Genomic DNA, 41,283 nt, shown 5'->3' with positions numbered 1-41,283 from the left:
CCGTACGGGTCGGTGACGAAGCGTTGGGCGGTGAGTTCGGGGCGGTTGAGGTAGCCGTCGGCGACTCCGAAGCCGGTGATGAGGATTTCGCCGGGAACACCCATGGGGACGAGGTCGAGCGCGCCGTCGACGACGCGGATCTGCCGGTTGGGCATGGGCCAGCCGATCGGCACGTACGCCCCGCCCCAACCTGCCGACGCGTCGAACCACGAGCACGCCACGGCGATCTCCGCCGGCCCGTACGCGTTCACCACCCGCGTACCGGCCGCCAGCCACCGCTGGGCCAGCTGCGGCGGGACGGCCTCGCCGCCGAAGATGATGCAGCGCAGACCCGGGCAGGCGGCCGGGTCGAGCGGGGCGACGTTGGTGGCCGGTCCGAACGTGTGCGTGACGTCGTGGGTGTTGATGAGTTCGGTGAGCCGGCGCGCGTCGAGCAGGTCGTCGCGGGAACAGACGACGACGCGGCCACCACCGGTGAGCGTCGCGAAGATCTCCCCGAAGGCGGCGTCGAAGACCGGTGCCGCCGAATGCAGCATCCGGCTGTCGGGGCCGATGGCGCACTCGTCGGTCATCCACGCCAGGAAGTTCGTCAGCCTCTCGTGCGTCAGCACGACACCCTTCGGCGTACCCGTCGAACCCGACGTGTAGATCACGAACGCCGGCGCGGACGCCGGCACCACCGGCAGCTCCACCGGCTCACCCGACTGCACCACCGGCCAGTCGTCGTCCAACGCCACCACCGACACCCCGTCGCCACAAGGAACTCGGGGCGCCACCGCACCTACGGTCAGCACCACCCGCGCGCCGTGGTCGGCCAACAACACGCGCATCCGCTCCACCGGCCACGACACGTCCATCGGCGTGTACGCGGCACCCGCCCGCAACACCGCAGTCGTCGCCACCAACGACCACAGCCCGCGCTCCAGCGCCAGCGACACCACGTCACCCGCGCCCACACCCAGCGACCGCAGATACGCCGCCAGCACGGCCGACCGGCGGTCCAGCTCCCCGTACGTCAGCACCTCCCCGCCCGCGACACCCGCCACCGCCTCCGGCGTGCGCCGCGCCCACTCCAGCACCAACTCGTGGATCGGCTGACCCGGCACCTCACGCACCGGACCCCGGCCCCACGCCAACAGCCGTTCCCGCTCCGCGTCCCCCAGCAGCGGCAACGCCGACAATCCCACCTCCGGCCGCGCCAACCCGGCGGAGACCAGCACCACGACCTGATCCACCAGACCCCGCACCCACTGCGCCGAGAAACCCTCCGCCGCGTAGTCCACCCGCAGCGCCGACCCGTCCGACGCCACGCCGACCACGAGGTCGACGTCCACCACGTCCGGCCCCGCGTCCACCACCGGGGCGTCCACCAGCCCCAGCACCACCGGACCCACCGGCTCCCGGCCCACGGCCACCGGCGCCGCCAGCGCCGAGCGCACCCGCGTCACCAGCTCGGGGAAACCCGGATCACCCGCCACGTCCACCCGCAGCACCGATCCGCCGCCACCGGACGACAGGCCCACCACCACCTGCTCCTGGGCCGTCCAACGGGCCAGGACCGCCACGAGGCCCGCCACCACGACGTCGCCGGCCGGCCCGACGCCCGGCGACCAGGAGGGCAGCACCCGGTGCACCGAGGCGGCCCGCGCCGGCCACACCGTCGGCCGGCGCAGATCCCCCACCAGGTCCAGCGCCCCGGCGTCGACGGCGCCGTCCACGGCCCGCGCACCATCGAACCCGACAGACATCAGCTCAACCTCCGATCGAAAGGGGGTGACCGGAGGGCGCGGGGCCCCGGTGCCGCACCAGCGGGCGCACTCCGGTCGGCGCGGCAGGGGCGGTTCGCGGGCGCCGCGGCCGATTCGTGTGGGCGGGCGCGGACGGCGGTGCGACCCCGACGGGGTCACCGTCCGGATTCCGGGTCGCCGGCACGTCGTCGATCGAAAGGAGCAGGTCGGTGCCCGATCCGATCACCGGCGCCTCCCGTCCATCCGGGGCGCCGCGCACCCACATTCGTTCCCCGTCCGGTGCAATGAAAAAGGGAACGACGAACCGATGGGGCCCGACCCTACGAAGCGCGGTGGAGCGGCGTACACCCCTAGAGATCCACGCGTCGACCCCTAGCGTGACGGCCGGAGATTCCGGCCGGGGACCGCCGAGGATACGTCCGCGGTAATGACCGGCCGCCGGGCGGCGTCCGGCCCAGCCGCCGCCGGGTCGGCAATTTGTGCTGGTCAGTGTGGTGTTTGCCGGCGACGCTCGATCGGGATTTCGGCCTGATGCCACAACATTTCAGCGAGAGCACACGCGGCTATATCTTTTCTATAGTGGATGGTTGGTGCCCTCCGAGAGGGTCGATGCACGAATGTCCGGTTTCGACGGAGAACGATCCCGAGGGCTTCTCCGAAAACGGCTATTCGGTCAGCCCGGGTCCAGGGTTCGGATCGGAGAATTGGCGATGCCGGCGGCGGAAAGGGCCGCCCACGGTCGGCTGACCGGCCCATCCCGGGGAAATGAGGATTGACTATGCTTTCCCGATCATGACCCAGTCGGTGACTGGCAATTCAGCCACCGCCTGTTGGTGTGCACCTTGCCGAACGCAGCGCTGACCACAAGCCAGCCCGCTGCCTGGCCGGTCCAGTCAGGGACCGTCCGGTCGGTGCACGCGGTACGCCCGACTCTCGTGGCCGAGCGGCCTCATCAGGACCGGGAGCGCACGCATCCGTCCACGTTCTCCGCTGTTCGTGGTCGTTGCGCACCCGGACTCCGTGCCACCCCGAGGCCCTTTGTGGGCCGGCATGTCAGGAGATCCAATGGATGGACCTATCCAGGTGCAGGTGTTCGCCCACGACGGGGTGGTCCTGGCCCGGCCACCCGATCCGGTGACGACCGCCGGCAGCCGCTATCTCGCGGGTGCGGGCGCCGCCCTGTACAACGGGCTGGACATGATCACCGGTCTCCACCTGACCCTTCCGCACCAGGCGTCGGCCATTTGCAGCACCGGCTCCAGCGCGGAAAAGTCGCTGCGTCTGCTCAGCCGGTGCGGTCTCAAGACACCGAGTGATCTGCGCGAGTTCCGCTCCGGCGCGCAGGCGGTGCAGTTCGCCCGGGACGCCGCCGAGCGGGGCGAGACGCTGGAGTTCCAGTTCCCCCCGCACGATCCGCAGCTGCGGGCCGCGCGCGCCCGGGTGTCCCCGGACCTGCTGGCCCGCCTCAACAACAAGACCACCCTGGAAACACTGATCGCACCGGAATACCTGCCCCGTCGCCAGGTCGCCACCCCCGCCGAGGTGCGCCGCATCGTGCAGCAGGACCGGCGGCCGGCGGTGGTCAAACCGGCCGGCGTCGAGGTGTTCAGCGGAATCGCGATCTTCACCAGACGGTTGCAGGACCGGCGGCACCGGGCACTGTTCAACCAGCTGGAACAGGTCAGCGATCGGTGGATCGTCGAGGAGGAGGTGCCCTTCCGGACGATCTGGGGAATCCAGTTCGGCGTGACGGAGAGCGGAGCGGTGCACTACTTCGGTGCGTCCGTACACCTGCCGCAGCCCACCTCGACGTGGGTCGGTTGTGTGCTGGACGACGACCAGCCGCCGGCGGAGCTGATCGAAGCGCTGACCGTAGGGGTCCGAAAGGCCAGTGCTCTCGGGTACCGGGGGTACTGCTCCTTCGACGCCGGGATCGGTCGGGACGGCGAGCTGCGGGTCATCGACCCGAACTTCCGGGTCAGCGGGGCCACCTCGTCGGTGCTGCACCGCAGCTCGCTGCTGGGGCAGCACCCGTGCGCCATGACCACGTTCTTCTCGCTGCGCCCCGGCGTCGACGCCGAGCCGATCCTCGCGCCGTTCATCGACCGGGGGCAGTTCGTCGCGTTCATGCACCACGACCCGGCGGAGACGGACAACGGCCCGCTGCCGGCGACCATCGTCGGCATGGTCGGCGCCGCGGACCGGTACGCCTGCGGGGTGCTGGTCGCGCAGATCCAGCGGGCGCTGGGCGGTTGACGCGTCGTCCCCCGGGCCGTGGTGGCGGTCCGGGGGACGGCCCGCCGTCGCCCGTCGGCCGCAGCGGCGTCGGTTCCGTGCCGGGCGAAACTCCGTGCGCGGTCGCCGGCCTCACCCGTGCCGAGCCGATCCTCCGCGCCCTGCTCGGACGACGGCCCACCTGGGCCGGGCTGCCGGCCGTGGTCGGGGTGCCCGTCGCTACATGCCGGCCAGCGCGGTACGCACGGCGGGCTCCGGGACGTCGGCGACCAGTTCGGGCCCGGCCGGGCCGTCCAGGACGAAGGACAGGCCCGAGGTGGCCTTCTTGTCCCGCCGCATCAGCGCGACCAGCTCGTCGTGGTCGACGCCGCCGGGCAGCGCGGTGTCGAGGCCGTAGCCCGCCACCACCTCGCGGTGCTCGGCCACCCGGTCGGCCGGGACGCGGCCGAGGACGCCGGCCAGCCGCCCCGCGAAGACCGTGCCGACGCCTACCGCCTCGCCGTGCCGCAGGCCGAAGTCGGTGGCCCGCTCCAACGCGTGCCCCAGCGTGTGACCGTAGTTGAGGATGTGCCGCAGACCGGAGTCGCGCTCGTCGGCGGCCACCACCCGCGCCTTCAGCGCCACGCAGGCGGCGATCTGCTCCGCCACCGGGCGGTCGCGCAGCTCGCCCGCGCCGATGAAGTGTGCCCGGGCGATCTCCCCGTAGCCGTTGCGCCACTCCCGCTCCGGCAGCGTGCCCAGGTGCTCGGTGTCGCAGAGCACCGCCCGGGGCTGCCAGTACACCCCGACGAGGTTCTTGCCCTCCGGCAGGTTGACCGCGGTCTTGCCGCCGACGCTGGCGTCGACCTGGGCGAGCAGCGAGGTCGGCAGGTGGATCACCGCGACGCCCCGGTGGTAGAGGCCGGCGGCCAACCCGACCACGTCCGTGGTGGTGCCGCCGCCGCAGGAGACGACCGCGTCGGCGCGGGTCAGCCCGAACTCGGCGAACGCCCGGCAGAGCTGCTCGACCGTGGCGAGGTTCTTGTCGTGCTCGCCGTCGCGGGCCGGCACCACCCGGTGCGGCACACCCGGGTCGGGCGTCCACTCCGGCGGCCGGGCCGAGACCACCACGACCCGGCGCGCGCCGATCCGCGCCACCTCCGCCGGCAGCCGGTGGCGCACACCGGGGCCGATCAGCACCGGGTACGCGCGCTCGCCGAGCGCCACCTCGATGCGGGCCGGCTCGGCGGGGGAGCAAGGGTCAGGTGCGCACGCGTGCATGTGGCTGCTGCCTCCTCGGGACGACGGGCACCGGCGCGGCGGCGACCGGGCGTTCCCGGACCATCGACAGGCGCAGCGCCAGCGCGGCCAGCGAGTCGACGTCCGGCCCGATGCCCCAGCGGTCGTGGGTGAGCTGGGCGTGGTGCGCCAGCAGGAAGCCCGACGGCGTCGCCGGGTGGTTCCGGCCGACCACGTCGGTCACCCGGTCCAGGTAACGCTGCCAGGCCACGGCGATCTCCCCGCACAGCGGCAGGTCGCCGGCCGCCAGGACGATCTTCTCCGCGCCGGCGTCCGCCTGCGCGGCCAGGTCCCGCCGCTGCGCGCCGGAGAGCCGCTGGCTGCGCTCCTGCCAGTGCAGGAAGAGGAACGCCAGCCGGTCGGCCGCCGGCACCAGCCCCGTCAGGTACCGCAGGTGCGCCACGGCCAGCGGCAGCTCGACGCCGGCCAGCCAGGGAGTGTCCCCGCCGAGCAGGGTCAGGGCCAGGTCACTGCCCGCCGACGCGAGCGGGCCGCCCCGGGCGGCGTCGCGCACCACGTGCCGGTCGGCGGCGAAGGACACCCCCGGGTCGTACGCGAGCAGCCGCGCCCGTACCACGTCGAGCGCGGCCGGGGCGGCGTGGAAGCCGAGGCTCACGTGTGGCCCGGCGGGGGAGCCCGCCGGGTCGAAGAACCAATCCATGCCCGGATCGGCCCGGCGGGCGGCGGCGACCAGCGCGGTGAGGACCCTTCCGACCAGCTCGGTCACCCGCGTCTCCGGGCACCCGTCGGCCGGCACGGCCGAGCGGGCGAACAACCAGCAGCGTTCCAACGACGGCACCTCGGCTGACGGGCGGGTGGAGCACAGGACTCGACGGTCTGCGGGGGTCGCCCCATCATCGACCTGCGGCCCGTCCCACCACCGGATCAGCGGTCCGAACTGGGGACGACTTAGGGGGTGACAGGGGTAGGACACCGGCAGGGTGCTCGGAAGACTTGGGCCGCTACGGCGAGCGGGGTCTACGCCGCGGATGAGAAGTCTCGCCGACGGACGGATGTGGTGACATGCTTCGGAGCGACCTGATCCAGCCGTTGTCCGATCTGATCGAGGCGCACGCCGCCAGGTTGGGGAACAAGGTCGCGTTCCGTGACGACCGACGGGCGGTCGGATACGCCGACCTGGCGGCGCGGACCCGTCGGCTGGCCGGTCACCTGGCGGCGTCCGGGGTGGGGCGGGGCGACCGGGTGGCCTTCTGCCTCGGCAACCGCGTGGAGACAGTGGAGACCTGGCTGGCCGTGACGCGGGCCGCCGCGGTCGGCGTGCCGGTGAACCCGCACAGCACCGACGCGGAACTGGCCCACCTGCTGGACGACTCCGGCGCGGTGCTGGTGGTCACCGACCCGCGGCACCTCGACCAGCTGCTGCGGCTGCGCGCCGACCGGCCGGCCCTGCGGGTCGTCGTCACCGGGGACGGCCCGGCGCCCGCCGGCGTCACCGCGTGGCGTGACCTGGTCGACACCGAGCCGGGTGTGGACGCCCGCGACGACCTGGGCCTCGACGAGGTCGCCTGGATGCTCTACACCTCCGGCACCACCGGCCGGCCCAAGGGCGTGCTCTCCACCCAGCGCACCTGCCTCTGGTCCGTCGCCGCCTGCTACGTGCCGATCCCCGGGCTCACCGACGCCGACCGGGTGGTCTGGCCGCTGCCGCTGTTCCACAGCCTCTCCCACATCGGGTGCGTGCTCAGCGTGACCGCCGTCGGCGCCACGGCCCGGCTCATCGACGGCTTCTCCGCCGACGACGTGCTGCGCGCGGTCGACGAGGACGAGGCCACCGTGCTGGCCGGGGTGCCGGCCATGTACCACCACCTGGTCACCGCCGCCCGGGAGAGCGGCTTCCGCGCCCCGGCCCTGCGGGTCTGCCTGGTCGGCGGGGCGATCACCACCGGCGCGCTGCGCCGGGCGTTCGACGAGGTCTTCGACGCGCCGCTGCTCGACGCGTACGGCAGCACGGAGACCTGCGGCTCGATCGCCGTCACCCGGCCGGACCAGCCCCGCGTCGAGGGGTCCTGCGGGCGCGCGGTGCCCGGCGTCGAGGTACGCCTGGTCAGCCCGCAGACCGGCCTGGACGTGCCGACCGGCGCCGAGGGTGAGGTCTGGGTCAGCGGGCCGAGCGTCATGCTCGGCTACCACGGCCTGCCGGAGGTCACCGCCGCCGCCCTGCGCGACGGCTGGTACCGCACCGGTGACCTGGCCCGTCGCGACGCCGACGGCAACATCTTCGTCACCGGGCGGCACCAGGAACTGATCATCCGGGGTGGCGAGAAGATCCACCCGGCCGAGGTGGAGGAGGCCCTGCGCGGGGTGCCCGGCGTCGCCGACGTGGCGGTGACCGGCCGGCCGCACGACGTGCTCGGCGAGGTGCCGGTGGCGTTCGTGGTGCCCGGGCCGGAGGGCTTCGACCCCCGGGCCGGGTACGCGGCCTGCCGGGAGAAGCTCTCCTACCACAAGGTCCCGGAGGAGCTGTACGAGATCGGGCAGGTGCCCCGTACCGCCTCCGGCAAGGTCACCCGCCGACTCCTGCTCGACCGGCCGGCGCGGCTGCGGGCGGTCAACGGCAGCCACCACGAGGCGCTGAGCGTGCTCGCCTGGCGGCCGCTCGACCTGGCCGCCGTACCGCCGGTCGAAGCGCCCGTCCCGACGGCCGCGCAGGCCCCCGCCGCCCACGCCCGCCACTGGGCGCTCGTCGGTCGCGGGAGCGAGGCGCTGGTGGAACCGCTGCGCGCGGCGTCGCCGGGCGACCGGTTCCGGCCGCACCCTGACCTGGCCGCCCTGCGCGACGCCCCGGACGTGCCCGACGTGACGGTGCTCCTGGTCGAGCCGGCCGACGCCGTCGCGGCGGGCCTCGCCGACCGGCTGCGCGGCTGGCTCGACGACGACCGGTTCGCCGGTACCCTGCTGGTGCTGCTGACCGGCCCGGCCGGCGAAGCCGCCGCGAGCGACGGGCCCGGTGACACGGCCCCCGGGAGCGCCGCCACCGCGTCCGGCGTGGCCGCCGGGCGGCCCGAGCCCGATCCGGCGGCCGGCGCGGTCCAGGCCCTCGGGCGCAGCCTGCAGGCCGCGTACCCGGACCGGATCGTGCTGGTCGACCGCGACGCCGGAGACGGTTCCACCGCCCTGCTCCCCGCCGTGGTGGACGCCGGCGCCGCGCAGGTCGCGCTGCGGGCCGGCGCCGCCCTGCACGCGGTCCTCGTGCCCGCCCCCGCGGCCGTGCCGGCGCGGCCGGTGACCGTTGCCGACCCGGACCGCCCGGTCCTGATCACCGGCGCCGACGGGGCGACCGGCGCGGCGCTGGCCCGACACCTCGTCGCCGCGCACCGCGTCCGCCGGCTGCGGCTGCTCCACATCGGCGCCACGCCCGGGACCGCCCTGGCGGACCTGGTCGCCGAACTCGTCGCCGCCGGCGCCGACGCCGCCGCGCTGCCCGCGGACCGGGCGGGCGACGAGCCGCCCGGCGGGGTCCTCCTCTGCCCGTCCGACGACGACCTGACCGGCGACGAGGCCGTGGCCCGGCTGCTCCGCCTCGCCGGGACGCTGGACGCCGCGACCCGGCACCCGGCCGCCGCGTTCACCGTCCTCGCCCCGTCCGCCCTGCTGCTGGGCGCCGCCGGCCAGGAGCGGGCCGCCTCGGCCGTCGGCGCCCTGCACGCCCTGGCCGCCCGCCGCCGGGCCGCCGGTCTCCCGGCCCGGGTCGTCGGCACGACCGCGCGCGCCGACCGGGAGCCGTCGCCCGCCACCGCCCACCCGGGGGAGGGCAGCGGCGCCGCGCGGGCCGCCGCACGCGCCGACCTCGCCGCGTTCGACGTGGCCCACGACGGCGACGACCTGGTCCTGCTCGCCCGTCCGGCGGGCCACGCCGACGCCGCGCACCCCGCCTGGCGTACGCCCGTCGCGGCGGCTCGCGACGCCACGGACGACCGGGACGCCGCCGAGTTGCGCCGCCGGCTGGCCGGGCTGAGCACCGCCGAGGGGGACCGGCTCCTGCTGGATCTGGTCCGCGCCGCCACGGCCGAGGTGGCCGGCCTGCCCGGCCCGGCCGCGGTGCGCCCCGGCCGGGCCTTCAAGGAACTCGGCTTCACCTCGGTCAGCGCGGTCGCCCTGCGCGACCGGCTGGCCCGGGCCACCGGGGTACGGCTCTCCGCCACGGCCGCGTTCGACCGGCCCAGCCCGGACGCTCTCGCCCGGCACCTCGCCGCCCGGCTGCGCGGCGGCACCGGGCAGCCGGGCCCCGCGGCGGACCGGCCGTCCGCGCCGTCCACGGTGGACGACCCGGTCGTCGTCGTGGCCATGGCCTGCCGGCTCCCCGGCGGTGTCGCCTCCCCCGAACAGCTGTGGGACCTGGTCGACGAGGGCCGGGAGGGGCTGACGGAGTTCCCCACCGACCGGGGCTGGGACCTGGCGCACCTGTTCTCCGACGACGCCGACCGTCCCGGCACCTCGTACGTCCGGGTGGGCGGCTTTTTGACCGACGCGGCGGACTTCGACGCGACCCTGTTCGCGATCAGCCCGCGCGAGGCGCTGGCCATGGACCCGCAGCAGCGGCTGCTGCTGGAGACGTCCTGGGAGCTGTTCGAACGGGCCGGCATCGACCCCACCTCGCTGCGCGGCAGCGCCACCGGGGTCTTCACCGGCGTCATGCACCACGACTACGCCGCGAACCTGCGCCAGGCGCCGCCCGGCACCGAGGGCTACCTCGGCGTCGGCACCGCCGGCAGCGTCGTCTCCGGTCGCGTCGCCTACGCGCTGGGGCTGGAGGGACCGGCGGTCACCGTCGACACGGCGTGCTCGTCGTCGCTGGTCGCGCTGCACCTGGCCGCTCAGGCGCTGCGCGCGGGCGACTGCTCCCTCGCCGTGGCCGGCGGCGTGGCGGTGATGGGCACCCCGCAGGCGTTCGTGGAGTTCAGCCGGCAGCGCGGGCTCGCCCCGGACGGCCGGTGCAAGGCGTTCGGCGAGGGCGCCGACGGCACCGGCTGGTCCGAGGGCGTCGCCGTGCTGCTGCTGGAGCGGCTCTCCGACGCCCGCCGGCGCGGACACCCCGTCCTCGCCGTGCTGCGCGGCTCCGCCGTCAACTCCGACGGCGCGTCCAACGGGCTCACCGCCCCCAACGGGCCCGCCCAGGAGCGGGTCATCCGCCGGGCGCTGGACGCGGCCGGGCTCTCCACCGCCGACGTGGACGTCGTCGAGGCGCACGGCACCGGCACCCGGCTGGGCGACCCGATCGAGGCGCAGGCGCTGCTCGCCACGTACGGGGCGGGACGCGGCGACGCCGAACCGCTGCGGCTGGGCTCGCTGAAGTCCAACCTCGGCCACACCCAGGCCGCCGCCGGGGCCGCCGGGGTGATCAAGATGGTGCTCGCGATGCGGCACGGAAAGCTGCCCCGCACCCTGCACGTGGACGCCCCGACGTCGGAGGTGGACTGGTCCGCCGGCGCCGTCGAGGTGCTCACCGAGGCCCGCCCGTGGCCCGAGGTGCGACGCCCCCGCCGGGCCGGCGTCTCGTCGTTCGGCATCAGCGGCACCAACGCCCACGTCATCGTCGAGGCGCCCCCCGCCGATCCGCCGTCGTCCGGGGCCGCGGACCGGCAGTCGTCGTCCGGGGTCGCGGACCGGCAGCCGTCGTCCGGAGTCGCGGACCGGCAGGCGTCGCCCGGGGCGGCCTCCGCCACCCGGCGGCCGCCCGTGCCGTGGCTGCTCGCGGCGGCCACCGGCGAGGCGCTGCGTGACCAGGCGGCCCGCCTGCTGACCTGGCTCGACGGGCCCGGGGCGGACGCCGACCCCGCCGACGTCGGGCACGCGCTCGCCACCACCCGCGCCGCCCTCGAACACCGGGCCGTGGTGCTGGCCGGCGACCCGGCCACCGCCCGGACGGCCCTGACCGCGCTGACCCGGGGGGAGCCGGACCCGGACGGGCCGACCGTGCTGACCGGCCGGGTCGTCGACGGCCAGCTCGGCCTGCTCTTCGGCGGGCAGGGCGGCCAGCGCGCCGGCATGGGCCGCGAGCTGCACGCCACGTACCCGGTCTTCGCCGACGCCTTCGACGCCGCCTGCGCCGAACTCGACCGCTGCCTCGCCGGCCACGCCCCGCACCCGGTCGCGGACGTCGTCCTCGCCGCCGAGGGCGGCGAACTGGCCGACCTGCTCGACCAGACCCTCTACACCCAGCCGGGGCTGTTCGCCTTCGAGGTGGCGCTGTACCGCCTCCTGGAGTCCTGGGGGGTACGCCCCGACGCGGTGCTCGGCCACTCCGTCGGCGAACTGGCCGCGGCGCACGTGGCCGGGGTGTTCCCGTTGGCCGACGCGGCGGCGCTCGTCGCCGCCCGGGCCCGGCTCATGCAGCAGCTGCCCGCCGGGGGCGCGATGGTCGCCGTCGAGGCCGACGAGGCCGAGGTCGCCGCCCACCTGACCGACCGGGTGGGCCTCGCCGCCGTCAACGGCCCCACCAGCGTGGTCGTCTCCGGCGACACCGACGCGGTGCTGGCCGTCGCGGCCACCCTGCGCGCCGCCGGGCGTCGCACCAGCCGGCTGCGGGTGTCGCACGCGTTCCACTCGCCGCGCATGGAGCCGATGCTCGACGAGTTCCGCGCGGTGGCCGCCGGCCTCACGTACCGCACGCCGCACCTGCCGGTGGTGTCCAACCTGACCGGTCACCCCGTCGACCCGGCCCGGCTCTGCTCGCCCGACTACTGGGTGGCGCACGTCCGGGGCACCGTCCGCTTCCACGACGGCGTACGGGCCCTGCACGGGCAGGGCGTCACCACCTTCCTGGAGATCGGCCCGGCCGGTGTGCTCACCGCGATGGCCCAGGACTGCCTCGTCGCCGAGGCCGACGAGCTGGCCTTCGTCCCCGCCGTCCGGGGCACCGCCGGCGAGGCCGAGGCGCTGCTCGCCGCCGTGGCGCGGCTGCACGTCCGGGGCGTCGCCGTGGACCGCGCCGCCCTCGCCGGCCCTGGGCCGCACCGCCGCGTCGACCTGCCCACGTACGCCTTCCAGCGCCGGCACTACTGGCTGCCCGTCTCGGCCGTGGCCGGCGGCCCGGTCGGCGTCGGGCTGGCCGACGCCGGGCACCCGCTGCTCGGCGGCGTGCTGCCGGTCGCCGGCACCGGGCAGGTGGTCTGCACCGGGCAGGTCTCCGTGGCCACCCAGCCGTGGCTGGCCGCCCCCGGTGACGACACCGCCGCGCTGCTGCCCGCCACCGCCCTGCTGGACATGCTCACCCACCTCGGCGAACAGCTCGGCACCCCGACGGTGGAGCGGCTGCGCGTCCCCGACCCGGTGCCGCTGCCCGCCGAGCCGACCCTCGAGGTGCAGGTCGGCGTCTCCGCGCCGGACGAGCACCGGCGCCGGGTGGCGCACTGCCACGTCCGGGCCGGCGAGGGGCAGCCGTGGCGGGAGGTCGCCGAGGCCGTGCTCGGCCCGGTCGACCCGGAGAGCGGGCGGGGCGCCCTCGCCCCGACCTGGCCGCCGACCGGGGCCCGGCCGGTGGACCTGACCGCCCCGCAGCACCGCGCGCTGGTCGGGGAGCTGGCCCGGGCCGCGTGGGTCGCCGCCGATCGGCTCTTCGTCGACGTACGCCTGCCCGAGGACGCCCGGGACCCGGACGCCGAGCGGTACGGCGTGCACCCGCTGGTGCTGGAGGCGGCCCTGCGCCTGCTCCCGCTCGCCGACTTCGCGCCCGGCGCCGGCGTCGACGCCACGCCCACCGCCCGGCTGCTGCCCACCGAGTGGGCGGGGGTGCGCCGCCACGCCGTCGGGGCGCACGCGCTGCGCGTCTGCCTGGCCCCCGCCGGGGCGGACGCGGTGACGCTGAGCGCCGTCGACGACGCGGGCGTGCCCGTGCTCGACGTGGACCGGGTGGTGCTGCGGACCCTGGACCTGCCGCCCATTGCCGCGCCGGCGCCCGCGTCCGCGCCCGCCGGGCTGTACGCCGTCGACTGGCTGCCCGCGGCGTTCCCGGCGACGCCGGCGCCCTCCTGGACGCTCGCCGACGGCACGCCCCCGGACGGACCTCTGCCGCCGCTGCTGGTGCTGCGGGTCGGCGACGGCGAGCCGGGCCGGTCGGTGCCCGACCGGGCGCACGCCGTCGGCCTCGCCGTGCTCGGCGTGCTCCAGAGCTGGCTGGTCGACCCCCGCGCGGAGACCACCCGCCTGGCCCTCGCCGTGCGCGACGGCGACCCGGTGCACGCGCCGGTGGTCGGGCTGGTCCGGGTCGCCCAGGCCGAGCAGCCCGACCGGTTCCTGCTGCTCAGCCTCGACGCCACCGACGACGCGACCGTCCGTTCTGCGCTGGCCGTCGCCGGGGACGAGCCCGAGATCGCCGTCCGCGACGGCCGTGTCCTGCTGCCCCGGCTCCGCCCGGTCGACCAGCCCCCGGCCGGCACGCCGCTCGCGGCGCTGGCCGGCGGCACCGTGCTGGTCACCGGCGGCACCGGCGGGATCGGCCGGCACGTCGCCACCCACCTCGCCACCGTGCACGGCGTCGCCGAGCTGGTCCTGGTCAGCCGCACCGGCCGGGCCGGCGACTGGACGACCGCGCTGACCGACGCCGGCGTCACCGTCCGGGTGGTCGCGGCCGACGTCGCCGACCGGGCGGCGCTCGCCGGGATCGTCGCGCCGCTGGCCGACCGGCTGGTCGCCGTCGTGCACGCCGCCGGGGCCACCGACGACGCGCTGCTCACCGACCTCGACCCGGCCCGCTGGGGGCGGGCCCTGCGGTCCAAGGTGCACGGCGCGTGGCACCTGCACGAGCTCACCGCCGGCCTCGACCTGGCCGCGTTCGTGCTCTTCTCCTCGGCCGCCGCCACCTTCGGCAGCCCCGGTCAGGGCAACTACGCGGCCGGCAACGCGTTCCTCGACGCGCTCGCCGCGCACCGCCGCGCCCAGGGGCTCCCGGCGACCGCACTGGCCTGGGGGCTGTGGGCCGCGCAGGACGGGATGGCCGGCCGGCTCACCCCGGCGGACCTGGCCCGGCTCGCCCGGGGCGGCACCCGCCCCCTCGACACGGCCGCCGGGCTGGCGCTGTTCGACGCCGCCCTGCACGTTGACCGGCCGACGCTGGTGCCGATCGGGCTCGACCTGGCCGCCGTGCGGACCTCCGGCGAGGTGCCCGCCCTGCTGCGGGCGCTGTTGCCCCCGCCGCCCCGCCGGGCCGTCAACGCCGACGCCGCGCCCGCCGCCGCCAAGGGCTTCGCCGACCGGCTGGCCGAACTGGCCGAACCCGACCGCGCCGCCCTGCTGCTGGACCTCGTACGCACCCGGTGCGCCACCGTGGTCGGGCACACCGGCCCCGACGACGTCGAGCCGCGCCGCCCGTTCAAGGAACTCGGCTTCGACTCGCTGATGGCCGTGGAGCTGAGCAACCGGCTCACCGCCGTCACCGGCGTCCGGCTCGCCCCGCACGCCGTGTTCAACCACCCCACCCCGGAGCTGCTCGCCGCGCACCTGCACGCCCGGCTGCTCGGCACCGCCGCCACCGAGGTCACCGACGCGAGCACCGTCGCCCTGGACGAGCCGGTCGCCATCGTCGCGATGGCCTGCCGGTTCCCCGGCGGCATCGGCTCCCCGGAGGAGCTGTGGCGGCTGCTCGACGCGGGCGCCGACGTCATCGGCGACCTGCCCGGCGACCGGGGCTGGCCGCTGGCCGACCTCTACGACCCGGTGCCCGGCACGCCCGGCCGGACGTACGTGCGGGCCGGCGGATTCCTCACCGGGATCGCCGACTTCGACGCCGCGTTCTTCGGCATCAGCCCCCGCGAGGCCCTCGCGATGGACCCGCAGCACCGGCTGCTGCTGGAGACCTCCTGGGAGGCGTTGGAACGCGGCGGCATCGACCCGGCCACCCTGCGGGGCAGCCGCACCGGCGTCTTCGCCGGCACCCACGGGCAGGACTACGGCGACCAGGTCGCCCCCGGGGTCGTCTCCGACGACGGCGAGGTCACCGCCGACGAGGGGCACCTGCTCACCGGTACGGCCGGCAGCGTCCTCTCCGGCCGGGTCGCGTACGCGCTCGGGCTGGAGGGGCCGGCGGTCACCGTCGACACCGCCTGCTCGGCGTCCCTGGTGGCGCTGCACCTGGCCGTCCAGGCGCTGCGGCAGGGCGACTGCGACCTGGCCCTGGCCGGCGGCGTGTCGGTGATGTCCACCCCCGCCGGGCTGACCGGTTTCAGCCGTCAGCGCGGTCTCGCCGCCGACGGGCGGTGCAAGGCGTTCGCCGAGGACGCCGACGGCTTCGGCATGTCCGAGGGCGTCGGGATGCTGGTGGTGGAGCGCCTCTCCGACGCCCGCCGCCGGGGCCACCCGGTCCTCGCCGTGGTCCGTGGCTCGGCGGTCAACCAGGACGGCGCCTCCAACGGGCTCACCGCCCCGAACGGGCCGTCGCAGGAACGGGTCATCCGGGCCGCGCTGGGCGCCGCCGGGCTGAGCGCCGCCGAGGTGGACGTGGTGGAGGCGCACGGCACCGGCACGTCGCTCGGCGACCCCATCGAGGCGGAGGCGATCCTCGCCACCTACGGGCAGCGCCCGGCCGACGCCCCGCCGGTGCTGCTGGGCTCGGTCAAGTCCAACCTCGGGCACACCCAGGCCGCGGCCGGCGTGGCCGGGGTGCTCAAGATGGTCCTCGCCATGCGGCACGGCCGGCTGCCCCGCACCCTGCACGCCGAGCGCCGCAGCTCGCGCGTCGACTGGGACTCGGGCTCGCTGGAACTGCTCACCGAGGCCCGCCCGTGGCCCGTGGCGGACCGGCCGGCGCGGGCCGGTGTCTCGTCGTTCGGTATCAGCGGCACCAACGCCCACGTCATCGTCGAGGCGGTCGCCGAACCGACGCCGGCCCCCGACGCCGACGCCGCAGCGACGCCACCGGAGGCGTACGCGCTGCCGTGGCTGCTCTCCGCGCGTAGCCCGGAGGCGCTCGTCGGTCAGGCCCGCCGGCTGCGGGAACACCTCGCGGAGCGGCCCGACCAGCGGCCCATAGACGTGGCCTGGTCGCTGGCCACCAGCCGGAGCACCTTCGACTCCCGGGCGGTGCTGGTCGGCGCCGACCCGGACCGGCTCGCCGCCGCCCTCGACGCCCTCGCCGAGGGCCGGCCCGACCCGGCGGTGACGCGGGGCGAGGCCCGGCCCGCCGGCCGGTGCGTCTTCGTCTTCCCCGGGCAGGGCTCCCAGTGGCTCGGCATGGGGCTGGACCTGCTCGACCAGGCCCCCGTGTTCGCCGAACGCATGGCGGCCTGCGACGCGGCGCTGCGGCCGCACCTGGACTGGTCGCTGCTGGACGTGCTGCGCCAGGCGCCCGGCGCGCCCGGCCTCGACGAGGTCGACGTGGTGCAGCCGGCCCTGTTCGCGATGATGGTGTCGCTGGCCGAGCTGTGGCGCTCCCACGGCGTGCAGCCGGCCGCCGTGGTCGGCCACTCGCAGGGCGAGATCGCCGCCGCCTGCGTCGCCGGGGTGCTCTCCCTGCCCGACGCCGCCCGGGTGGTGGCGCTGCGCAGCCGGGCGCTGCGGGCCCTGGCCGGCCACGGGGCGATGGCCTCCGTCGCGCTCCCCGCCGACACGGTCCGCGACCGGATCGCCCGGCTCGGCGACCGGATCTCGGTCGCCGCCGTGAACGGCCCGGCCGCCGTCGTGGTGTCCGGCGAGCCGGCGGCGGTGGAGGAACTCCTCGCCGAACTGGCCGGCGAGCAGACCCGGGTCCGGCGGATCGCCGTCGACTACGCCTCGCACTCCGCCCAGGTGGAACGCATCCGCGACGAGTTGGCCGAGGTGCTGGCGGGCATCGCCCCCGGCCCGGCGGCCGTGCCGCTCTTCTCCACCACCGACCTGCGCTGGCTCGACGGCGAGGAGATGGGGCCGGACTACTGGTACCGCAACCTGCGGCAGCCGGTCGAGCTGGAGCAGGCGATCCGCTCGCTGGCCGCCCAGGGCCACGACACGTACGTCGAGTGCAGCCCACACCCGGTGCTCACCGTGGGCATCGAGGAGACCCTCGCCGGCCACGACGGCGAGAGCGTGGTGGTCGGCTCGGTGCAACGCGACCAGGGCGACCGGGCGCGGTTCCTGCTCTCCCTGGCCCAGCTGCACGTGTGCGGGGTCGCGGTGGACTGGCGGCCCGCCCTGGCCGGCGGCCGGCGGGTCGACCTGCCCACGTACGCGTTCGCCCACCGCCGCTACTGGCCGCGGCCCGTCTCCGGCCCCGGCGACGTCGGCGCCGCCGGCCTGGACGCCGCCGGGCATCCGCTGCTCGGGGCGTCGGTCGCGCTGGCCGAGGCGAGGGGCCACCTGTTCACCGGGCGGCTGTCGACCGACGCGCAGCCGTGGCTGGCCGACCACCGGGTCACCGACAGCGTGCTGGTGCCCGGCACCGGCCTGGTGGAACTCTGCCTCCGCGCCGGCGACGAGATCGGCCTGCCACTCCTCGACGAGTTGGTCATCGAGGCCCCGCTGACCCTGCCCGCCGACGGCGCGACGCAGGTGCAGGTGACGGTCGGCGCGGGCGACGGGGACGGGCGCCGCCCGGTGACCGTGCACTCCCGGCCCGCCGACGGCCCGGCCGCCGGGCCGTGGACCCGGCACGCCAGCGCCACCCTCTGCGCCGACCAGCCCGCCGCGTCGCCGCAGCCCACCACGTGGCCGCCGCGCGACGCCCGCCCCGTCGACCTGACCGGCTTCTACGCCGGGCTGGCCGCCGACGGCTACGCGTACGGGCCGGCGTTCCAGGGGCTGCGCGCGGTGTGGACCAGCGGCGACGAGGTCTACGCCGAGGTGGAGCTGCCGGCGGCCCAGCGGGTCGACGCCGACCGGTACGGCCTGCACCCCGCCCTGCTCGACGCCGCCCTGCACGCCGCGCACTTCGGCGGTCTCGCCGAGGCCGGGGCCGGCCGGCTGCTGCTGCCGTTCGCCTGGAACGGCGTCACCCTGCACGCCACCGGCGCGACCGCCCTGCGGGTGCGGCTCACCCAGGTCGGGCCGTACGCCATCGCGCTGACCGCCGCCGATCCGACCGGCGCCCCGGTCGCCGAGGTGACCGCCCTGACGATGCGGCCCATCTCCGCCGCGGAGCTGGCCGTCACCGACGACCGCGCCACCCGCGACGCCCTGTTCCGGCTCGACTGGACGCCGCTGCCGCCGGTCGACGCGGCCACCCCGGTCGACGCCGTGGCCGTCGCCCCCGGCCTGGACGGGTTCCCGCTGCACCCCGGGCTGGACGGGCTCGCCGACGCCGTCGACGCGGGACTGGCCCTGCCCGGGGCGGTGCTCGTGCCGCTCGACGCGGACCCCGCGCAGCCCACCCCCCGCGCGGCGCGCCACGCCGCCGTACGGGCCCTCGACCTGGTCCGGCGCTGGCTCACGGAGCCCCGCTGGGCGGCGTCGCGGCTGCTGCTGGTGACCCGGGGCGCGGTGGCCGTGCACCACGCCGGCGAGGTGACCGACCCGGCCGCCGCGGCGGCGTGGGGGCTGGTCCGCTCCGCCCAGTCGGAGAACCCGGACCAGGTCGTCGTCGTCGACGTGGACGGCGACGGGATCGGCCCCGACCAGGTCGCCGCCCTGCTGGCGGCGGCCGAGCCGCAGGCGGCGGTCCGGGGCGGCACGGCGTACGTGCCACGGCTGGCGCGGGCCGGTTCGGCCGGCGAACTCGCCGCACCGCCCGCCGCCGCGTGGCGCCTGGACGCGCCGGTGCGCGGCAGCCTGGAGAACCTCACCCTGGTTCCCACCGACGCGGCCGACGTCGCCCTCGGCTCCCGCGAGGTCCGGGTCCGCGTCCGCGCCGCCGGCCTGAACTTCCGCGACGTGCTCAACGCGCTCGGCCTCTATCCGGGCGACGCGGGACCGCTCGGCGGCGAGGGCGCCGGCGAGGTCGTCGAGGTGGGCGCCGAGGTGACCGACCTGCGGCCCGGCGACCGGGTGTTCGGCGTGTTCGTGGGCTGCTTCGGGCCCGTCGCGGTCACCGACCGCCGGCTGCTGGCCCCGATGCCGGCCGGCTGGTCGTTCGTCGAGGCCGCCTCCGTGCCGGTGGTCTTCCTGACCGCGTACCACGGGCTGGTCAACCTGGCCGGGCTCGGCCGGGGCGAGTCGGTGCTGGTGCACGCGGCGGCCGGCGGCGTCGGCATGGCCGCCGTGCAGCTCGCCCGGCACCTCGGCGCCGAGGTGTACGCCACCGCCAGCCCCGCCAAGTGGGACGCCCTGCGGTCGATGGGCATCGACGAGGAGCACCTGGCCTCGTCTAGGACCCTCGACTTCGAGACCCGCTTCGCCGAGGCCACCGGCGGACGGGGCGTCGACGTGGTGCTGGACTCACTGGCCCGCGAGTTCGTCGACGCCTCGCTGCGGCTGCTGCCGCGCGGCGGGCGGTTCGTCGAGATGGGCAAGACGGACATCCGCGACGCCGCCCGGGTCGCCGCCGACCACCCCGGGGTGGCCTACACCGCCTTCGACCTGACCCTTGAGGACCCCGACGAGGTGCAGCGCATGCTCGTCGTGCTGCTGGGGCTCTTCGAACGGGGGACGCTCACCCCGCTGCCCACCCAGGTGTGGGACGTCCGCCAGGCGCCGGAGGCGTTCCGGCACGTCAGCCAGGCCCGGCACGTCGGCAAGGTGGTGCTCACCATGCCGCGGGCCTGGGACCCCGACGGCACCGTGCTGCTGACCGGCGGGACCGGGACCCTGGGCGGGCTGGTCGCCCGGCGACTGGTCGAGACGCACGGCGTACGGCGGCTGCTGCTGGTCAGCCGCCGCGGCGAGTCGGCACCCGGCGCGGCCGAGACGGTCGCCGAGCTGCGCGCCCTGGGCGCCGAGGCCACGGTGGTGGCGGCCGACGTGGCCGACCGGGACAGCCTGGCCCGGGTCCTGGCCGCGGTACCGGCGCGGCACCCGTTGACCGCGGTCGTGCACCTCGCCGGGGTGCTCGACGACGGGATCGTCACCGCCCTCACCCCGCAGCGTGTCGACACCGTTTTCGCGCCGAAGCTCGACGCCGCGTGGCACCTGCACGAGCTCACCCGCCACCTCGACCTGGCCGGGTTCGTGCTGTTCTCCTCCGGGGCGGGCGTCTTCGGCGTACCCGGTCAGGCCAACTACGCGGCGGCCAACGCGTTCCTCGACGCGCTCGCGCTGGCGCGCCGGGCCGAGGGCCTGGCGGGCCGGTCGTTCGCCTGGGGGCTGTGGGAGCAGGCCAGCGAGATGACCGCCAAGCTGGACCGCTCCGACCCCCGGATCACCGCCCGGGACGGGCAGCTCGCGATCCCGTCCGACCTGGGGATGGCCCTGTTCGACGCGGGCCTGCGGCTGGCCGAGCCGGTGCTGGTGCCGACCAGGATCGACGTCGCCGCGCTCGGCGAACGGGTCGAGCGGCCCCCGGCCCTGCTGCGCGGGCTGATGCGACGGGAACGGCCGAGCGCCCGGTCGAGCGCCCCGACCGGCGGCGGGCGCACCCTCGCCGACGAACTGGCGGCACTGGCCGGGCCCGACCGCCACGGCCTGGTGGTCGACCTGGTACGCGAGCAGGCGGCGAGCGTGCTCGGGCACGGCAGCCGCGCGGCCGTCGCCCCCGGCCGGGCGTTCAGCCAGATCGGCTTCGACTCGTTGACCGCCGTCGAGCTGCGCAACCGGCTGACCACGGCGACCGGCCTGCGCCTGCCGGCCACGCTGATCTTCGACTACCCGGACCCGAACGAGCTGGCCACGTTCCTCGTGTCGCAGCTGGCGCCGGACACCGGCCCGGCGGACCCGCCGGTCCTCGTGGACCTGGAGAACCTGGAACGGTCGCTGACCGAGGCCAGCGTCGAGGCCGAGCTGCATGCCCAGATCGGGTCCCGGTTGGAGGTGCTCATCGCCAAGTGGCGCACGATGCGCGCCGGCTCGGGCGGCGACCCCGACCCCGACCTCGACCTCGAACTGGCCAGCGACGACGACCTCTTCGACCTCATCGACTCCGAACTCGGTCTCTGATGGCCCTCCGGCCGCCCCGCACGGCGCGAGCCGTCCCTTCCGACACCGTGTCCGACCGACCCCCGAGGAACCGATACCGATGCTGATGACCGACGTCCTGATCGTGGGCTACGGCCCCGTCGGTGAGATGCTCACGATCCTGCTGGCGCAGCGAGGGCTCACCGTCACGGCGGTCGAGCGTTGGGCCACCCCGTACAACTTCCCCCGCGCGGTCTCGTACGACGGGGAGGCGAGCCGGATCCTGGCCGCCGCCGGCGTCGCCGACCGGCTCGGCCCGGTGGTGGAGTCGTCGGGCGAGTACACCTTCAAGAACGGCTTCGGCCGGACCCTGCTGCACGTCAAGGTGACCGGCGACGGCCCTATGGGCTGGCCCGACTCGGTCTCCTTCTACCAGCCCGGGCTGGAGGCGCTGCTCGCCGAGCGGGGAGCGGAGCTGCCGGGCGTGACGGTGCTGCGCCCGTACCAGGTGACCGGCCTGGTGGAGCGCGACGACCGGGTCGAGGTCACCATCGCCGGGCCGGAGGGCGAAGAGGTCCGCGCGGCCCGCTGGGTCGTCGGCTGCGACGGGGCCAACAGCTTCGTCCGGGAACACCTGGGCAGCGGCGTCACCGACCTCGGCTTCACGTACGACTGGCTGGTCTGCGACGTGGTGCCGCACGAGGCCCGCGAGTTCAAGCCGAACAACCTCCAGGTCTGCGACCCGGCGCGCCCCCGCACGGCCGTGTCGGCCGGCCCGGGGCACCGGCGCTGGGAGTTCATGCGGGTGCCGGGGGAGAGCCGGGAGGAGTTCGAGACCGTCGAGAGCGTGTGGCGGCTGCTCGGCCTCTTCGACATCACGCCCGACAACGCGACCCTGGAGCGGTACGGCGTCTACACCACCCAGGCGTGCTCGGCCGACCGCTGGCGCTCCGGCCGGATCCTGATCGCCGGCGACGCGGCGCACGTGATGCCGCCCTTCATGGGCCAGGGCATGAGCTCGGGTTTCCGGGACGCCCTCAACCTCGCCTGGAAGCTCGACCTGGTGCACCGCGGCCTGGCCGACGAGGCGCTGCTGGACACCTACCAGGAGGAGCGCTGCGCGCACGTGCAGCACGCCATCCGGATGTCCATGGACTCGGGCACGGTGATCTGCGAGACCGACCGCACCGCCGCGGCCGGCCGGGACGCCGTCATGCTCGCCGAACTGCGCCGGCGCACCTCCCGGCCGCGCACCCGTTCCCTGCTGGAGCCCCTGGCCGGCGGGGTCCTGCACGGCCGTACGGCCGACGCCCCCGCCGCCGGCGCGGGCGTGCCGATGCCGCAGGGGCGCGTCGAGGTCGACGGTCGCGTCGGGCTCTTCGACGAGGTCGTCGGCACCGGCTTCGTCCTGGTCTGCGCGGAGGACCCCGACGGCCTGCTCGACGTGGAAGCCCGGGCCTTCCTGGACTCGCTCGGCGCCCGGGTCGTCCGGGTCGTCCCCGCCGGCGCGCCCGCCCCCGGGCCCGGCGCCGCGCCGACCGCCTTCGACCTCGACGACGTGTACCTGTCCCACCTCAAGCGGTACGACGCTGCGGCGGTGCTCGTCCGGCCCGACTTCTACGTCTTCGGCACGGCCGCCGACCCGGCCGGTGTGCCCGCGCTCGTCGAGGACCTGCGCCAGCAGGTCCGGCGCGGCTGATCGGCATCCATCCACCGGAAGGAACCCACATGTTCGAGAACCTGAAGATCGCCGGCCGGGCGATCCGCACGGTCTTCACCGCCGACCCCATCACCCGGGTCCGGCGTTTCTACGAGATCCAGTCGCCCGACGTGGAGTTCGCGGCCCGCCGTACCCACTACATGAACGTGGGTTACTGGGAGGACGGGGTCACCGACCTCGACACGGCCGCCGAGGCGCTGGCCGACAAGCTGGCCGACGCCGCCGGGCTCAAGCCGGACGACACCGTGCTCGACGTGGGCTTCGGCTACGCCGACCAGGACTTCAAGTGGCTGCGCGAGCGCCGGGTCGCCAAGGTGTACGGCCTGAACATCACCCCGCACCACGTCGAGGCGGCGCAGCGCCGGGCGCAGGAGGAGGGGCTCGCGGACCGGACCGACTTCCGGCTGGGCAGCGCCACCGAACTGCCCTTCGAGGACAACACCTTCGACCGGGTCGTCGCCCTGGAGTCGGCCTTCCACTTCTACCCGCGCAGCGCGTTCTTCGCCGAGGCGCTGCGGGTGCTCCGCCCGGGTGGCGTGCTGGCCACGGCCGACATCATCCCGGTCAGCGGGGACGTCGTGCGGGCGGCCATCCAGTCCGGCCCGCTGAGCTTCGTCAAGTTCAGCATCCCGAAGGAGAACTGGCACGACCGGGACACGTACCGGCAGGAGCTGGTCGAGGCCGGCTTCGCCAACCCGGAGGTGCACTCCATCAAGGACCGCACCTGGGAGGGCTGGCGGGCGTACATGGCGGGACGGACCGACGACCCCGAGTTCCGCGCCGTCGTCAAGCCCGCCGTGCGCAAGAGCATGGCCGCGCACTGGAAGAACCAGGACCTCATGAAGCGCGAGATGGCGCAGCTCGACTACGTGATCGCGGTCGGCCACAAGCGGTGACGCCCCGCACGGACGAGGGGCCCGCCGACCGGTCGCGACACCGGTGGACGGGCCCCTCGGCCGGTGGAGGTCAGGTGGCCGACGCCCCGGTCAGGGCCGTCGAGATGGCCCGCAGGACCGCCGGCTGGTGCTCGGCCAGGAAGAAGTGCCCGCCCGGGTAGACCTTGAGGTCGAACGGCCCGGTGGTGTGGGTCGACCAGGCCTTGGCCTCCTCGACCGTCGTCTTCGGGTCGTCGTCGCCGGTGAAGACGGTGATCGGGCAGCTCAGCGGCGGACCCGGCCGGTAGGTGTAGGTTTCCGCGGCCCGGTAGTCGCTGCGGATCGCCGGCAGCGCGGCCCGCAGCATCTCCGGGTCCCCGAGGATGGCGGAGTTGGTGCCGCTCAGCTTCCGGACGTCGGCCAGCAGGCCCTCGTCGTCGAGCAGGTGCACCGTCTCGTGCCGCGCCTGGGACGGTGCCCGGCGTCCGGACGCGAACAGGTGCGCCGCCGTACCGCCGTCCTGCTCGATCAGCCGGGCGAGCTCGAAGCCGACGCTGGCCCCCATGCTGTGCCCGAAGATGGCCACCGGCTCGTCCAGCCACGGCCGCAGCACGGTGTGGACCTCCCGCGCGAGCTGGTGGATGTCACCGATGCACTTCTCGTGGCGCCGGTCCTGCCGGCCCGGGTACTGGATCGACAGCACCTCGACGGCGGGGGAGAGGCTGCGGGAGACGGGAAAGTAGAAGCTGGCCGACCCGCCGGCGTGGGGCAGGCACACCAACCGCCTGGCGCCACCCGGAGCCGGGTGGAAGCGTCGCACCCACAAGCCGTTGTCGGTATCTGGCGTGGTCATCCTTGGCGGTCCTTCCGGCGGCTGCGGTTCCCGACCGGATCGACGCAGACCCGGTCGAGGCGACGCTAGTGCGACGGGTGGGGACCGGACACCCCTAGCTGGCCCGTTGCCTGGTTAGGGGTTGTCCGCGCTCGCGCACACCCAATAACTTCTCCCCGCAGATGGGGATCTGCGTGGCTCTCGGCCGAGCGAGCCGAACGACAGATACAGGTGTCGCCTGAGACTTCTGCGCATTCGTACCGTCGCTTACGTCGAGTCTCCGCCGTGAATCGCGATGGGCTGGGTTGATGGACACCGAAGAGAAGCTCCGGGAGTACCTGAAGAGAGTCACCGCCGACCTGCGGCGGACCCGGCAACGGCTCCGGGACGTCGAGGCCGAGGCGCAGCAGCCGATCGCGATCGTCGGCACCGGCTGCCGGTTCCCGGGCGGCGTACGCACGGCCGAGGAACTGTGGGAGCTCGTCGCGGCCGGCGGCGACGCCATCGCCTCCTTCCCCACCGACCGCGGCTGGGACCTGGACACGCTCTACGACCCCGAGCGCTCCCGGCCGGGCACCTCCTCGGTCCGCGAGGGCGGATTCGTGCCCGACGCCGCCGAGTTCGACCCCCGGCTGTTCGGGGTCTCGCCGCGCGAGGCCCTCGCGATGGACCCGCAGCAGCGGCTGCTGCTGGAGACGTCGTGGGAGGCCGTCGAGTCGGCGGGCATCGACCCCACCAGCCTGAAGGGCGCCCGCGTCGGGGTCTTCGCCGGCATGACCCACAGCGGGTACGCCCACCCGCCGGAGACCCCGCCGGCGGGCGTGGAGGACTACCTGGGCCTCGGCAACGCGGGCAGCATCGCCTCGGGGCGGGTGGCGTACTCGTTCGGTTTCGAGGGGCCGGCGGTGACGGTGGACACGGCGTGTTCGTCGTCGTTGGTGGCGTTGCACCTGGCGGTGCAGGCGCTGCGGTCGGGCGAGTGCGACCTCGCGCTGGCCGGCGGCGTGACGGTGATGCCCACCCCGGCGGTGTTCGTCGACTTCACCCGGCAGGGCAACCTGTCCCCGGTGGCCCGGTGCCGGGCGTTCGCCGACGCGGCGGACGGCACGGCCCTCGCCGAGGGCGTGGGCGTGCTGCTGGTGCAGCGCCTGTCGGACGCGCAACGCGACGGGCGCCGGATTCTGGCGGTGGTGCGGGGTTCGGCGGTGAATCAGGACGGTGCGTCGAACGGGTTGACGGCGCCGAATGGTCCGTCGCAGCAGCGGGTGATCCGTCAGGCCCTCGCGAGTGCGGGGTTGTCGGCGGCCGATGTGGACGTGGTGGAGGCGCACGGTACGGGTACGACGTTGGGTGATCCGATCGAGGCGCAGGCGTTGTTGGCGACGTACGGGCAGGGTCGGGATGTGCCGTTGTTGCTCGGGTCGGTGAAGTCGAACATCGGTCACACGCAGGCGGCTGCGGGGGTGGCGGGCATCATCAAGATGATCTTGGCGATGCGGGCGGGTGTGGTGCCGGCGACGCTGCACGTGGATGCGCCGTCGTCGCATGTGGACTGGTCGTCCGGTGCGGTGGAGCTGGTGACGCAGACGCGTGAGTGGCCGGCGGTGGAGCGTCCCCGGCGTGCGGGCGTGTCGTCGTTCGGCATCTCCGGCACCAACGCGCACGTGATCCTGGAACAGCCGGAACCCGGGACCGATCCCGAGGTCGAGGCGGAGCCGGCGGCGGGCCCCGCGGGGCTGCCGGTGCCGTGGGTGGTGTCGGGGCGCTCGGAGCGGGGTCTGGCGGGTCAGGCCGCGCGGTTGGCGTCGTTCGTGCGGGACCGTTCCGACCTTGCGCCAGTGGATGTGTCGTGGTCGTTGGCGACGACTCGGGCGGCGTTGGAGCACCGGGCGGTGGTGTGGGGCTCGGACGTCGACGAGCTGGTCGCCGGTCTGTCGGCGGTGGCCGAGGGCCGGGCGGCGGTGTCGGGTGTGGTGTCGGCGGGTCGTCGGGCGGTGTTGTTCACGGGTCAGGGCTCGCAGCGCGCGGGTATGGGCCGGAAGTTGTACGAGGCGTTCCCGGTGTTCGCGTCGTCGTTCGACGCGGTGTGCGCTGGGTTTGACGGGTGTCTGCCGCGTGGGTTGCGGGAGGTGGTGTTCGCGGAGGCGGGCTCGGCCGAGGCCGCTTTGGTGGATCAGACCGTCTTCGCGCAGGCGGGGTTGTTCGCGGTGGAGGTGGCGTTGTGGGAGTTGTTGGCGTCGTGGGGTGTGCGGGCGGATTTCCTGGCGGGTCATTCGATTGGTGAGGTGACGGCGGCGTACGTGGCGGGGATGTTGTCGCTGCCGGATGCGTGCACGCTGGTGGCGGCGCGGGGCCGGTTGATGCAGGCGTTGCCGTCGGGTGGGGTGATGGCGGCGGTCGGTGCGTCGGAGACCGACGTGCGGGGGGTCATCGACGCTGCGGGCGCGGGCGTGGACATCGCGGCGGTGAACGGTCCGGCGTCGGTGGTGGTCTCGGGAGCGGTCGACGAGGTGGCCTCGGTGGTGGCCACCGCCCGCGAGCGGGGTTGGCGGGTCAAGGAGTTGTCGGTCAGTCACGCGTTCCACTCGCGGTTGATGGAGCCGATGCTGGACGAGTTCGCCTCGGTGGTGGCGGGGCTGGACTGGCGGTCGCCGAAGGTGCCGATCGTGTCGAACGTGACCGGTGCGGTGGCGGACGCCGCAGAGATCACCGACCCGGGCTACTGGGTGCGGCACGTGCGGCAGCCCGTCCGGTTCGCCGACGCGGTGCGGACCCTGCACCAGCAGGACGTGACGCACTTCCTGGAGGTCGGCCCCGACGCCGTGCTCACCGCGATGGCACAGGACTGCGTCGAGGAGACCGGCGACATCCGGTTCACCGCCACGCTGCGTGCCGGCCACCCCGAGCCCGCCACGCTGCGCACCGCCCTGGCCGAGCGGTACGTCACCGGCGGCCACGTCGACTGGGCCGGGTACCTCACCGGCGCCGGGGCCCGACCCCGCACCGTGGCCCTGCCCACGTACGCCTTCGACCACCAGCGCTACTGGCTCAACGTCACCACCGCCGGCGCGGGGGCGCCCGGGCTCGGCGTCCGCCCCGTCGACCACGCGCTGCTCGACGCCGCCGTACGTGTGGCCGACGACGACGTACGGGTCTTCGGCGCCGAACTCTCCGCGCGGACCCACCCGTGGCTCGCCGAACACGTCGTCTGGGACTCGGTCGTGGTGCCCGGCGCCGCCCTGGTCGAGATGGTGCTGCACGCGGGTGCGCAGGTCGGCTGCGACGCGCTGGACGAGCTGACCCTGGAGGCGCCGCTGGCGCTCGCCGAGCAGGCCACCCGGTCGGTGCAGGTGAAGCTGGGCACGGCGGACGAGGAGGGACGCCGGCCGGTCACCATCCACTCGCGGGCCGCGGCCGACCCGGACGGGGAGTGGGAACGCCACGCGGCGGGCGTCCTCGCACCCGCCGCACCGCAGCCCGACGGGCCCGAGCCGGCGCCCTGGCCGCCCACCGCCGCCACCGTCGTCGCGGCCGACGAGGTCTACACCGAGCTGTCCCGCCTGGGCGTCGAGTACGGCCCGCTCTTCCGTGGCCTGCGCGCCGTCTGGCGTACCGACGACGAGGTGTGCGCCGAGGTGGCGGTGCCCGACGGCACCGAGGTCACCGGCTTCGGCATCCACCCCGCGCTGCTGGACGCGGCGCTGCACGTCGTCGGCCTGCTCGACGAGGACCAGGAGGCGTCCGGCGTACGGCTGCCCTTCGCCTGGACCGGCGTCACCCTCTCGGCGGTCGGCGCGACCGCGCTGCGGGTGCGCGCCCGGCGCAGCGGCGGCGGGGTCACCCTGACCCTGACCGACCCGGCCGGCGCCCCCGTCGCCCGGATCGCCTCCCTGGTCTCCCGGCCCGTGACCGCCGACCAGGTACGCGGCGCCGGCGCGGGCGTCGACTCGCTGTTCGACGTCGCCTGGCAGGCCGTGCCGGTGGGCGCCCCGGCGACCGGGCGCGCGGTGCTCCTCGGCGACGCCCCGGCCGACCTGTCGGGACTCGCCCGGTACGGGCTCACCGCGCTGGCCGAGGCGGTCGACGCCGGCCTGCTCGACCAGGAGCTGGTGCTGCTCGCGGCGTACGCCGACGACGAGCGCGCCCCGGTCCCCGCCGCGACCCGGACCCGGCTCGCCGCCGTGCTGACCGCCGTGCAGGGCTGGCTTGCCGACGACCGGCTGGCGGAGCGGCGGCTGGTCGTGCTGACCCGGGGGGCCGTCCCCGCCGGTGACGACGGCCGGCCGACCGACCTGCCCGGCGCCGCGGTCTGGGGCCTGCTGCGCTCGGCCCAGGCGGAGCACCCCGACCGCTTCGTGCTGGTCGACCTCGACGGGGCGCGGCGACCGGAGCCCCGGACCGTGGACCTGGTGACCCGCGCGGTCGCCACGGGCGAACCCCAACTGGCGGTCCGGGACGACCGGGTGCTGGCGCCCCGGCTCACGCCCGCCGTCCTCGACCCGGCGCTGGCCGCCGAACTCGACCCCGACGGGACGGTCCTGCTCACCGGGGCCACCGGCGCCCTCGGCGGCCTGCTGGCCCGGCACCTGGTCGCCGCGCACAAAGTGCGCCACCTGCTGCTGGTCAGCCGGCGCGGGTCGGACGCCCCCGGCGCGGCGGAGCTGCTGAGCGAGCTGACCGAGTTGGGCGCGCAGGCCCGGTTGGTGGCCGGCGACGTGGCGGACCGGGACTCCCTCGCTGCGCTGCTGGCCGCCGTCCCCGCCGAGCACCCGCTCACCGGCGTGGTCCACGCCGCCGGTGTCCTCGACGACGCGGTGATCTCGGCGCTGACCCCCGAGCGGGTGTCCGCGGTGCTCTCCGCCAAGGCCGACGCCGCCTGGCACCTGCACGAGCTGACCCGGGGGCGGAACCTGGCGATGTTCGTCCTCTTCTCGTCGGTCGCCGGCGTCCTCGGCGGCCCCGGGCAGGGCAACTACGCCGCCGCGAACGCGTTCCTGGACGGCCTCGCCCAGCACCGGCGCGTCGCGGGCCTCGCCGCCACCTCCCTGGCCTGGGGGCTCTGGGCCGCCGACAGCGGGATGACCGGCGCCCTCGACGCCGCCCAGCGGCAGCGGATGAGCCGCAACGGCCTCAGCCCGCTCGACACGGACCAGGCGCTGCGCCTCTTCGACGCCAGCCTGCGCGGCGGCCGCCCCCACCTGGTGCCGGCGCTGCTCGACCCCGCCGCGCTGCGCCGCCAGGCCGACGCCGGCCAGCTCCCGGCGCCGCTGCGCGGCCTGGTCCGGGCCCGGCGGCGCGTCGTCGACGGCGGCGGCGACGGCGGGCCGTCCTTCGCGCAGCGGCTGGCCGGCACGCCCGAGGCCGAGCGCGGCCGGCTGGTGGAGGACCTGGTCAAGGCGCAGGTCATCGAGGTGCTCGGCTTCCCGCCGGCCACCGTCGTGCCCTCTGGGCAGACGTTCACCGGCCTCGGCTTCGACTCGCTGACCGCGGTGGAGCTGCGTAACCGGCTGACCGCCCTCACCGGGATCCGGCTGCCGGCGAGCCTGATCTTCGACTGCCCCACGCCCGCCGCCCTCGCCGACTTCCTGCTGGTCGACGCCGCCCCGCCGGCGCCCGAAGCGGGCCTGCTGGCCGAGCTGGACCGGCTGGAGGCCGCGTTCGCCGCGACCGGGCCGGAGGAGCTGGAACGACTGGCCGGCGACGACGAGACGCGGACCGCCGTGGCGGTCCGCCTCCGGGCGCTGGTCACCAGGTGGAGCGACGCCACCGACCGGCCGGCGGACGTCAGCCAGGCCCTCGACGACGCCTCGGACGACGAGCTGTTCGACTTCATCGACCAGAAGTTCGGCCGATCCTGACCACGAGTCCGCCGCTTGCCCCTTAGCGACAGGTGATCAACCCGATGGCGAACGAAGCCAAGCTCCGCGAGTACCTCAAGCGCGTCACGGCTGACCTGCACGAGACCAGCGAACGCCTGAGGGCCGTCGACGAGCAGAACCACGAGCCGATCGCGATCGTGGGGATGGGCTGCCGCTACCCGGGCGGGGTGCGGACCCCCGAGGCGCTGTGGCGGCTGGTCGAGTCCGGCGTCGACGCCGTCACGCCGTTCCCGGCGGACCGGGGCTGGGACGTGGAGAACCTCTACGACCCCGACCCGGACGCGCACGGCAAGTCGTACACCCGGGAGGGTGGCTTCCTGCACGACGCCGGCGAGTTCGACGGCGGCTTCTTCGGCATCTCCCCGCGCGAGGCGCTGGCGATGGACCCGCAGCAGCGGCTGCTGCTGGAGGTCGCCTGGGAGGCGGTCGAGCGGGCGGGCATCGCCGCCGACTCGCTCAAGGGCAGCCGGACCGGCGTCTTCACCGGCGTGATGTACCACGACTACGTCTCCCGCCTGAACGGCGTGCCGGAGGAGGTCGAGGCGTTCGTCGGCACCGGCAACCACGGCAGCGTCGTCTCCGGCCGGATCGCGTACACCTTCGGGTTCGAGGGCCCGGCGGTGACCGTCGACACCGCCTGCTCGTCCTCGCTGGTGGCGATGCACCTCGCCGTGCAGGCCCTGCGCTCCGGCGAGTGCACGCTCGCGCTGGCCGGCGGCGTCACCGTCATGTCCAGCCCCGACACGTTCGTCGGCTTCAGCCGCCAGCGCGGCCTGTCCCCGGACGGGCGCTGCAAGTCCTTCGCCGCCGCCGCCGACGGCACCGGCTGGAGCGAGGGCGCCGGCCTGCTGCTGCTGGAACGGCTCTCCGACGCCCAGCGCAACGGCCACCCGGTGCTCGCCGTCGTCCGCGGCACCGCCGTCAACCAGGACGGCGCCTCGAACGGCCTCACCGCGCCGCACGGTCCGTCGCAGCAGCGGGTGATCCGCCAGGCCCTCGCGAACGCCCGACTCTCCCCGGCCGACGTGGACGCGGTGGAGGCCCACGGTACCGGCACCCGCCTCGGCGACCCCATCGAGGCGCAGGCGCTGCTCGCCACGTACGGCCGGGACCGGGCCGACGACCAGCCCCTCTGGCTCGGCTCGATCAAGTCCAACCTCGGGCACACCCAGGCCGCGGCCGGCGTCGCCGGCGTGATCAAGATGGTCATGGCGATGCGCCACGGCGTCCTGCCGCGGACCCTGCACGTCGACGAGCCGTCCCCGCACGTCGACTGGTCGGCCGGCGCGGTGAGCCTGCTCCGCGAGCCGCGCCCGTGGCCGCGCGCCACCCGGCCGATGCGGGCCGGCGTCTCCTCCTTCGGCGTCAGCGGCACCAACGCCCACGTCATCGTCGAGGCCCCGCCCGCGCCGCAGCCGGCCACCGGCACCGTCGCCGGCCCGGACCCGCTGCCGTGGGTCGTCTCCGCGCGCAGCGCCGCCGCGCTCGGCGCCCAGGCCGACCGGCTGCGCTCCTGGCTCGCCGACCACCCCGACGCCGCACCGGCCGCGGTGGGCCGCGCCCTGGCCGCCAACCGGTCGGTCCTGGAACACCGGGCGGTGGTGCTCGGGGCCGACCGGGACGAGCTGGTCGCCGGGCTCGGCGCCCTGGCCGACGGCGTCCCGGCGGCGTCCGTGCGGCGCGGGGTCGCCAGCCCCACCCGGGTCGCCGTGCTCTGCACCGGCCAGGGCGCCCAGCGGGTCGGCATGGGCCGGCAGCTGTACGCGGCGTTCCCGGTCTTCGCCTCGGCCTTCGACGCCGCCTGCGCGGAACTCGACAAGCACCTCGACCGGCCCCTGCGCGCCGTGCTCGACGGTCCCGCCGAGGTGCTCGACCGCACCGGCTACGCCCAGGCGGCGCTGTTCGCCGTCGAGGTGGCGACCTACCGGCTCGTCGAGTCCTGGGGCGTCGTGCCGGACTTCGTGACCGGGCACTCGGTCGGCGAGGTGGCCGCCGCACACGTCGCCGGCGTGCTGTCGCTGCCCGACGCCGCCCGCCTGGTCGCCGCCCGGGGCACCCTGATGCAGGCCCTGCCCACCGGCGGGGCGATGGTGTCGCTCCGCGCCACCGAGGCGGAGGTACGCGCGCACCTGGCCACCGCCGGCGACGCGGCCGGCGCCGGGCTGGCCGCCGTCAACGGCCCGGAGTCCGTCGTCGTCTCCGGCGACGAGGACGCCGTGCTGGCGGTCGCCGCACACTTCGAAGCCCTCGGCCGCAACACCAGGCGGCTGCGGGTCAGCCACGCGTTCCACTCCGCCCGGATGGACCCGATGCTCGACGCGTTCGGCGACGTGCTCGGGCAGCTGACCTTCGCCGCGCCCCGGGTCCCCGTGGTCTCCACCGTGACCGGAGCGGTGCTCGACCCCGAGGAGGTGCGCTCCCCGGCGTACTGGCTGCGCAACGTCCGCGACACGGTCCGTTTCGACGCGGCCGTGGCGACCCTGCGCGAACTCGGGGTGGGCGCGTACGTCGAGGTGGGGCCGGGCGGGGTGCTCTCCGCGCTGACCCAGGAGATCGTCGGCCCGGACCAGGCGGTCTGCGCCCCGGTGCTGCGCGCCGACCACGACGAGGCGGCGACCGCGCTGGCCGCGGCGGCCACCGTCTGGGCCCGGGGCGTGCCGGTGAACTGGGCGGTCCTGTTCGACGGCCCGTCCGTGCCGGTCGACCTGCCGACGTACGCGTTCCAGCGGGAGCGCTACTGGCTGCTGCCGCTGCCGCAGGCCGCCGACGTGACCGCCGCCGGGCTGACCCCGACCGGTCACCCGCTGCTCGGCGCGGTGTTCCGCTCGGCCGACGGCGACGAGGTGACGCTCACCGGCCGGCTGTCCGTGCAGACCCAGCCCTGGCTGGCCGAGCACGCCGTACGCGACGTGGTGCTCTTCCCCGGGACCGGGTTCGTGGAACTGGCGCTGTGGGCCGGCGCGGAGGTCGGCGCCGACCGGCTCGCCGAGCTGACCCTGGAGGCGCCGCTGGTGCTGCCGGAGACCGGCGGCGTCGACGTGCAGGTCGCTGCCGAACGTACCGGCGGCGAGGCGTGGCAGCTGACGGTCCACGCCCGCCGGTCCGGCACCGACGACCTGTGGGTCCGGCACGCCACCGGCCTGCTCGCCCCGGCGCTTGGGGACGGCGGGGCCACGCTGGCGGACTGGCCGCCGACCGGCGCCACCGCCCTGGACGTGTCGGAGCTGACCGGGCGGGCGGCGCAGGCCGGGTTCGCGTACGGCCCGGCCTTCCAGGGGCTGCGCGCCGCGTGGCGGCTCGGCACCGACGTGTACGCCGAGGTGGCGCTGCCCGAGCCGGCGGCCGACGAGGCCGGCGCGTACGGGCTGCACCCGGCCCTGCTCGACGCCGCCGTGCAGGCGGTCGGGCTCGGCATCGTCGACCCCGGCGAGGCCCGGCTGCCGTTCTCCTGGTCGGACGTGACGCTCTCCGCCCACGGCGCGGACACCCTGCGGGTACGGCTGACCCCCACCGGCCCGGACACGGTGGCCATGCTGGTCGCGGACGCCGCCGGTGAGCCGGTCGCCCGGGTCGGGTCCCTGGTGCTGCGGCCCCTGCCGGCCGGGGAACTCACCGCCGGCGGATCGTCGTGGCGTCGCTCGCTGTTCCGCCTCGACTGGCCCCGGCACGCCGTCGGCGTGGGCGCGCCCGACGGCACGACCTGGGCGGTGCTCGGCGACCGCCCGGCGCCGCTGCCGTCCGGCGTGGCCGCCGTCCGGCACGCCGACCTCGACGCGCTGTGCGACGCCGGGGTGCCCGACGTCGTGCTGTTCCCGGTGGCCGGCGCCGCCGCGACCGACCCCGGCCCGGTCCACGACCTGCTCGCCGAGGTCCTCGCCGTACTCCAGGGCTGGCTCGCCGCCGAGCGCCACACCGGCGGGTCCCGGCTGGTGGTCCTCACCAGTGGCGCCGTCGCCGTGGACGACGACGCGGACGTCGCCGACCTGGCCGGCGCCGCCGTGTGGGGTCTGCTCCGGTCGGCGCAGGCCGAGCACCCCGGCCGGTTCCTGGTCGTCGACCTCGACGACCGGGAGAACTCCGCGTCCGCCCTCGCCGGCCTGCTGTCGGCCGACGAGCCGCAGGCGGCGGTGCGCGACGGCGTGGTCCGGGTGCCCCGGCTCGTCGCCGCCCCGGAAACCGCCGCCCCGGAAACCGCCGCCCCGGAACCCGCCGGGCCGGCGCTGGACCCGGACGGCACGGTGCTGGTCACCGGCGGCACCGGTGCCCTGGGTGCGCTCCTTGCCCGCCACCTGGTCGCCCGGCACGGGGTCCGCCACCTGGTGCTGACCAACCGGCGCGGCGCCGACGCGGACGGCGCCGCCGCCCTGCTCGCCGCCCTCGCCGACCTGGGCGCCACCGCGACGGTCGAGGCGTGCGACGCCGCCGACCCCGACGCCCTCGCCGCGCTGCTCGACCGGATCGACCCGGCGCACCCGCTGACCGGCGTGGTGCACACCGCCGGCGTGCTGGCCGACCGCACCCTCACCTCGCTCACCGCCGGGTCCCTCGACGAGGTGCTCCGGCCGAAGGTGGACGCCGCCGCGCACCTGCACGAGCTGACCGCGGGCAGGGGCCTCGCGCTGTTCGTCACCTACTCCTCGGCGGCGGGCGTGACGGGCAGCCCCGGGCAGGCCAACTACGCGGCGGCCAACGCCTTCCTGGACGCGCTCGCGCACCGGCGGCGGGCCGCGGGCCTCCCGGCGCTCTCCCTGGCCTGGGGGCCGTGGGTCGAGTCGGGCGGCGGCATGACGGCCGGCCTCGACCGGGCCGACACCGACCGGCTGGCCCGCGCGGGCGTCCGCCCGATTTCCCAGGCGGACGGCCTCGCACTCTTCGACGCCGCCCTGTCGACCGGCCTGCCCACGGCGGTGCCGATGGCGCTGGACGGCCCGGCGCTGCGCGCCCAGGCCGAGGCGGGCACCCTGCCGTCGGTCCTGCGCGGCCTGGTCCGCGCGCCCCGCCGCCGCGTCGCGCGGTCCGGCCCGGCCGAGACCGCCGCCCTGACCGAACGGCTCGCCGGGCTCGACCGCGAGGAGCGCGCCGCGGCCCTGCTGCGGCTCGTCCTCGACCAGGTCGCGGCGGTGCTGGGGTACGCCGACGCCGCCGCCGTCGAGGCCGGCCGCCCGTTCACCGAGCTGGGCTTCGACTCGCTCACCGCCGTCGAGCTGCGCAACCGGCTGGGCGCGGTGACCGGCCTGCGGCTGCCGGCGACCCTGGTCTTCGACCACCCGACCCCGCTCGCCCTGGCCGACCACCTGGACGCCGAGACGGGGACCGACGCCGGCGCGCTGCCGACCCCGGTCGCCGCCGTCGCGGCGCTCGACGAGCCGATCGCGATCGTCGGCATGAGCTGCCGCTACCCCGGCGGCGTGCGCAGCCCCGAGCAGCTGTGGGACCTCCTCGTGTCCGGTGGGGACGGCATCACCGGCTTCCCGGCCGACCGCGGTTGGGACGTCGACGACCTGTACGACCCGTCCGGCGCGCGCCGGGGCAGCAGCTACGCCCGCGAGGGCGGCTTCCTGACCGACGCCGGCGACTTCGACGCCGACCTGTTCAAGATCTCGCCGCACGAGGCGCTGGCCATGGACCCGCAGCAGCGGCTGCTGTTGGAGACCGCGTGGGAGGCGATCGAGGACGCCCGGATCGACCCGCTCGCGCTCAAGGGCCGCCCGGTCGGCGTGTTCGCCGGCATGATGTACCACAACCACGCCGCCGGGCTGGCCGACGTTCCGGAGGCCCTCGACGGCTACCTCGGCGTCGGCACCGCCAGCAGCGTGCTGTCGGGTCGGGTGGCGTACTCGTTCGGTTTCGAGGGGCCGGCGGTGACGGTGGACACGGCGTGTTCGTCGTCGCTGGTGGCGTTGCACCTGGCGGTGCAGGCGCTGCGGTCGGGCGAGTGCGACCTGGCGCTGGCCGGCGGCGTCACCGTGATGGCGACGCCCGAGACGTTCATCGACTTCTCCCGCCAGCGGGGCATGGCCCCCGACGGCCGGTGCAAGTCCTTCTCCGACGCGGCGGACGGCACGGGCTGGTCCGAGGGCGCGGGCGTGCTGCTGGTGCAGCGCCTGTCGGACGCGCGGCGCGACGGGCGCCGGGTCCTGGCGGTGGTGCGCGGCACGGCGGTGAACCAGGACGGTGCGTCGAACGGGTTGACGGCGCCGAACGGTCCGTCGCAGCAGCGGGTGATCCGCCAGGCCCTCGCGAACGCCCGGCTGGGCGTCGGGGACGTCGACGTGGTGGAGGCGCACGGCACGGGCACGACGCTGGGCGACCCCATCGAGGCGCAGGCGCTGCTCGCCACGTACGGGCAGGACCGCGACGAGCCGTTCCTGTTGGGGTCGGTGAAGTCGAACATCGGTCACACGCAGGCCGCCGCGGGGGTGGCCGGGATCATCAAGATGATCTTGGCGATGCGGGCGGGTGTGGTGCCGGCGACGCTGCACGTGGATGAGCCGTCGTCGCATGTGGACTGGTCGTCGGGTGCCGTGGAGCTGGTGACCGAGTCGCGGGCGTGGCCGGATGCGGGGCGTCCCCGGCGTGCGGGCGTGTCCTCGTTCGGCATCTCCGGTACCAACGCGCACGTGATCATCGAGCAGGGTGAGCAGGAGTCCGCTCCGGCGCCCGTCGCACCGGTCGGGTTGCCGGTGCCGTGGGTGGTGTCGGGGCGTTCGGAGCGGGGTCTGGCGGGTCAGGCCGCGCGGTTGGCGTCGTTCGTGCGGGACCGGTCCGTGTCGCCGGTGGATGTGTCGTGGTCGTTGGCGACGACGCGGGCGGCGTTGGAGCACCGGGCGGTGGTGTGGGGCTCGGACGTCGACGAGTTGGTCGCCGGCTTGTCGGTGGTTGCCGATGGGCGGTCGTCGGGTGTGGTGTCGGCGGGTCGTCGGGCGGTGTTGTTCACGGGTCAGGGCTCGCAGCGTGCGGGTATGGGCCGGGAGTTGTACGAGGCGTTCCCGGTGTTCGCGTCGTCGTTCGACGAGGTCTGCGCGCGGTTCGACGGCTTGTTGCCGCGTGCTCTGCGGGAGGTGGTGTTCGCCGAGGCAGGTGCTGACGAGGCCGGTCTGGTGGATCAGACCGTCTTTGCGCAGGCGGGGTTGTTCGCGGTGGAGGTGGCGTTGTGGGAGTTGTTGGCGTCGTGGGGTGTGCGGGCGGATTTCCTGGCGGGTCATTCGATTGGTGAGGTGACGGCGGCGTACGTGGCGGGGATGTTGTCGCTGCCGGATGCGTGCACGCTGGTGGCGGCGCGGGGTCGGTTGATGCAGGCGTTGCCGTCGGGTGGGGTGATGGCGGCGGTCGGTGCGTCGGAGGAGTCGATCGGTGAGTTGATCGGCGCGACCGGTGCGGCGGTGGACATCGCGGCGGTGAACGGTCCGGCGTCGGTGGTGGTCTCGGGTGCGGTCGACGAGGTGGCCTCGGTGGTGGCCACCTGCCGTGCGCGGGGTTGGCGGGTCAAGGAACTGTCGGTCAGTCACGCGTTCCATTCGCGGTTGATGGAGCCGATGTTGGACGAGTTCGCCTCGGTGGTGGCGGGCCTGGACTGGCGGTCGCCGAGGATTCCGGTCGTGTCGAACGTGACCGGTGGGGTCGCGGACGCCGGGGAGATCACCGACCCGGGGTACTGGGTGCGGCATGTGCGGCAGCCGGTGCGCTTCGCCGACGGTGTGGCGGCGCTGCGGGCGCAGGGCGCGGACACGTTCCTGGAGGTCGGTCCCGACGCGACGTTGACGGCGATGGTGGCGGAGATCGTCGCGGATGCCGCGGTGCGGCGGGTTCCGGCGTCGCGCCGGGACCAGGCGGAGGTCACGGCGCTGACCGAGGCGCTGGGGCAGTTGTGGGTCGCGGGTGTGCCGGTGGACTGGGCGGCGTACCTCGGTCAGTCCGGCGTCCGGCCTCGCGTGGTCGACCTGCCCACCTACGCCTTCGACCACCGGCGCTACTGGATCAATGTCGCGACGCGCTCCTACCGTCCCCCCGCCGCCCGGCGCACCGCGGCCGACGAGGACTTCTGGCGGGCGATCGAGGCGGAGGACCTGACGACCCTCGCCGAGAGCCTGGCGGTCGACGCCGACGCCCCGCTCGCGGACGTGCTGCCCGCGCTGTCCACCTGGCGACGCCGCCGGGACGCCGAAGCGGCCCTCGACTCCTGGCGCTACCGGGTGACCTGGCAGCCGCTCACGGACGACGCCGCCCGCGCGGAGGCGACCGACTTCCTGCTCGTCGTGCCGGCCGACGCCGACGCGGCCGTGACGGACTGGGCCGCCGCCCTCGGCGCCGCCGGCGGGCGGATCGTCGAGGTCGACGCCGCCTGCGACCGGAAGCGGCTCGCCCACGACCTCATCGAGGCGTCCACCGGCCGTGACGGGGACGCGCTGCCCGTACTCTCCCTGCTCGCGTTCGACACCCGGCCGTACGCAGGGGCCGCCTCCGTGCCGACGGGCCTCGCCGGCACGGTCGCGCTCGCGCAGGCACTCGGGGACGCCGGGATCACCGCCCGGCTCTGGATCGCCACCCGTGGCGCGGTCTCCGTCGGCTCCCGGGACCGGCACGTCGACCCCGTGCAGGCCATGGCGTGGGGCTTCGGCAGCGTGCTGCGCACCGAGCACCCGCACCGGTGGGGCGGGCTCGTCGATGTCCCCGAGCAGCCCGACCAGGGCGTCGTGGGCATGCTCCGGACGCTGGTCGCCGGCACCGGTCGGGAGGACGAGGTCGCCCTGCGCCGCAACGGCGGCCACGCCCGCAGGCTCGTTCGAGCGACGTACGGGGACACCGGTCCGCGTCGTTCCTGGACGCCGCGCGGCACGGTGCTGGTCACCGGCGGCACCGGGGCCCTCGGCGGGCACGTCGCCCGCGCCCTCGCCGCCGAGGGTGCCGAGCACCTCCTGCTGGTCAGCCGGCGGGGCGGCGAGGCGCCGGGCGCGACCGCCCTCGCCGAGGAACTCGCCGGGCTCGGCAGCCGGGTCACCCTCGCGTCCTGCGACGTGGCCGACCGGGCCGCGCTCGCGGCGCTGCTCGACTCGATCCCCGCCGAGCTTCCGCTGAGCGCGGTCGTGCACACCGCCGCCGCTCTCGACGACAACGTCGTCGACGCGGTCAGCGTCGACCAGCTGGCAACCGCCCTGCGGGCGAAGGTCGACGCCGCGCGCAACCTGGACGAGCTGACCCGGGGCCTGGACCTCTCCGCCTTCGTGCTCTTCTCCTCCCTCGCCGGCCTCATGGGCGCCGCCGGGCAGACCACCTATGCGCCGGGCAACGCCTTCCTCGACGCGCTCGCGCAGCGGCGTCGCGCGGAAGGGCTGCCGGCGACCTCGCTCGCGTGGGGTCTGTGGGCCGACGGCGGGGTGAGCGCCGGTGAGTTCGAGGAGCGGCTGCGGCGTACCGGCTTCGGCGCGATGGCACCGGAGACGGCCGTACGCGCCCTCACGCGGGCGCTGGACCGCGACGAGACGTACCTCGTGGTGGCCGACATCGACTGGGCCCGGGTGGCCGCCGCCGGCGGTCGGCGCTCCCACCCGCTGGTCCGGGACCTCCTGGTCGAAGCCGGCGCGGCGGGAACCGCGGCGGGAACCACCGACGCCCCCGTGCCGGCGGCCGACCTGCGCCTGCGTCTGTCGGGAATGCCCGGTACGGAGCAGCTGCGCGTCCTCGGTGAGCTGGTACGCGCCGAGGTCGCGGCCGTGCTCGGCCACGAGTCCGTCGAGCGGGTGGCACCGGACCGGGCCTTCCAGGACCTGGGCTTCACGTCGCTGGCGGCGGTCGAGCTGCGCAACCGGCTCGACGCGGCGACCGGCCTCGCGCTGCCGACCACGCTCGCCTTCGACTACCCGAACTCGGCGGCCCTGGCCGGACACATCCACGCCGAGCTGCTCGGTGGGCAGGCCCTTCCCGTCCCCGCCGCGGTCACCGGTCCCGTCGTGGGCGACGACCCGATCGTCATCGTCGGCATGGGCTGCCGTTTCCCCGCCGGCGCCGAATCCCCGGAGGGGCTCTGGGAACTGCTGACGGCCGGTGTCGACGCGATGTCGGACTTCCCGACCAACCGGCACTGGGACCTGGGGTCCCTGGTCGGAACCGACTCCTACGTCTCGCGGGGGGCGTTCCTGGCCGACGCGGGCGGCTTCGACGCGGAGTTCTTCGCCATCTCGCCGCGGGAGGCGCTGGCCATGGACCCGCAGCAGCGGCTGCTGCTGGAGGTCGCCTGGGAGGCGTTCGAGGACGCCCGGATCGAGCCCCTCGCGCTGCGCGGCGGTCGGGTCGGGGTGTTCGCCGGCACGAACGGGCAGGACTACGAGACCGTCGTGCGCCAGGCCGGGGAGTCGCTCGCCGGGTTCGGCGCGACCGGCGCCTCGGCGAGCGTGTTGTCGGGTCGGGTGGCCTACTCGTTCGGTTTCGAGGGGCCGGCGGTGACGGTGGACACGGCGTGTTCGTCGTCGCTGGTGGCGTTGCACCTGGCGGTGCAGGCGCTGCGCTCCGGCGAGTGCGACCTGGCCCTGGCCGGCGGCGTCACCGTCATGGCCACCCCGGGTGCCTTCATCGAGTTCTCCCGCCAGGGCGGCCTGTCGGCGGACGGCCGCTGCAAGGCCTTCGCCGAGTCGGCGGACGGCACCGCGTGGGGCGAAGGCGTCGGGGTGCTGGTGGTGCAGCGCCTGTCGGACGCGCGACGCGACGGGCGCCGGATTCTGGCGGTGGTGCGGGGCACGGCGGTGAATCAGGACGGTGCGTCGAACGGGTTGACGGCGCCGAATGGTCCGTCGCAGCAGCGGGTGATCCGTCA

Annotated in this window: 10 protein-coding genes; 6 read left to right on the top strand and 4 right to left on the bottom strand. The window is 75.7% G+C overall.

The genetic code is table 11. From position 1 onward, the window contains the following. On the bottom strand, positions 1 to 1,748 hold a 1,748-nt coding region (locus AB0883_RS30065), incomplete at its 3' end, for an AMP-binding protein (RefSeq protein ID WP_366644657.1). Between the two features lie 1,065 nt (positions 1,749 to 2,813). Between AB0883_RS30065 and AB0883_RS30060 the strand changes: the two genes are divergently transcribed. After that, on the top strand, positions 2,814 to 4,004 hold the full coding sequence (locus AB0883_RS30060) for an ATP-grasp domain-containing protein (RefSeq protein WP_366644656.1): 1,191 nt from the start codon (positions 2,814 to 2,816) through the stop codon (positions 4,002 to 4,004). 198 nt (positions 4,005 to 4,202) lie between these two features. Here AB0883_RS30060 and AB0883_RS30055 read toward each other — a convergent pair whose 3' ends face one another. Together AB0883_RS30055 and AB0883_RS30050 are read right to left on the bottom strand one after the other, a co-directional pair. Beyond that, entirely contained in the window at positions 4,203 to 5,243 is a 1,041-nt protein-coding gene (locus AB0883_RS30055; protein WP_366644655.1) for a 3-dehydroquinate synthase family protein, read from the bottom strand. After that, positions 5,224 to 6,060, bottom strand: coding sequence for a hypothetical protein (locus AB0883_RS30050; protein ID WP_366644654.1), 837 nt, complete (start codon positions 6,058 to 6,060; stop codon positions 5,224 to 5,226). Before AB0883_RS30050 ends, AB0883_RS30055 begins: the two co-directional genes overlap by 20 nt. Positions 6,061 to 6,284: 224 nt before the next feature. On the opposite strand from AB0883_RS30050, the gene AB0883_RS30045 reads away from it, so the two are divergent. The 3 genes from AB0883_RS30045 to AB0883_RS30035 all read left to right on the top strand — a co-directional run bounded on the left by AB0883_RS30045 (position 6,285) and on the right by AB0883_RS30035 (position 23,786). Then, positions 6,285 to 21,212, top strand: a complete 14,928-nt coding sequence (locus AB0883_RS30045; RefSeq protein ID WP_366644653.1) for an SDR family NAD(P)-dependent oxidoreductase — start codon at positions 6,285 to 6,287, stop codon at positions 21,210 to 21,212. A 79-nt stretch (positions 21,213 to 21,291) separates the two neighbouring features. Continuing rightward, on the top strand, positions 21,292 to 22,869 hold the full coding sequence (locus AB0883_RS30040) for a bifunctional 3-(3-hydroxy-phenyl)propionate/3-hydroxycinnamic acid hydroxylase (RefSeq protein WP_366644652.1): 1,578 nt from the start codon (positions 21,292 to 21,294) through the stop codon (positions 22,867 to 22,869). A 29-nt stretch (positions 22,870 to 22,898) separates the two neighbouring features. Next, on the top strand, positions 22,899 to 23,786 hold the full coding sequence (locus AB0883_RS30035; protein WP_366644651.1) for a methyltransferase domain-containing protein: 888 nt from the start codon (positions 22,899 to 22,901) through the stop codon (positions 23,784 to 23,786). Between the two features lie 70 nt (positions 23,787 to 23,856). Here the strand turns inward: AB0883_RS30035 and AB0883_RS30030 are convergent, their stop codons facing one another. Beyond that, on the bottom strand, positions 23,857 to 24,618 hold the full coding sequence (locus tag AB0883_RS30030) for an alpha/beta fold hydrolase (protein ID WP_366644650.1): 762 nt from the start codon (positions 24,616 to 24,618) through the stop codon (positions 23,857 to 23,859). A gap of 284 nt (positions 24,619 to 24,902) precedes the next feature. Here AB0883_RS30030 and AB0883_RS30025 point away from each other — a divergent pair, with 284 nt between their 5' ends. Beyond that, entirely contained in the window at positions 24,903 to 30,455 is a 5,553-nt protein-coding gene (locus AB0883_RS30025; protein ID WP_366644649.1) for a type I polyketide synthase, read from the top strand. Between the two features lie 44 nt (positions 30,456 to 30,499). Next, positions 30,500 to 41,283 (top strand): type I polyketide synthase (locus tag AB0883_RS30020; protein ID WP_366644648.1); only part of this gene is annotated, 10,784 nt, incomplete at its 3' end.

Source organism: Micromonospora sp. NPDC047812 (assembly GCF_040704175.1).
In the GTDB taxonomy this organism is placed as follows: Bacteria; Actinomycetota; Actinomycetes; order Mycobacteriales; family Micromonosporaceae; genus Micromonospora.
Note: the sequence above shows the minus strand (reverse complement) of the source record. Positions and strands in the feature narration are given on the sequence as shown.

Bases quoted from the DNA above. Each gene is read 5' to 3' on its own strand.
- AB0883_RS30060 (WP_366644656.1), top strand. From the start codon at position 2,814: ATGGATGGACCTATCCAGGTGCAGGTGTTCGCCCACGACGGGGTGGTC.
- AB0883_RS30035 (WP_366644651.1), top strand. From the start codon at position 22,899: ATGTTCGAGAACCTGAAGATCGCCGGCCGGGCGATCCGCACGGTCTTC.
- AB0883_RS30045 (WP_366644653.1), top strand. From the start codon at position 6,285: ATGCTTCGGAGCGACCTGATCCAGCCGTTGTCCGATCTGATCGAGGCG.
- AB0883_RS30055 (WP_366644655.1), bottom strand. From the start codon at position 5,243: ATGCACGCGTGCGCACCTGACCCTTGCTCCCCCGCCGAGCCGGCCCGC.
- AB0883_RS30040 (WP_366644652.1), top strand. From the start codon at position 21,292: ATGCTGATGACCGACGTCCTGATCGTGGGCTACGGCCCCGTCGGTGAG.
- AB0883_RS30030 (WP_366644650.1), bottom strand. From the start codon at position 24,618: ATGACCACGCCAGATACCGACAACGGCTTGTGGGTGCGACGCTTCCAC.